This is a genomic window from Chryseobacterium sp. DT-167 (genome assembly GCF_058310155.1).
Map to the genome: position 1 here is coordinate 1 of NZ_JBZEEQ010000013.1, position 57,671 is coordinate 57,671.

A 57,671-nucleotide genomic window follows, 5' to 3' on the forward strand; every position below is an offset into this window, starting at 1 on the left:
GAATCTCTACAAAGATTTTAACCTTCAACCATTTAGATTCCTCCGGAAATCACAGATTCGACGTAGTCAATGACAAACACTCTGCTTAAATCAATGACAAACATTCTTCTTAATAGTTTTTAAATTATTGATATTTTGAGAAATTTTCATTAGTTGAAAGACTTTTGTCTTTTTATCAACAGCACGTTTGTCATTCCGCAGGAAGCTCTACAAAGACTGTAAATTTCAAACGTTTAGATTCCTCCGGAAATCAAAGATTCGCCATAGTCAATGACAAAACCTCTGATTAAAAGCCAAAAAGCCCTGTCAAGATTTAAAACTTTGACAAGGCTAATTAAGGTTAATCAAGGATTAAAAATTATCAATTAAGCTTCAATACCGTCACATGATTATTTATTGGCACATTGGTGTAATCAGAAGCCTGCAAATAGTATGTAGGACTAGGATTAAGCGTTCCAACCAGACCAAGCGCATAAAAAGATATAAAACCATCACTTGGCATATCTACAAGGAAAGAAGTGTTCAGCATCTCCCCATAATAAGTAGTGTACAGACTGGTACCATCATTTCTCTTGACTTCAAAAATACAATACTCACCCGCAGAAAGATCATGGGTAATAAATACCATATACTTACCTGCCTGTAGATTCAGGTTGCCGCTGCTTGCAGATACACCGGCTCCTATATCATTAGAGATAATGCTCCCTGCAAGATTTTCTTTGGATGCTGTTGCGCCAACAACTGACGTATTCGCAATGTTTTGGGTTCCACTAAAATGTACTACCGCTGTTTTATTGCCCATGCTCAATGCCTGCCAAGTTCCCACACCGTTGGCATCTGAAGTCAATACTCTTCCTGCTTGTTGTGTACCGTCTTCTATACGGATGGCTCCGGCTGTTGGATTTGTTACGTGTAATTTGTTTGTTGGTGCAGTTGTCCCGATTCCTACACTACCTTCCGGGGCAATGTATAGTCTAGGACTTGCGCCACTGGCTCCGGCTGTATAAAATATAAGATCACTTCGGTAGTTACTGCCATCTCCTCTGTAGACTGACTTGATAGCCGAATTATTGGAACTATTTGTAAAACTACCATTTGCATAATAGTGGAAATTATAATTACCAACCGTGGTTCCCGTAGTAGGTGCAATAGGCGCAGCCTTGGTGCCACGTGCAAAAAAGGAAGATATTTGAGCTCCATTAGTTCCGGTACCATTATCAAACTCAAATAATCCTATGCCACTATTAGCCACGCTCCCTGTTGGGGTTTCTCTTACTATTTCCAAAGGTCTTCCCGGCGTATTTGTCCCGATTCCCACATATCCTTTAAAATAACTTGGAATATTGGCATCGTTGTAGAATGCCCAAGCGTTTGTAGCTCCTAACGATGCATCAGAATTAAGACGATAACCATAAAAATTATTGATGGTTCCCGTAGTTAATTGTCCTTTTTCAATGTTGTATCCATAAAAATTATCCAAAGTGGAGCCGGTACGTATATCACTAATTACAGAAACTCCTTTTGCTAATGGCTGAGTAGTGTTTACTAAACTTATTTGATTTTGAAGGGCGGTTAAATTGGAAATTGTACCCGTACCGTTCGCCAGCATAACATTTTGTATACCGAAAGCGTTAATGTGAGCTCCAGCACCACTTACTTCACTTCTTTGTGCTATACCGTAACTAACATCAACATTCCCGGCACCAGCATTTCTGTATATGAATGAACCAGCAGCAGGATTTCCAGCATTATTGTAATTAGCAGTAGATGTAGGTAAAATATCCAAAAAAGCACTTATAGCTCGTTGAGATGTTGTAATACTACCTGTTTGATTTAAATTGAGAAAGGATTTAAAAGAAGTTTTGGCATCTGTAGTTGCCGTATCCACCACGTGAAGTTTTGCTGTTGGCGTAGTTGTTCCAACCCCAACATTACCCATTTGGTAAATATTCTGTGTATTGGCAGTAGCTCCTGCATTGGTAGCCTCATCATACCAAGGTTCTGTACCGGCAACCGCTCCGCTGTTAAATTTTTGCCAGATGGCTCCATCAAAATAATAGTAACCTTCTGCTGTGATGTTGATTGTTTTGGTGGCAGCCACTCCTGCATCTGCGCTTGCGCTGGTCGCATACACAATCGCTCCTTTCTGCGCTGCAAGATACTGAGCATCTTTCCCCTTGATCTGGTCGCCCGTCAGTCTTGGTGCTATGATTCCTTCCGGCTTGCTGCCGTCTGTGGTTTTTGCAGTAACATCCAGGGTTGCCTGTGGAGATTCGTTATTGATGCCCACTTGTGCCATTGCCATTGCTGCTGCCAAAAATGCAGCCGTAACTAAAATTTTTTTCATTTTTGAATTTTTTTAATTGTTAAATATTTTATTGTTTATTAATGATCAGTTCGAATAAAATTCTGAAACAATTTGTATTGAGAAACTTCCTACAAATTCTTCTCAGTACGCTGTACTACCCAAGGTGACGGCGCTTTTACAATGATTTGTACATATTTGACGTTGTTAAGTCCATTTTTGAGGTTCATCATATCAAATTTGAGGTCTGCAACGTCAATTTTGGGGTTGTACCACCTCATTTTTGAGGTTCCTGACGTCAAATTTGAGGCTTGCAACCTCATCTTTGAGATTCGTAACTTGAAAAATGGGGTCATCCAACGTCAATGTCGGACTTAGAGACCCCATTGCAAGAACACAAAAGACCTCTCCCCTGCTGTAAGTGCAGAGAGAAGGTCTTTTATAATCAATGGTCTGAGATTAATTACGGTTTGATGTGTCATCATTATGGTTTTCGGACAATTACAAATTTCAATTGTGTTTTCAGAATCTTTTTTCACGTAACAAAGAGAAAAAACTAAATGCACATTAGCAATCTACAGGCATATATAAACCCGAATTTTATCTATATAATTCAGAATTGCATAGGTATACTCTCTGGTGTTAAAACTCATTTCTGACTTTTCCGTAATATTTCCTGATGACTATATCTTTCACGGCATTATCTTCAAAAAACAGATATAATACGGTCTTCCTGCCCAGCCAGCTGACGTGGAGAGTGTACGTCCAGACCATTGCCGGATAGTAATTAAAATCCTGACCCATCTCTGCCAGGATCTCCTGCTTACTTTTTCCTTTCAAATACTGTAATTTATTCTTTGTCATGCCTTATATTTTTGAATTTCAATAAAGCATCATCGATTCTTAAGCTTTCTGAAATCGCCCTCGAAAAATGCTACAAATGCACCACTGTTACAATGACTGTACACACAGAATCCTGTAATTAACCTACATAATTCCGAATTATGTAGATGTATTTTCTACCGAAGGTATCTGGTGAGAGGTTGGTATCCTATTTAAAATCAATACTTTAAAAAATTAAAAAATATGATTAATTGATTGTAAATATTTCTGGAAATGCATTTTTTTTATGCTAATGTACTATCTTCGTAATACGATGAAAACACAAGTACTCTTTTCCTTTGCATTTTCGCTTATCTGTTCTGTATTTTTTGCACAGACTACAGAGATGCCCCAACCCTACAAAACAAAGCTTGAACATTATCAGGAAGGAATAAAAAGCCACCCTGAAGAAATGAAGAAAAAACTGTTTGCTTTGATCGACGAAGCAGAAAAAAAAGAACTTCACCTTGTGAGCATCCGTGCTTATGAATGTCTTGCCTATCATTATGCTACCAGAGGAGATCATCAGAATACCCTCAAGAATGCTCAGGCTGCTGTGGATATTGCAGAAAAATACGATTATCCGGCAGAGGCAGCCATGATGTACGGCACCATCGGACAGCAATATGCAAGAATCGGGATGGATGATCTTGCCAAGGAATATATACAAAAAGGCATCGATCTGATAAAAGTACCAAAAAATGATAACGAGAAGCATCATCTTGGAAATCTCTTCAGCTATCGTCTGTTTACCAAAGAAACCAGTAAAGACAGCAGCCGTATTTACCTGAAATATGCAAAAATGGCTCTTGCCTCTTATCTGACGATACACAATAAAGAGCTTCGTGAGAAAACAATCGTCTTGGGATACGGAAATGTGGGAATGTGCTATACTGAACTGAAACAGTATGATTCTGCGATTGCAGCACTTGATAAAGTACTGGCAATCAACAAAGGAAAAAACGCATATATATCTGGTAATGCCTATCTGCAAAAGGGTATGCTTTTTCTGGAAAAGAAACAACATGATTCTGCAGAAACCAATCTGAAAAAATCTGAAAAGAATTTCTCCGGAAAAGGATTTCTGAATGAAGAGAAAGAACTCTACGCCCAGTTTATAAAACTTTACGAAAAAAATGGCGATCAGAATAAGCTGAAAGAATATAAATCTGCTTATCTGGAGCTGGAAAACAAAGATCAGAAATCAAAACTCGGCACCGCTACCGAATTATTAAAAAACGAAAACAAAGAGAAAAAATCAATTACATCTTATTTCTATAAAGCAGTTATCGGGCTTGGTCTTGTAATACTTTCCCTGCTTATCATTTTAAGCTTTCAAAGGAAAAAACATATCCGTGAGAAGGCAGCTTTTGAGGCATTCCGAAAAAACAGAATTTCCGAAGAAATATATACTCAGAAAGCACAGCCCGAAGTAAGCACTGAAGAACAAAAAGACGATTCTCTAAGTGAGGAAACAGAAATAAAACTGCTAAAAGGGCTGGAAAAGTTTGAAAAAACATACGGCTACAACGAAAAAGGAATTACACTTGGAAAAATTGCAGTACAGCTCAAAACCAATGTAAAATATCTCTCAAACGTCATTAAAAAACATAAGGCCGATAATTTCAGCAATTATATTAATACGCTTCGCATCAATTATATTGTGAATAAACTGGAGAATCATCCGGAATATCGAAAGTACAAAGTCAGTTATTTGGCTGAAGAAGCCGGCTTTTCATCGGCAAATGCTTTATCAAAAGTATTTAAAGACAGTACAGGTATTTCGCCCTCATCATACATTAATTTGCTGGATAAAGAAGATTAGAGTAATACCCGTAAGAAGCATGTTTGTCATTCCGGAGGAATCTCAACGGTTGAAAGTTAAAATCTTTGCAGAGATTCCTGCGGAAATCAAAGATTCGACGTAGTGAATGACAAACATGCTGTTGATAAAAAGAATAAGAGACTACTGCATAATTGGCAAATGTGTACTTACTGCAATTCTGTTCCATGCATTGATGGTTACAATAGCCATGATAATTTCTGCAATCTGCTTTTCATCGAAGATCTGTTTCGCTTTATAGTACGTTTCTTCGGTTAACCCTTTCTGGCTGATCAAAGTAATTTCTTCTGTCATTGCCAAAAGTATCTGTTCGTCTTCTGTATACAGTTCTGAAGCTTCTCTCCATGCATTCAGAAGATAAATTCTTTGTGGAGTTTCGCCATATTTCATCGCATCTTTTGTGTGCATATCCAGGCAAAAAGCACATCCGTTGATTTGTGAAGCTCTGATTTTGATCAGCTCTTTCTGAAGGTGATTTAAAGAAACCGTTTGAAGATAGCCTTCAAGTCCCATCATTGCTTTATATGCTGCCGAATCTGTAGCTGCAATGTTTACTCTTGTACTCATAATGTTTTGTTTAATATTATGATACAAAGATCTTCTTTTAAGACCTGAAAAATCTTAAACTGGTTTAAGAACGTAATTTTGCTCTGATTTCACTGAGATATTCCGGGGTAAAGCCTAAAAATGAAGCGATCAGATATTGCGGAATTCTCTGAATAAACCACGGATAAAGTGTACTGAAATGTACATACAACTCTTCCCTCGTCATCTCATACAAATAACGGATTCTTCTTTCTGCTGCAGCATAAGATCTCTGGTAGATCATTCTGAAATACCGTTCCATTACAGGATGCTTATTCAGTAATTCTTCCTGAGTCTGCAAATCAATGGTTAAAACCGTAGATTTTTCTACAGACTGAATGTTGAAATTTGATTTGATCTGTCTTTCGTAAGCGAAAGTATCGGTAATCCACCAGTTTTCGATGGCAAACTCTGTGGTTTGTTCGATCCCTTTTTCGTTAATAAAAAATTTCCTCAGACATCCATTCAGAACAAAATACATCGATTTGCAGACCTCCCCATCCTGCATCAGATTCTCTTTCTTCTTCACATCTTTTACCTGAAAATAAGAAAATACAGATGTGTATTCTTCATCAGTTAAGGTAATGAATTTATCTAAATGCGCCTTAAAAGTTTCCATTTTCGAAATTAAGTAATCAAACTTAACTTTATTTTTTTAGTTTTACAATGATAAAACATTAAATCATGGAAATCGTTGCAAAAATTTTGATCGCACTCGTCGCACTAGAACACCTCTACATTCTCTGGATGGAAATGTTTGCGTGGGAAACCAAAGGAAAGGAAGTTTTCAAAGCCGCTTTACCTCCCGAAATGTTTAAACCGACAAAAGGTTTAGCCGCCAATCAGGGTTTGTATAATGGTTTTCTCGCAGCAGGATTGATCTGGTCATTCCTGATTAAAGATCCGGAATGGCAAAAAAATGTTGCTTTATTTTTTCTGAGCTGCGTAGCAATTGCAGGAATTTATGGTGGAGTTTCTGCGACGAAAAGAATATTTTTCGTTCAGGCGTCACCTGCAATTTTGGGGATTGTGGCGGTACTTTTGAAGTAAAATTTGCCCGCAGATTTTCACAGATCTTTTTTTCTCGCAGATTGAGCTTATTTAGCAGATTATTAAAGTGGAAAAAAAATCTGCGTAATTTCCAAAATCAGCGAGAGATAATTCTTAAGATTTTAAGATCTGTGCAAATCTGTAAGAATAAAAATTAAAGCTTTAAAATTTCATCCAACTTCTCCTTCATTTTTTCAGGTTTAAATTCTCCTTCATGATAATAAACCAACTTCTGATTTTTATCTAAAATAATCCACAAAGGATAAACAGGCTGGTTTTTATTTTTCGATAATGCCAAAGCCAACTCATGAATTCCGGAATTTCCGTTAGGTAAATAATTGAATTCCTTTCCCTGAAAATTGATTTTTTCTTTCGTTTTTTCCGCTTCAAAATTAATGAGATAAAAATTTTCTTCGATCATTTTATTTAAATCTTTATCTTTTTTAAGTTGAAAAGATTCTATTTTACAAACCGAACACCAATCGGTATACAAATGAATGATAATTGGTTTTTGATTTTGTTTCTGTAATTTCTCAATGCCCGAAAAAGTGCCTGTTTTTATCTGAGAAAGACAAAAACAAGGCACTAAAAATAACATTAAATAAAAAACTGTTTTTTTCATTTCAAATTATATTTTAAACCAAGAAAACCCCTGATTCTCTGCATGGGAGCATAACCGTAAGTGGTATCAAAAGTATAATGATTGGGATTATTGATCGGGTCATTCACATTTTTATCAAACGGATCAAAAGGTCGCATCAAAGGATCATTCGGAGTGAAATTGAATAAATTTTTAATTCCGCAATACACTTCAAATCCGGATTTGAAACTTTTGGAAACCTGAATATTTGCCAACGAATAAAACGGTGAATATTCCGGTCGGTAGTCGTTCGGCAAAACAGGCAATCGCATCGGTCCGTAAAACTGTCCTGTAAAATCTATCGTTAAATTGCTCGGAAATTTATACGTCAAACTATACGTTCCGCTCCATTTCGGGGCATGAAGCTGCTGAACTTTTTCATTTTCGCCGTCAAATTTCTGATAAACATCCAGGTAAGTTACCCCCAAATTTAAACTTAAAGGAAAACTGAAACTGTAATCAAGATTCAAAGACAAGCCCCGTGAAACACCATACCCTTGCAGATTATCATAAATAATTTTATCTGGTTCAGAATCAAAATCACCCACAATTTTATTGCTGAAATAAGTATAGAATGCAGAAGCATCAAGATTGATCATTCTTCCACCCACCGGAATTTTCCACATATAATTTAAATTTCCGTTGACAGATCTTTCAGGTTTTAAATCTGATTTTATGACCACTTCACGAGAACCCGTCAAAGCGGCATGATCTTCCGTAAATAAATTCACAACACGGAAACCCGTCCCGAAATTCAACCTTAAAGTATGATAAGGATTCGGAGAAAACTTCCAGGCAAATCTCGGAGAATGCACAGAATGATGAATTTTATCGTAATCAAATCTGTAGCCCAGCAACAGCGTATGTTTTTCATTGATCTCCCACTGATCCTGAATAAATGCCCCGAAAATAGGTGATTTCATCGGCTCATTGGTAAATCCGTCTGCTGATGAAGTTCCGGGAGTGTTGTCATCATAAAATGTTTTTTTGAAAGTCGCCCCCAAAATCAAATCATGATTTCCCAGTTTCTTATCCCAATAGGTTTGCGCAAAAGCTACTTTTTGGGTCGCCGTAAAAGGATTGCTTCCATAAAATGAATTCTGGTCGTGAAAATTGTAAGAAAACTGAGTGATGATATTTTCTTTCATCGGCCATTGATACACTCCAAAAGCTTCTACTCTGTTGGTGTAGATGCTTTCTCCATAGACTTCATTGCTTCCACGATACGATTTATTCCACTGCATTTCTCCACCAAAACGGTCTTCGTATAAATACCTTAATGCAAAACTTCCCAATCGGTTTTCTTTTCTCTGAAAATTCCATTTATTGAAAACGGAAATTCTGTTTTGAAGGGCTGCATCGGTGAAATTGTCTTTATTCTGATCTATTTTTTCATTAAAATTAAAATAATTCAGACTCAAAATTGACGCAACATTTTTTCCGAAATTAAATTTTGTTGAAAGATCGAAGTTACTTTCACTCCATGTTGTTGTCATGAGATCAATGCTTAATTTCGGAGCCGTTAAAGCGTTTTTTGTGATAATATTGATCACTCCGCCCATCGCTTCAGAACCATAAAGTGACGAAGCGGGACCTTTCACCACCTCAATTCTGTCAATCAGACTGTTGGGAATTCCGCTTAAACCATAAACTGTTGAGAGCGAACTTACAATCGGCATTCCGTCTATTAAAATCATGGTGTAAGGTCCTTCCAGACCATTGATGTGAATATCTCCCGTATTACAGACCGAACAATTCAGCTGGGGCTTTACTCCGTTCACCATTGCAATCGCCTCAAAAACATTCGGAGTCGGGTTTTTCTGGAAAAACTTCTGGCTGTAAATTTCAACAGCGACCGGACTTTTTGATTTGCTCATCGGTTTTATTGTTCCGGTAATGACAACATCATCAATCAATTTTGTTTTGATTTCTTTTTTCTCCGGAATTTTAACTGAATCCATCTTTTTAAACTGATTTAAATCTAAACTGTCCGTTTCCTGAGAGAAACAGTAAGATGATAAAAAGACTACAGAAAATAATATTCGCCTCATGAAATTAAAATTGTTAGACAAAACTAACAATTAATTTTAGAATGACAAAACTTAAATAAAATTTGTTTTTAATTTCAATTCATTAAAAAATATTAAATTTGAGATTCCACATATAAAGTAAAATGAGATATCATCAATCGGGAAATATCCCACCAAAAAGGCATACGATTTTCAAATCTCCGGAAGACAAATTCTATTATGAGCAACTTTTCGGTACAGAAGGTTTTCATGGAATTTCTTCTTTGCTCTACCACATTCATCGTCCTACACAGATCAAATCGATTGGTGAGCCGAAAGATGTGACACCAAAAATTGCGGTGAGCAAAAACGTGACACCAAGAATGTTTAAAGGAATGAATGTCACTCCTGAAGACGATTTTATGGACAGCCGAAAGTTTTTGATGGTGAACAATGACCTGAAAATGGGATTGTCGAAGCCAAGAAAATCGATGGATTATTTTTATAAAAATGCCGAATGTGATGAACTTTTATATGTTCACAACGGAAGCGGAATTTTGAAAACCTTTGTCGGTGATCTTGAATTTTCTGTTGGTGATTACCTTATTATTCCGAGAGGAACGATTTATCAGGTTGAGCTGAATTCTGATGACACTGTCTTTTTTGTAGTAGAAAGTCATTCTCCGATTTATACTCCGAAAAGATACAGAAATGAATTTGGACAGCTTTTGGAGCATTCTCCGTTTTGTGAAAGAGACATCATTGCTCCTACTTTTAAAGAACCAAAAGACGAAAAGGGGGAATTTTTAATTAAAGTAAAAAAAGAAAATCAGATTACAGATTTTATCTACGCAACACACCCGTTCGATGTTGTAGGTTGGGACGGTTATTTTTATCCTTATAAATTCAATATCAAAAATTTCGAACCGATTACGGGGAGAATTCACCAACCGCCACCGGTTCACCAGACTTTTGAGGCTCACAATTTTGTGGTTTGTTCGTTCTGTGCAAGAATGTACGACTATCATCCGATGGCAATTCCGGCACCTTATAATCACTCAAATATTGATTCTGATGAGGTTTTATTCTATACGGAAGGCGATTTCATGAGCAGAAATCATATTGATTTAATGGATTTCACTTTACATCCGGGAGGAATCGTTCACGGACCTCATCCCGGAGCAATGGAAAGAAGCATCGGAAAAAAATTTACGGAAGAATACGCCGTGATGGTTGACCCTTTCCGTCCGTTGCAGATTACTGAAGAAGCAATGAAAGTGGAAGATCCATCATACAAAACCTCTTGGCTGGAAAGTGAAGATCATAGTCTGGAAGACCGTTCGCAGGAATAAAGTGAATTTACAATAACTGAGAGGGCTGAATGTACTGCATTCAGCCCTTTTTATTTATCAGATTTAAATAAAACATGATAAATATCTGAGAATATCCTTACTCAATAAAAACAATATGAACTATCTTTAAGACTAAGAAAAATTTATAAAAAAATTCAATATGCATAATTACATCAGCGCAGAAGAAGCAATTTATACGATCAAGAGCGGAAACCGGGTATTTTTTCACGGAAGTGCATGTACTCCGAATTATTTAATTGATGAACTTGCAAGACAGTCTCACCGGCTGGATAATGTAGAAATGGTTTCCATCACCCAACAGGGAAATGTAGAAATTGCAAAACCTGAATATAGAGATAAATTTTTTGTGAATTCATTGTTCGTTTCAACACCTGTTCGTGATGCGGTCAATTCTGACAGGGGCGATTTTGTTCCTGTATTTTTAAGTGAAATTCCGATTTTATTCAGAAAAAATATTTTGCCGCTGGATGTTGCTCTAATTACCGTTTCGCCACCGGATAAGCACGGATTTTGTACATTGGGAACCTCAGTTGATGTCGCAAGAGCCGCAGTTGACACGGCAAAAATCATCGTTGCAATAGTAAATCCGTTAATGCCAAGAACCCATGGAGACGGAATGATTCATGTAAGCAGAATCAATAAACTGGTTTGGCATGAAGAAGAGCTCCCTACAGTAGATTACGGAGCAAAAGTTGGTCCTGAAGAAATGCTTGTCGGGAAAAACGTTGCAGAACTTATTGAAGATAAATCAACATTACAAATGGGAATCGGAACTATTCCTGATGCCGTTTTAAAATGTTTGGGAAATCATAAAGATCTTGGCGTTCACACAGAAATGCTGAGCGACGGAGTAATTGATTTAATTCAAAATGATGTCATCAACAATAAGTACAAAGGCTATAACGACAATAAAACCATCACCAGTTTCTGCTTCGGAACGAGAAAATTGTACGATTATGTTGATGATAATACTGTTTTTTCATTTGACGATGTAAGCAATGTCAATTTTCCGATCAATATTATGAGAAACAAAAAAATGGTTGCCATCAATTCTGCGATTGAAATTGATTTGACCGGACAAGTTTGTGCAGATTCTATCGGAACTATGCAGTACAGCGGAATTGGCGGTCAAATGGATTTTATGCGAGGTGCAGCTTTAAGTGAAGACGGAAAACCCATTATCGCTATTACTTCCAGAACAAAAAAGGGTGTTTCGAGAATCGTTCCTTTCTCAAACAAGGAGCTGGAGTTGTGACAACAAGAGGACACATTCATTGGGTAGTTACAGAATACGGAACCGCTTACCTTTATGGTAAAAATCTTCGTCAGAGAGCTCAGGAACTTATAAGTATTGCACATCCTGATGACAGAGAAATGCTCGAAAGGGCAGCACACGAAAGATTTAAACTTTAAAAATATTTCCGGGATTTCTTCCGTTTAAAAAAACGTACATTTATTGAAATTAGAGAAAAATAAAAACACAGAAATCTTATGGCAATCTTTTTGCTAAAATTTTTTGATAAATAACACATATTTGAAAACTATATATAATTCGATAAAGGATGAAGTTGTAAAACATTCTAAAGTAAAAGATTCGGTCTTGGGGAAGGTGCAGGATTGGAAAAGAAGTCATTATATAATTCTTTCAGAAATTATCAAAGAAGAACTCGCTTCGTCCGAACAACTCAAGTACGACAAAAAATTTGAGTTGGGAAATACAATTTCACATATCACCCTTCAGCGGTTTTTTGAAAGTAACTATCAGGATAAAACCCATAACGACCTACGTTTCCTGAAAACGCTGGATAAAATTTGTATATTTTTAGGCTTTAATGATCTTAATTCTTACATCTATCATATTAAAAAAAATGAGATGGATAAAAAAGATGCCGATGAAGATATATTCTCAACAGATATTGTTTACAGATACTGTACTACCGTTTTCGAATTATATAAAAACTTTCCTGTACTGAAACTCGAACTGTTTGAAGATCTTGTTTTTGAAAACTCACCCTTTTTAGAAAGGGCATCAGAATTCAGCAGAGAACTTTGTGAACGGAAATTTGAGCTGGTAACCAAAAACAACCGCTCAAACTTTGAAGTATTTGACATCAATATAATAACGGATGAGCCTGATAAAAAAATACTGGAAACTCAGGAGTTTTGGAATCTTCTCTTTAAAGTTGGCGAAACGGGTGAGCAACATTTTGTCAATCAGCTGAACACTCAGATTTACTTTATTCGTAAAATAAATAATGTCTGGAGAATTTGGGATAATTACAATCCGGACGCAGGGAGGTTAAATATTAAAAAATAAAAGCCGTATTACTTACGGCTTCATTTGTTTTATCAACTTTGTTTCACTATTTGTGATTTCTCCTACAAATGTAGAAAAAACACCATAAAAACAATAAACTTAAATATACTTAAATAAACTTTATTTTTTGTTAAATATAACGAAATCAACCTGACAACAATAATGTTTTTAATTATTTACAGGAATTTTGTAATTTGCAACCTATTAAATAAAAAGTAAAAAATAAAAATATGTCAACACTTACATTTGCCGAAAAAATTGCTCAGGCCGAGAATTTTTTGCCTATCAACGGTACAGATTATATTGAGTTTTATGTAGGAAACGCAAAGCAGGCTGCTCATTATTATAAAACAGCATTTGGTTTTCAGTCAGTTGCTTACGCAGGTCCGGAAACCGGAGTGAGAGACCGTGCTTCTTATGTTCTTCAGCAAGGAAAAATCAGATTAATCTTAACGACAGGTCTTAAATCTGACTCGCCAATCAGCGAACATGTAAAAAAACACGGTGATGGAGTGAAGATTTTGGCACTTTGGGTAGATGACGCTTATTCTGCATTTGAAGAGACCACAAAAAGAGGCGGAAAACCATATTTAGAGCCGGTAACGTTGACAGATGAATACGGTGAAGTGAGAATGTCCGGAATTTATACTTACGGAGAAACTGTTCATATGTTTATCGAAAGAAAAAACTATACAGGTCCTTTCATGCCCGGTTATCAAAAATGGGAAAGCGACTACAAACCTGAGGAAGCCGGTCTTTTGTATGTTGATCACTGTGTAGGAAATGTAGACTGGGACAGAATGATGCCAACTGTTGAATGGTACGAAAAAGTAATGGGATTTGTTAACATCCTGTCATTTGATGACAAACAAATTAACACAGAATATTCTGCATTGATGTCTAAAGTAATGTCAAACGGAAACGGATTTGCAAAATTCCCGATCAACGAGCCTGCTGAAGGAAAGAAAAAATCTCAGGTAGAAGAATATCTTGATTTCTACGAAGGTGAAGGTGTACAGCATATTGCAGTTGCTACGAAAGACATCATCCATACAGTGACTGAACTAAAAAAACGTGGTGTAGAATTCCTTTCTGCTCCGCCGGAAGCATATTACAACATGGTCCCTGAAAGAGTAGGTCACATCGATGAAGATCTTAAAAAACTTCAGGATCTTGGAATTCTGATCGACCATGATGAGGAAGGTTATTTATTACAAATCTTTACAAAACCTGTAGAAGACCGCCCTACTCTATTCTTTGAAATCATTGAAAGACACGGCGCACAAAGCTTCGGAGCAGGTAATTTCAAAGCACTTTTCGAAGCTTTAGAGAGAGAACAGGAAAAAAGAGGAAATCTTTAATTTTTAAACTAAATATAAAGTTTTGTCAGGATACAATCCTGGCAAAACTTTTTTATAAACACAGCATATGAAAAAATTATTCATCTTAACATTATTTTTTGCAGGGTTTGCTTTTAAAGCACAAAATTACGGAGCCATCAATGAAATTCTCGACCGTCTTGAGGAAAGACTAGGAGTCAATCAACATCTTGAAAACGTGAGTGTGGACAATAAAAAATTTGTGCTCATCAAAGATTTTGAAGATCATACAGAAAGAAGCTTTATCGTTATCAAGGGAAAAGATGCTACTTATGTAGAAATGTTTGATGACAAAAAAACAAGTCAAAGCACATCAAACGTTTTTTCGGGGGACATTATCAGAAAAAAGAATATCATTTCTCTGAGAGCAGATAAACTCGAAAACAAAAAAATCCCGATTCCTGTTGCCAAAACACTTCTTTTAACGAAACAAAAAGAAATTCTCTATCTAATTGATATCAATTCCAGAGACCGGTGGATTGATGAGGAAGCGTATTCAAAAAAATCAAAATAATAACTTTTAAAAGGAAACTTTTAGATAAACTCCAACTATCATATTATGAAATCATTTGTAGAGTATAACTCAAATTCAGATTTTTCAATTCACAACATTCCTTTTGGAGTTGCTGTGTTTAATAAAGAATTTATCGCCTGTTGTACAAGAATCGGTGATCAGGTTGTTGATCTTGCACTTTTGTATGACCTTTCGTATTTCGAAGAAATTGAAGGTTTAGACGACAACGTTTTCGAAGCATATACTTTAAATGAATTCATTGAATTGGGAAAACCTGTGACCAATGCAGTACGCCTCAAAATCCAGGAATTACTGCAGGAAGGTTCTATCTTATCCAAAGATGAAAAAACCATTGAAGATGCATTCTACGATCTGGATCAGGTAAAAATGATCATGCCGGTACACATTCCAAACTACACCGATTTCTACAGCAGCATCGAACACGCAACGAATGTGGGAAAAATGTTCAGAGACCCCGCAAACGCCTTGTTACCAAACTGGAAACATTTACCTGTAGGTTATCACGGAAGAGCTTCATCAATCGTTGTTTCGGGAACCGACATCAACCGTCCAAAAGGTCAGATGAAACCTGCAGATGCAGACCAGCCTGTTTTCGGGCCTTGTAAACAACTGGATTTTGAGCTGGAAATGGCTTTCATTATCAATCAGAATACAGAAATGGGAGAAAGTGTATCTACAAAAGATGCTGAGAATGCAATCTTTGGAATGGTGGTTTTCAACGACTGGTCCGCAAGGGATATTCAGTCTTGGGAATATGTTCCGTTGGGACCTTTTCTGGCTAAAAATTTCGGTTCGTCAGTTTCTCCGTGGGTTGTGACTCTGGAAGCTTTGGAGCCATTCAGAACTGCCTCTCCTACTCAAGATCCTGAAGTTTTAGATTATTTAAAATTTGAAGGAGATAAAAACTATGATATTAATCTAGAAGTTTATCTGCAACCGGAAAATGGTGAAGAAAACCTAATTTCTGAAAGCAACTATAAGCATATGTACTGGAATATGACACAGCAATTGGCTCATCACACCGTAAACGGATGTAACCTTGAAGTCGGTGATCTATATGCAAGTGGAACTATTTCAGGAAGCGATCCAAAGTCTTTCGGTTCAATGCTTGAATTAACGTGGAGAGGTCAAAACCCGATCACATTAAGCAACGGACAGGAAAGGAAATTCATTGAAGATAACGACACTGTAACCATGAAAGCATGGGCTGAAAAAGATGGTGTGAGAGTAGGATTTGGTGAGGTTTCCGGTAAAATTATTCCAACGAAATAAAATTTTAAGTACAAAATAATATTCACCAAGTTTGTCATTTCGTAGGAATCTAAGAAATTATAATTCAAATATTGTATAGATTCCTCCGGAATGACAAATGAAGTATATACGTAAATACCCAATTTAAATTAATATTCTTGAAAACACTCATCCCATCAGAAATAACTCCTGTACAGCTTCAAACCATCATGCAAACAGCCGTTTCACCACGACCAATTGCACTGGCTTCAACGGTTGACAAAAACGGAAACAGCAATTTATCACCGTTCAGTTTTTTTAATATGTTTAGTACGGTTCCTCCTATTCTGATTTTTTCACCATCGAGAAGAGTTCGCGACAACACCACAAAACATACTTTAGAAAATGTATATGAAGTTCCTGAAGTTGTCATTGGAACGGTTAATTTCCCTATTGTACAGCAAATTTCTTTAGCTTCGACCGAATATGGCGATGGAGTGAATGAGTTTATCAAGTCCGGATTAACCATGAAAGATGCTGATTTAGTGAAACCAAAACTGATTGAAGAATGTCCTGTTAATTTTGAATGTAAAGTTTTAGAAATAAAATCTTTGGGGGATCAAGGTGGAGCAGGAAATCTGGTGATCTGCGAGGTTAAGAAAATTCATATCAGAGAAGAATATTTAAATGAAGAAGGAAATTTAGATCAGAAAAAATTGGATATGGTTGCACGACTTGGCGGAAACTGGTATTCAAGAAATAACGAGAATAATCTTTTTGAAGTTCCAAAACCTTTAGTCACCAAAGGAATTGGTTTTGATCTTCTTCCAGACGCAATAAAATACAGCAAGGTCTTCACAGGAAACGATTTGGGAATGCTTGCCAATGTGGAAGTTTTACCTTCTGAAACTTGTCATGATGATGAAAATATTCATTTGCAAGCGCAAAAACTTTTGTTGGAAAGTAAAATTGAAGAAGCCTGGAAATTATTAATCAGATAAATTTTAAAATTAAAAGGAGTGAAAATTTTCACTCCTTTTTTATTCTTAATACAACACGTTTAGTAGCAACATTTCCAACGTCCTTGAGAATCTACCACTTCTGTACCTAAATTAGGCGGTGCGCAGGGAGGCACAAGACATCCACCTTGTCCGTTACTAAAATAATTATCAAAGCAACCACTTAAGTTACATTGTAAAACCTTATCTCCTCCTGAAATGTTTTTTTGCGCCTCTCTGCTCAATTTTTGAGCATTTTTTAAGTTTAATTTTTTCATAATAGATTTGTTTTGGTATATGTTTAACGTATTGGCTAAATTATTAAAAAAAATGAAACGACACTATAAATTACAAAATATTTTTCCCGAATCATTGAAAAATAAATATTTAATTTATTCATTCACAATTTTATCGTTGATAAACTCAATACATTTCTCAACCACCGTATTCAAATCTACCGGTAATTCATCTTCTGTCCAAGGTTCTTTCGCACCAAAAACATGATTTCCGTTTTCAATTAAAAAAAGTTCTGAATTGGGATGTAGAATGTGAAGATGTTCAGCATTTTTCATACTTACCCCTTCGTCATTTGTTCCGTGAATAATCAGAACATGGGCTTTTGCCATTTCCATAGAGCGCTCCACATCAAAACGGTGTTCATTATTTTTAAAATCTTCATAAAACTGATAATAATGTGGCATTTCCTGTTTGGTTCTTGCATTTTCCACATAATAAACCCCTTTGTTTTTCCATTCTTCAAGACCGTCATCTTTTGGAAACCTTTCCAAAGTATCCACGCTCGCCAAAGTAATCAGAGCGTTAATTCTTTCATCTTCGCAGGTTTTCACGATAGAAATTCCGCCTCCCCTGCTGTGACCGATCAAAATAATTTTCTGATCATCAACTTGAGAATTTTTAGTGAAATAGTTGATTACAAAATCTAAATCTGAAAGTTCTTTTGAATAATTATTTTCACCAAAAGCTTTCAGATCGTCAAATTCTGTCGGATTTACAATTGTGGTTCCATTGTGTGAAAAATTAAATTTAACAAAGAAAAAACCTGCTTCCGCAAACTTTTCCGCCATTAAATTCCAAGCACCCCAATCTTTGTAGCCTTTATAACCGTGAACGAAAACCACTAAAGGCAGTTTACCCTCAGTTTCAGGATAAAATGCATCGGCAAGAAAATCTTTGGTATCGGGATTTGAAAGTTGTATGTTGAGTTTTTTTGTGATGTTCATATTTTTTTATTGAATTTAGGCTATTTTCACTTTTATCATTCCATAGGAATCTAGATTATTTTTTAAACTAAAATTGCCGCTTAGATTCCTCCGGAATGACAAACTTCATTTATAATAAATAGAAAACTTAAACAATTTTTATCTTAAAAATAGTATAAATAGAATTAAACACAAAGTAAAATCTTATTTTTGCGTTATGTTGGATTTACGAACGGTTACCGTACAGCGTTACATTCTTCCGCTTCGGGAAGGTGGTTCTCTTCCTGCTTTGGCAGAAGCTGATGATGATTTTAAATATGTCTTAAAATTCCGTGGCGCAGGTCACGGTGTCAAAATGTTGATTTCTGAACTTTTGGGCGGAAAGATCACGGAAGCATTAGGTCTAAAAATTCCTGAATTGGTTTTTGCCAATCTTGATGTGGATTTCGGAAGAACCGAAGCTGATGAGGAAATTCAGGATCTGCTCAAATTTTCTGAAGGTCTAAATTTAGGTTTGCATTATCTTTCTGAAGCTATTGCATTTGATTCAAGCATAAAAGTTGATCCGCTTCTGGCTTCAAAAATTGTCTGGCTTGATGCTTTTATTACCAATATTGACCGTACTTTTAAAAACACCAATCTTTTGATGTGGCATAAAGAATTGTGGGTAATTGATAACGGCGCATCGTTTTACTTCCATCATTCGTGGCAGAATTTTGATACGGCGGCAAAAACACCTTTTAAATATGTAAAAGATCACGTTTTACTTCCACAGGCGAAAATGCTGGATAAAGCAGATCAATTTGCTCATGAGGTTTTAAATGAAAATATTTTCAGAGAAATCGTCAATCTGATTCCAGAAGACTGGCTGCATTGGGAAGACGCTGATGAAAGTCCTGAAGAAATAAAAGAAGTGTATTTTCAGTTTTTGAAAACACGCTTAGAAAATTCACAAATCTTTGTAAACGAAGCCAAAAATGCAAGAGGATAAAATATACGAATATGCCGTAATACGCTTGGTTCCGAAGGTTGAAAGAGAAGAGTTTTTCAACATAGGACTGGTGATGTTTTCTAAGAAAGAAAAATTCATCAAAGTAGAATATTACCTTTGTCCTGATAAATTTAAGTTTATGCGAAGCAAGCTTGACTACAACGATATTATCCAAAATCTGGAAAGTTTTCAAAAAATCGCAAACGGAGAAAAAGATGGCGGTCCGATTGCCCAGCTGGAAATCCCTGACCGTTTTCGATGGTTGACGGCAGTGAGAAGTGCAGTTGTGCAGACTTCAAGACCGCACCCAGGAAAATCTAAAGACCTTGAAAAAACTTTTGGTAAACTTTTTGAGGAGTTAGTAAAATAATATACCTCATCAAAATTACTTTATGAATTTATCTTCAGCACATACAACTATCTACAGGTTTTTTCTAAACCTGTTTTTTATTTTCTTTTTATCAGCATCAGCATTTGCACAAACGGCAAAAAGTATTGTTCTCCGGGAAAAAACTGCAGTTTCTGAAAACATTAGTTATAAAAAAGACGGCACTGGCAAAGATCTTCTTTTGGATATCTACAAACCAAAAAATTCTACTGACAAAAAAATGCCGGTTGTCATATTTTTACATGGCGGAGCATGGGCTCTTGGTGATAAAGTAGTTGCTCCGGATAATTATATTGAACAGACTATTTTAAAACTTACCGAAAAAAATTATGCAGTTTTAAGCGTCAATTACCGCTTGGTGAGTGAAGACATACATTTTCCCGGTCCTATCGAAGATTCTAAAGATGCGGTAAGATGGGTGAGAAAAAATGCGGAAAAATATGGTTTTGATTCTGAAAATATTGGTTTTTGGGGAGTTTCTGCGGGTGCACACCTCTCGTTACTTTCGGCTTACACTCCTGACAACGAATTTGTAGGAGATGAGGAACTTTCGAAATATTCCGGCAAAGTAAATTACGTAGTTGATAATTTCGGCCCTACAGATATCAACAGACTTCTTCACACAAGAGCGCCAAAACCATTATTGTTTATCGTGGGTTTAATCTCAAAAAAAATCATTGACATCAGATCAAAAATAGCAAAAGGAATGACAGGTTATGATATTAAAACCGATAGGAAGAAAGTTATTGAATTCTGTAAAGTCATTTCTCCGTTACATTATACGCAAAATACTGTCCCCACATTGATTCTGCACGGAAACAAAGACAAAGTTGCACCGATCAGACATTCTAAAAGGCTTGTAAAAATGCTGAAAAAAGCAAATACCGAAAACTCTTTAATCGTTGTAGACAAAGGTGATCATGGCTTTAAAACTACCGATAAAACTTATCAGAATGAATTAAATAATGCAATGGTCAATTTTATCATTGCTCACAAAAAATAAATGATAAAAAAATAACATTTTTTAATATTCAGGAATTAACTAATTACAATTTTGCACATCTAAAAATTACAATTAAAACTAATTCCATATGAATCTTAAAAATTTACTTTCAGCAATTCTTCTGTCGATAGTTTTTGCATCCTGCAGTTCAGATGATTCTTCAGAACAACCCCAATCTCAAAATCCGGAAAATACAGAATCAATGTATTTTCCGCCATCCAACAGTAATGACTGGGAAACAAAATCTATCAGCAATTTGGGTTGGAATCAATCTAAAGTTCAGGATTTGCTGAATTATCTTCAGACTAAAAACTCAAAAAGCTTTATGATTCTTCAAAACGGAAGAATCGTGATGGAAAATTATTTTGATTCTCACACTTCCACCTCAACTTGGTATTGGGCGAGTGCAGGAAAAACCTTAACCTCAACTGTTACAGGAATTGCAGAACAGGAAGGATTTATCAACATCAACAATAAAGTTTCGTCATACATCGGAAACGGATGGACGAGCGAACCTCTTGCCAAAGAAAATCTCATTACCTGCAAAAATCTTTTAACCATGACTTCCGGACTTGATGACAGTTTGGGAGATGATGTAACCCCTGCTAATCTTCAGTACAAAGCTGATGCAGGAACAAGATGGGCTTATCACAATGTGTATGTAAAATTGCAGGATGTCGTTTCGCAGGCTACAGGAAAATCATGGTCTGAGTATTTTAATGTAAAACTGAGAGACAAGATCGGAATGACCGGAAGCTGGGTTCAAAGCGGAGACAACAGTGTCTACTGGAGCACAACGAGAAGTATGGCCCGTTTCGGATTATTAGCTTTAAATAATGGAAACTGGAATGGTTCTCAGATCATCAATACGAATTATTTCACTAATGCAACCAGCACATCTCAGAATATCAATCTTTCTTACGGCTACTTGTGGTGGCTCAACGGAAAAACGAGCTATCATATGCCACAATCGCAATTACAGTTTCCGGGGAAACTTATTCCAAACGCTCCTGATGATATGTACTGTGCTCTGGGTAAGAATGATCAGAAAATATATGTGGTTCCAAGCAGAAAAATAGTAATTATCAGAATGGGAAATGCAGCGGATAATGTAAATCTTGCACTTTCGGATTTTGATGACGTTTTATGGCAAAAGATAAATGCGGTTATTAATTAATAGAATTTATTCTCATTTAAAATTTATTTAACAGAAAAAAAACACCTCATAATTACAATAAAAAACAATATATAGTTTCATAAAGAAGCATAAAAATAATTAACTGTTTTTCAGAATTCTAACAGAAAAACCCATTTCAAAAATCACAATTTTGCTAAATTGATATACATATTATTAAAATTTATATCTAAAATAACTACCTTGGTCAAATCTTTAAATTATTTTCAAAAAATAAGTTTAAACGATCAATTATTCATTCATATAAAATCTAAATAATATGGAATTTTTAAATGGAATTAACGCATTGACTTTGGTGTTCACATCACTTCTTATCTTTGCCATCGCCTACCGTTTTTACGGAATCTTTCTCGCGAATAAAGTTCTTCGATTGAACGATAAAAATACAACTCCTGCTTTGGAGTTTGCTGATGGTAAAGATTACGTTCCTACCAATAAAAATGTGCTTTTCGGGCATCATTTTGCCGCAATTGCTGCGGCAGGACCTTTGGTTGGCCCTGTTTTGGCAGCACAATTTGGTTATCTTCCCGGAGCAATGTGGATCTTAATAGGATGCGTTTTGGGAGGCGGAGTGCATGATATGGTGGTGCTTTTCGCATCTGTAAGACACAAAGGTCAAAGTTTAGCAACCATCGCATCAAAAGAAATCGGAAAAACTACTGGAACCGTTGCCGGTTTTGCTATTTTATTTATTTTAATTTTAACTCTCGCAGGACTTTCACTTGCCTGTATCAATGCAATGCATGAAGCATCTTGGTCATTATTTACAGTAGTCATTACAATGCCGATTGCTATTATTATGGGATTAATAATGCGCTACAGAAAAAATAGTGTGATGTTCGCAAGTATTTTAGGAGGTATACTTCTGATCGCAGGAATTATCGGCGGACACAGTCTGATGCAGAATGAAACGATGAACAATATGTTTTCATGGGATCTTACAACGATCTCAATTGCTATTCCGTTATATGGCTTTCTGGCTTCTGTGCTTCCGGTTTGGCTGCTTTTGGTTCCGAGAGATTATCTCTCAACTTATCTTAAAATCGGAACTATTGTTATGCTTGCCATTGGTGTAATATTTATTCATCCGACTGTTCAGATGCCTGCTTTGACGGAGTTTATTCATGGTGGGGGTCCGGTAATTGGCGGTCCGGTTTTACCATTTATCTTTATTGTGATTGCTTGTGGAGCCATCTCTGGTTTTCATGCTGTGATTGCAACGGGAACGACTCCAAAAATGTTGAATAAAGAAAGAGAAATTCTTTTTGTAGGTTACGGCGCAATGCTTGTTGAAGGTTTTGTCGCCTTGATGGCTTTAATTGCTGCATGTACATTGATGCCGGGAGATTATTTCGCAATCAATACTCCGAAAGATACTTATGATGCATTCTTAGCAGCACATCCTTCACTACACGGAGTTGACATTAATTATTATTCAGAAAAAATAGGAATTGATCTTCACGGAAGAACAGGCGGAGCTGTTTCACTTGCTGTAGGGATGGCTCATATTTTTAATAAAATTCCTTATATGGATCAACTGACTGCTTATTGGTACAATTTTGCGATCATGTTTGAGGCAGTATTTATTTTAACAGCTATTGATGCAGGAACAAGGGTCGGAAGATTTTTCTTACAGGAAATGCTGGGTTCTGTCATTCCAAAATTCAATGATAAAAACTGGATTCCCGGAATTATCATAAGCAGCTTACTATTTACTTTTGCCTGGGGATATTTAGTATTTACAGGAAATGTGAGCAGCATTTGGCCACTTTTTGGAATCAGTAATCAACTTCTCGCAGCTTGTGGATTGATTGTTTGTACAACAATGCTCATTCGTCTCAACCGCGGAAAATATGCACTTTGCTCAGCAATTCCAGGAGTTTTTATGGCGATCATTACATTCTGGGCAGGTTACATTCAGGTTACGGATATTTACATTCCAAAAGGACAATATTTACTGGCAAGTTTGGCTGTTGTTGCGATGGTTTTAATGTTGGTTGTCTTTGTTGGAGCCTTTAGAAAATGGTATCAATTACTGAAGGTTAAGACTTCACATACTGATTTCTATGGCGAAACCGTAAAAGAATTGGTAGAGAGATAATTTATAAATAATATTATATAAAAACAGGCGCAATCTAAATATTGCGCCTGTTTTTTTTAAAGCTTTTTAATTTTAGAAATCAATTTTTCTTAAGTTTCTCAATCCTTTTTATTTCATTTAAAAGCAAAGAAAATGCAGGATGAGCCATTCCGCCATGATCGAAACCATCAAGTTCGTATAAAACTGTTTCTTTATGACTTTTCAGTTTCATCATTCTCCACATATAGGCATTTTCCTCATATCTTCCGAGTAATTCTTTTTCTCGATCACCAGTTATTAAAAGTAAGGGCGGTGCATCGGAACGGATAAAATGAAGTGGTGCCATATCATCAATTCTTGCATCCAATTCATCAATTCCTTTTTCTTTTCTTGTCGTAAAGTGAGAAATCATTTGTCCACTGAAAGGAATTATTCCGGCTAATTTATTGGCATCGATTTTATATTTGCTTAAATAAGATTTATCCAACCCAACCATTATAGCAAGATAACCTCCCGCAGAATGTCCGGTAATAAAAATTAATTTTTCACTTCCTCCATATTTTTTGATATTGTTAAAAACCCAGGCTGTTGCCGCCGCTGCGTCTTCAATATATTTTGGAGAACTTACTTTTGGTGACAATCTGTAATTTACACCAATTACGGCAACTCCTTTATTTTTTAATTCTTCGGGAATATCTTTTTGTCCGCCAGTCAATCCGCCACCGTGAAACCAGATTACTGTTGGGAAATTCTTTATATTTTTTGGAATATAAATATCTAAAACGCATCTTTCGTTTATATAAGCATCTGATTTGTTAGTTTGCTCATCGTAATAATGAAGATTGGAAATAGTTTGATATTCCTGTGAAAAAAGTGGATTTGAAAATAGAGTGAAAATTAAAAATATCAGAATTTTGTTCATCTTAAAAACTTTTTAATGTTTAAATATACAAAATTTATATTGTCTCATTTTTGAACAATACTAAATTTTGCTTTTATTTAAAATAAAAAAATCCCGCAGATTTCTCAGATTCACAGAGATCATTCAATTAAAATCTGTGTAAATCTGAGAAATCTGCGGGAAAAATATTTATGATTAAATCTTCGTCAGTTTCGCATATTTCAGAATCAGATTCTTTTCACCTTCATGCAGGAAAACTACTTTTGCTTTGATATTCTGAGGATCGGTTCCATCGAGGAATTTCACTTCACCAATTCCGAAACGGTCGTGTCTTACCTTGTCTCCTACTTCAATATCCTGTGAAGAAGCTCCACTTGGATTGATGATTTTTGCGGTACTTACAGGTTTTAATTTTCTTGGTTCAGCAATTGGTTTATCGCTTTCCGCTTTAGAGATCGTTTTCTTTTCAATTTTTTTGAAACTTCTCATTTCAGAAGGATGTTCGTCAAAAATATTTGAAGTAAGCCCTGCATTATTGATGAATCTCTTCTCAATTGCCGGATTTAAAAACTCAATATATTGCTCATCAACTTCGCTCAAAAATCTTGATGGTTCTGCATCGGTAATTTTCCCCCATTGAAACCGGGAAACCGCATAGGAGAAAAATGCCTGCTTTTCAGCTCTCGTTAATGCAACATAAAATAAACGTCTTTCTTCCTCCAAATCTTCTCTTGTCGCCGAACTCATGAAACTGGGAAACAGATTTTCTTCCAAACCAACCAAATGAACAACAGGAAATTCAAGACCTTTTGAAAGGTGAATCGTCATCAGAGAAACCATGTCTTCATTGTCATCTTTCCTTTGCGTATCGGCAGAAAGCGCAATATTTTCAAGGAAATTCGGTAAACTTGGATCTCCATCTTCCAACTGCATTTGCTCTTCAATGAAACCCTGCATCGAGTTCATCAATTCCTGAACGTTTTCTACACGCGAAATTCCTTCCGGAGTCTGATCGTCTTTTAAAAATTTAATCAAACCGCTTCGCTTTGCCACTTCCATTGCAACGCTGTACGCCGTCTCTGTTTTAAGCAAAACCTGAAATGCTTTGATCATTGACCAAAAATCGCTCAGTTTGGTTAAAACTCCGTTATTGAATTTCAATTGCGGTGCATACATTCCCAGATTATCTAAAACTTTTGACACAGGAATATTTTGCGAATCTGCAAAAACGATCAATTTATTCTGAGTGGTTTCACCAATTCCTCTTGTTGGATAATTGATGATTCTCATTAAGGCTTCAGAATCGTTTTCATTCACCAAAAGACGAAGATAACCAATAAGATCTTTCACTTCTTTTCTTTGGTAGAAAGATAAACCCCCATAAACTTTATACGGAATATTTTTCCGTCTTAAAGAATCTTCAAAAGCTCTCGTCTGAGAATTTGTACGGTATAAAATCGCAAAATCGCTGAATTTTTTTTGCTCTCTATTGCTTAATTCCCAAATGTTTCCGGCTACGAAGTTGGCTTCATCGGCATCTGAAAGCGAACGGTAAACTTTGATTTTCTCGCCTTCTTCATTTTCACTGAAAACATTTTTCTTGAATTGCTGCAAGTTTTTAGAAATCACAACATTCGCAGCATTTACAATATTTTGTGTAGAGCGATAATTCTGTTCCAAAGAGACCGTGACTGCGTCCGGATAATCTTTTTTAAAATTTAAAATATTATAAATATTCGCACCACGGAAAGAGTAAATAGACTGTGCATCGTCTCCAACCACACAAATGTTTTCGAATTTTGAAGCTAAAGCTTTCACGATCAAATACTGAGAGTGATTCGTATCCTGATACTCATCCACCAGAATATATCTGAATCTGTCCTGATATTTTGCTAAAACTTCCGGAAATCTTGTTAACAATTCATTGGTTTTCAACAGCAAATCATCAAAATCCATTGAGCCGTTTTTATAACAGGCTTCTACATATTTTTCGTAAATCTTCCCGATGAATTTCATGTTGGCTTTTTCATCAGCTTCCATTAATTCAGGATTGTTAAAATATGCCTTTACGGTAATCAGATTATTTTTGTAATTGGAAATTCTTGCCTGAACTTTTTTAGGCTTGTATAAATCGGCATCAATATTCATGTCTTTCAACACTTTTCTGATGACATTCAAAGCATCCTGCTGATCGTAAATCGTAAAGTTGGAAGGATAACCCAAATAGTGCGCCTCACTTCTCAGAATTCTCGCAAAAACAGAGTGAAAAGTACCCATCCACAGACTTCTCGCATTGCTTTGACCAACCACTTTTGCAATACGTTCTTTCATTTCCTTTGCTGCCTTGTTGGTAAAAGTCAACGCCAGAATATTAAAAGGATCAACGCCATTGGTAATCAAATGCGCAATACGCATCGTAAGTACACGCGTTTTTCCGGAACCGGCTCCCGCAAGTACCATCAGAGGTCCTTGTAAAGTGGTAACGGCTTCATATTGTGATTCGTTGAGTCCTTTCAGATAATCCATACAGCAAAAAAAATTTGGGAACACAAAATTAGTGTATTATAAGGAGAATTCAAATTTTGAATTTAATTGTTCAGATTTTGAATTTCAAAATAATTTCTTTGAAATTTAAACCAAAAAAATCAGCAAAAAAAATTCTGCTGATTGATTATATTGTAAGCGATAAATTTATTTAGCGTAAGTTTTCAGTCTGTCTACCATATCTCCCAAATCGAAAGGTTTTGCAATAAAAGCATCTGCACCGGCTTCTAAAGCAGACTGCTCTAAGCCCCGACTTGCTGACATGATCAGCACAGGAATATCTTTCAAATTTTCATCCGCCTTTATTTCTCTGCAAATATCTCTTCCGTCTTCTCCGGAAAGCCACATATCCATTAAAATTACATTGGGTTTTGAGTCAGCATTCAAAGTTTTCAGCATGTCTGAGCCTTTATAAAATTTTTCAATCTCAAATCCTTCAAAATCCAGCATCATCTCTATCGAATCCACGATTGCAGGACTGTCGTCTACCACTAAAACTTTTGTTGCGTTAGGCATTTTGTTGTACTTTTTTACTTTTGGGGATTTCGAAGCAAAAATCAGACCCTTTTTCTTCGATTGATGACACATAAATACGGCCGCCTGTCCGTTTGATGATCTCGGAAGATATATAAAGTCCCAAACCAAGTCCTGAAATTGTATGCTCTTTGGAGCTGCTTACTCTGTAATATTGTTCAAACACCTTATTCTGTTTATCTTCAGGTATACCAATCCCGAAATCTCTGACACAAAATTTGACACTGTTCCCAATCAGCTGAGTCGAAACGATTACTTCATCTGCGTCGGGAGAATATTTTACTGCATTGCTTATCAGATTGCTCATTACCTGAGAAATACGGTGTCTGTCTGAGAAGATTTTTCCCACTTCCGCACTATGCAGGGTGATTTTGTGTCTTGCAGTCATTTGTTGTTCGGCAACAATCTCTTCTGCCAGTTGATCAAAATCAAATTCAGATTCATTGAGCTGGATTTTCCCGTTCTGAATTTTTGTGACATCGAGCAGATCGCTGATAAGGTTGGTGAGCAAATCAATCTGATCATCCATTTTCCGGGCAACTTTTGCATTTTTAAGATCATTTTGCCTCACCAGGTTTTTTTCGATAAACTGGGTATAGATTTTAAGACTCGTCAAGGGAGTTTTCAGTTCATGGCTTGCAATTCCCAGAAAATTATCTTTCTGAGTCTGCAATTGTTTAAAATCATCAATATCAGTAAAAGTCCCGATCCATTGTTTAATGCTGCCTTTTTCATCATACGCAGGAACCGCTCTTCCCAAAAACCACCGATACACTTCAGGAACATTTGGATCTAGCAACTGATATTCCATTTCGAAAGATTTTCCTGTCTTCAGGCTTTCTTCCCAAATTACCATTACTTTCTCATAAACTTCAGGATGAATGATTCTTTTGACGCCATCGGTAGGATCTTCATGTCTGTCAAAACCGGTATACCTGTACCAATTATCATTCATATATGTAATCTTGCCGTCTTTATCGCTGGTCCACACAAACTGCGGCATAGAATCGGCAAGATCTCTGAATTTTTCTTCCCTCTCCTGAATCTCCTTTCTTGCCAGAACCAAATCTGTAATATCAACAGCAACATTATAAATGGCATAAACCTCACCTTTCCGGTTTTTCAAAGGTTTGTAAGAAAAGTTGAAATAGTAAGTCTGAAGTTTTCCGTCAACTACAAGATCTACACGGTCTTCTGTTGCTGTGTAAGTTTTTCCGGTTTTAAAAATATCTTTCAGTATACCAATAAATGGCTGCCCTTCGAGTTCGGGCAATGCATCTTCAAGTTTCATTCCTATTACGGATGCATCTTTTCCCCATGTTTTGAGCATGAGATCATTTGCAAGTTCTATATAAAGATCTTCTGAACGGTAAATGGCTGTAGAATAGTCGGAATTTTTTATCAGATCCTCAAAACGATATTCGCTCTCTTTTAGTTTGCGCTCAGAAATGACCTGATCTGTCACTTCTCTTGCAACTACACTCACTCCGATGATTTTTTTATCATCATTGTAAACCGGTGAATAAATAAAATCAAAAAAATACTCTCTCAGTTTACCAAATTTTTCTAAAAAAACAGGCAGTTTATTTCCGTTAAATACTTCACCCTTTCTGTAAACATTATCAAATATCTCTACGAACCCCTGAGATTTCACTTCCGGTAAAGCTTCAAACAGTGGTTTGCCGATCACTGAAGAATCTCTTCCCCACAATTCTAAAATCTGCGGATTGGCATTCTGTATAATGAAATCATCACCAGTCAGTAAGCACATCGCAATCGGAGCCTGGCTGAATAAAGTAATCAATGATTCCTGTGAAACATTCTGCTCTAAAAAACTTTTCATGAAATCTGTATAATTGTGTTTTAAAATTAATTCTAAAAAGGAAAGAATTTTATGACTGAAATCAAATTTAGGATTCCAACTTTAAAACTACAAAATTTTCTTAAAAATCTGTAACATTTAATGTATTTTTGGCACTAATTGACAAAACAATTTCTATTTATGAAAAAACGACTTCTTAGTGCTGCAGCAGCTGCTTTTTTTGGAGTAATGCTGAATGCACAACAAATCAAATTCGAAGAGTATGATTTACCAAACGGTTTACATGTAATTCTTCATCAGGATAATTCTGCACCGGTAGTTACAACAGGGGTAATGTATCACGTCGGAGCAAAAGACGAGGTAATAGGAAGAACTGGTTTTGCTCACTTTTTCGAGCACCTTTTATTCGAAGGAACTCCAAATATCAAAAGAGGAGAATGGTTTAAAATTGTTTCTTCCAACGGAGGACAAAACAATGCAAACACTACCAACGACAGAACGTATTACTATGAAACTTTCCCTTCAAACAACGAGCAATTGGGTCTTTGGATGGAAGCAGAAAGATTACGTCATGCGGAAATCAACCAAATCGGTGTAGATACACAGAGAGAAGTTGTAAAAGAAGAAAAAAGATTGAGAATGGATAACCAGCCTTATGGAAATCTTTTCACAACGGTACAGAAAAACCTTTTCACCAATCACCCTTACAACTGGCCGACAATCGGTTCTATGGAAGATCTGAACGGTGCAAAATTAGAAGAATTCAAAGCTTTTTATAAAAAATATTACGTTCCGAACAACGCAACTTTGGTTGTAGCAGGAGACATCAAACCTGAGCAGACTAAAAAATGGATTCAGGAATATTATGGTGGAATTCCTAAAGGAACTGTTTATCCTAAAAACTTCCCGAAAGATGCTCCTATCACTCAGGAAAAAGAAGTAACAGCTACTGACCCGAACATTCAGCTTCCTGCTTATGTTTTTGCGTACAGAACTCCGGCTAACAAAGAAAAAGATGCTTATATTTTAGATATGCTTTCTTCTTATTTAAGTAGCGGAAAATCTTCAGTTTTATACAAAAAATTAGTAGATCAGGAGAAAAAAGCACTACAGGTACAGGCTTTCAACCAGGGTCTTGAGGATTACGGTATTTTTGCATTCTTTGCAATCCCGATGGGAGCGACAACGAAGCAGACTTTGCAGGCAGATATTGATACTGAAATCAAAAAACTTCAGACAACATTAATTTCTCAGGAAGATTACCAGAAACTTCAGAATCAGTTTGAGAACCAATTTGTAAATGCTAACTCAAGCATTCAGGGAATTGCTGCTTCATTGGCAACAAACCACGTATTGATGGGAGATACCAATTTGATCAATAAAGAAATCGACATTTACAGATCGATCACTAAGCAAGATCTTCAAAATGCTGCTAAAAAGTATCTTAATCCTAACCAAAGAGTAATCATTAATTACGTTCCTGAAAAAAAATAATCATTAAATAGATTATAAGATATTAGATTTCAGATAAAAGACTTATAATATGTCTTCTATTAATCTTAATAAAATGATCAATTTAAATAAAGGATTATAAAAATTAAATTTTTACAAATGAAAAAGCAATTAACATATATAGCAGTAGCATTTTTATTCACAGGAATGCTTTCTGCACAAAAAATTGACCTTAATGCAATGCCGAAACCGGGACCAACCCCTGCGATCAACATTGCCCAGCCAAAAACTTTTCAGCTTAAAAACGGTTTGACCGTAATGGTGGTTGAAAACAACAAATTACCAAGGGTAAACATGAGCCTTTCTATGGACAGACAGCCTTATTTCGAGGGTGATATAGCAGGGGTAAGCGAAATCATGGCAGATCAGCTCGGTAATGGAACAACAACTTTAAGCAAAGACGAATTCAACAAAAAAATAGATTTCTTAGGAGCAAACCTGGGTTTCAACTCCGGAGGAGCTTCTTCTAATTCTCTTTCGAAATATTTCCCGGAAGTTTTGGGTTTAATGGCAGATGCGATTATCAATCCTAAATTTTCTGCTGATGAAATTCAAAAATCAAAAGAGAGAGCTATTGAAGGAATTAAAAGTGAAGAAAAAAATGCTTCATCAATTGCCTCAAGAGTTTCCAACGCTTTGATCTATGGAAAAAACACATCAAGAGGAGAATTTGAAACCGTAGAATCTGTAAACAAAATCCAATTAGCTGACGTTCAGAATATTTACAAAAAATACTACGCTCCGGATAATGCATATTTGGTAATCGTAGGTGATGTAAAATTTGACAAAGTAAAACCTTTGGTTGAAAAAGCATTCAGCAACTGGAAAAAAGCAAACACCACTTTCGCACCTCTTGAACCTGCTTCTAATGTTGCCAAAACAGAGATCAACGTAGTAGATGTACCTTCTGCAGTGCAATCTGTAGTTTCTGTGGGTAACATCAACACGTTGAAAATGAAAGATTCTAATTACTTTCCTGCTACAATTGCCAATTATATTCTTGGTGGTGGTGGTGAAGCCAGACTTTTCATGAATCTTCGTGAGAAAAACGGATTTACTTATGGTGCTTACTCAAGCATGAACGCAAGCAAATATTCTCCTGATTTTTCAGCAGAAGCAAGCGTAAGAAATGAAGTAACCGACAAAGCAGTAAAAGAATTCATGAACGAAATCAACGGAATTTCTACTGTGAAAGCTGAAGAACTGGCAAATGCAAAAGCTAAGTTGAAAGGAAGCTTCATCATGTCATTGGAGCAGCCTGCAACGATCGCAAGATTTGCCGTAAGCCAGAAAGTGAATGATCTTCCTGCTGATTTTTATACAAATTATTTAAAATCAATTGATAAAGTAACTGCTACAGATGTTTCAAACGCTGTGAAAGCTACTGTTTTACCAAACCAAAGCAGAATTTTCATAGCTGGTAAAGCTTCTGATATTTCTGAAGGTTTAGAAAAATTGGGGTATCCTGTAAAATATTACGACGCAAATGCAAATCCTGTTGCAAAACCAACTACTCAGAAAGTTGATGCAAGCGTAACGGTTGCTTCTGTTATAGATAAATACATTGCAGCAATCGGTGGAAAAGCAAACTTAGCTAAAGTTTCTTCTTACACAATGACGGCTTCAATGTCTATGCAAGGTCAAACTATTGATTTAAAAACGACAAAAGCTCAGGGAGGAAAAGAACTTCAGGTTGTATCAATGGGAGCAATGACTCTTCAGAAACAAATGTTTGACGGCAAAACTGGATATTCAGAGCAACAAGGACAGAAAGTTCAAATGACAAAAGAAGAAATCGCTGAAAACCTTAAAAACACTGAGCTTTTCGAAGAATTAGGTTTTGCTAAATCTGCAGATTACAAATTAGCAGGAATTGAAAAAATTGGCGGAGAAGATTCTTATGCAATCAAATCTGGTGATGAAACTTACTATTACAGTGTAAAAACCGGTTTAAAGACTGGGGAAACTAAAGTTGAAAAAGCTCAGGGACAAACTTTTACAATTCCTACTACTTATTCAGATTACAAAGATGTTGCAGGTGTAAAAATGCCTTACACAATCACTGTTAATCAGATGGGTATGGAAATGGTAATGAAAGTGAAATCTTATGAAGTGAATCAGGCAAAAGACACTGATTTCAAATAAGAAAAGAACAGATCATAAAAAAGCGGCGACAATTGTTGCCGCTTTTTGTTTTTAGTGAAATCTTTATTTTGCGGTTCTGTAAAAAAACATTAAATTTGCCCATTCAAAAAGATATTAGAATTAATGGATACTATATTTACACTATTGATGGTTCTTATTATGATTGCCAGCATTTTATTGGTAATCGTTGTTATGGCTCAGAACCCTAAAGGAGGCGGCCTTTCAAGTACATTCGGGGGTGCATCTTCTGCACAGTTTGGAGTACAGAGAACGAACGACTTTATGGAGAAGTCTACATGGACTTTAGGAGCGGTGATCATCGTTCTTATCCTAATCAGCGTAGTTGTTACAGGAAAACCTAAACAAGCCGCACCAGTAATCCCAACAGGTTCAGCAAAAACTGAAGCTCCTGCTAAACAAACGGCACCTGCTTCTAAAACGACAGCTCCCGTAAGTGTTCCGGCTAGTAAATAAGAAACTATTTTTCAAGATAAAGCAAAAGCAACTCAATTGAGTTGCTTTTTTATTTGAGTTTGATAAGCTCTATTTTGTGTCTTAATTTTAAACCTGCTTTCAGAAATGAATATTGCAAAGGTTTTGCTTCACGGTAATATTTATCAATAAAAATCTGCATCGCTCCGTAAAATCTTTCAAGATAAACCTCATCTTTTATCGTGCTTTCTCCTTTGTGATGAAGAATTGAAGCTTTCCCATAATAGTAGTTTTGATAACCGTTTTTTAATAAAGTATAGCACAAATCAATATCTTCACCATACATGAAATACTTTTCATCGAGTCCGCCAGCTTTTTGATAAACCTCTTTTTTGACAAGAAAAAATGCTCCTGTGATTACTTCTACTTCTGCAATTTCAAATTCATCAACATCATTCCGATAATATGATTTTGAATCTTTCTTTTTAAAATTAGTAAACAGTTTTTCGAAAGAATTAAACATATCCGGAACGGAACGTTTACTTTCAGGTAAAAAGTTTCCGTTGGCATCGTGCATTCTTACCCCAAGACAGCCGAAATTTTTCTTAGAGTCCGCAAAATCTAAAATTTCATTTAAATAAAAACCTTCCAGTTCTGTATCCGGATTTAGGATCAGAAGATATTCTCCTTCTGCAGTTTGTATTGCTTTATTATTGGCTTTGGCAAAACCTTCATTTTTTTCTGAAGCAATAAATTTTACTCTTGGAAATTCAGGAATAAGATCACCCCACGAACTGTCGGTAGATTTATTATCAATGACAATGACCTCGTGATCGGTTTCTTCAGCATATTTCCTAATAGAAAGAAGACAGTTTCTCAGGAGCTGAGTCACATTATAATTAACGATGATGATCGAAAGTTTTTTAGCCATTTTTAATCCTTTTCGTTATATGGAAGTCGGTTGGTAATTGATCTTCCCAGAGAAATTTCGTCAGCATATTCCAATTCATCTCCTACAGAAATTCCTCTAGCTATACTTGAAAACTGAATCCCGGAATTTTTGAACTTTTTATAAATATAATAAGCTGTAGTATCACCTTCCATCGTAGCACTTAATGCAAAAATAAATTCCTTACAATTTCCTTGCTGTAACTTCTTTTCAATACTTGGAATATTCAACTGATGCGGTCCTACGCCTTCCATCGGAGAAATTTTTCCGCCTAAAATCAAATATTTACCTCTGTATTTTCCGGTATTTTCGATTGCGATGACATCGCGTACATCTTCTACAATACAGATCAGCTCATCACTTCGTTTGTCGTTGCTGCAGATTTCGCAGATGTCAAAATCGGAAAAGTTGTGGCATTCTTTGCAGTATTTGATTTCGTTTACCAGATTGATGATAGAAGTTCCCAAACTTGTCGCTCTGGAATTGGGTTGTTTAAGTAAATGAAGTGCTAAACGCAAAGCCGTTTTTCTGCCAATTCCCGGAAGTCCGGAGATTTCTTCAACCGCTTTTGCCAATACTTTACTTGGATAATCCATAACACAAAAATAAGAATTATAGTTGAGAGTTTTGAGATTGAAACATGTAGAAACAGTACATTTTGGTTTCAATTTTTCTTTTTAATTCTTAAATGTTTTAATCTTTAAATTATTTAAAACCATTATCTTTGATCATCAAAATATTAAACAGAAAAAATAAACTAAAATGGCACTTAACAACCTCAATTATCCGCTGGATTTCAAATTCAAGATCACTACTCTTGCCAGCGATTTTAACATTACAGACAGACACGGGAAACCGGTCGCATATGTTCGTCAGAAAATGTTTAAACTGAAAGAAGACGTTATCGTTTTCAATGACGAAAGCAAAACCAAAGAACTTTTCAGAATTCAGGCAAACCAATGGATTGATTTTAATGCTTCTTATTCTATTAAAGATACGATCGGGAAAAATTTCGGTCGATTAGCGAGAAAAGGAATGCGTTCTATCTGGAAATCAACCTATGATGTTCTAGATGAAAATGATAAAGCTAAATTTACAATTAGTGAAGATAATGCCTGGGTAAAATTTTTCGACGGAATGGTTGGCGAAATCCCAATTATCGGGATGTTTACAGGATATTTTCTAAATCCGACTTACACCGTGAAAGGAATTGACGGCAAGGAATATTTTAAGCTTAAAAAAATGCCATCCATGTTTGGCAGAAGATTTCAACTAGACAGAATCGTTGATATTGATGATGAAGACGAAAGTTTGGTAGTTTTATCTTTATTAATGATGGTTCTGCTTGAGAGAGCAAGAGGATAAATAGCTTTTGGCTTTTAAGCTTAAAAAAGTGTTATAATTTTCAAATAAATAAATTTCAACAGATGAAATATCTTATCATTTTCTTTTTAGCATTCTTATTGGTTGCCTGTAAAAAGGAAAAAGAAACCGTTCCAAATTCAAAACCGAAAGATTCTTTGATTATTGTTCAGGATTCTGCAAAAACAGATTCTACACCTGCGAATGTTTTGGTAGATGTATTTCCTTTTCCTAAAGAGATCAAAGAATGCTCCTGCTATTTTGCTAAGAATAAAGCCGATTTTCAAAATGAAAAATATATTTATGCTGACGATGCAGGAAAAACTGCCTACATGAAACTCGACGGAAAAAGAATCGCAATGAATCTTTTATCATCAAGTGATATGGAAGTGGATGAAGAACTGACTAAAGAAATTGAAAATGAAAATTACAAGATTTCTGTGAAAGGTAAAAAGATAAAAAACGAAGAAGTCTTACTCTTCGAAGGCACATTGACCATTACAAAACCAGATGGAAGTGTGACCACAATGCTAATTTATGGTGAATGCGGATGCTAAAGCAATAAGCAATAATACTGCTCCTGAATTTCGGGAGCATTTTTAATTTCATATGTATTTTTTATTTTTTTATTTGTCATATGCAATCGCAGAGTTTTAGTTGGTATTTTCGTTTCTAAATCATAGCGATTTCGTAATTTTGATCAAAATAAATTTTATGGAACTATCAAACATAGAACCGCAGATCATTTGGAAGAATTTCTCCAAACTGAATGCTGTTCCGAGACCGTCAAAAAAAGAAGAAAAAGTAATCGCTTTTATTAAAGAATTTGGCGAAAATTTAGGTTTAGAAACCAAAGTTGATGAAGTAGGAAATGTAATCATTAAAAAACCTGCAACAGCAGGAATGGAAAACCGTAAGTCTATCGTAATGCAGTCACATCTGGATATGGTTTGCCAGAAAAACAACGATGTGAATTTCGATTTTGAAACTCAGGGAATTCAAATGGAAGTTGACGGAGACTGGGTAAAAGCAAAAGGAACGACTTTGGGTGCTGATAACGGTTTGGGAGTTGCCACAATTATGTCTATTCTTGAAAGTTCAGATATTCCGCATCCAGATTTAGAAGCTCTTTTTACCATTGATGAAGAAACAGGAATGACCGGAGCTTTAGGTTTAAAACCGGGACAGTTGACCGGACAAATCCTCTTAAATCTCGACACCGAAGAAGATGACGAAATCGACATCGGATGTGCAGGCGGAATTGATGTAACAATCAATCAGTCTTATGATACAGAAGCATCAAAAGGACAAATCGTAAGAATCGAAGTAAAAGGTTTGCAAGGCGGACATTCCGGAATGGATATTCATAAAGGTTTCGGAAATGCCAATATGATCTTGGGAAGACTTCTTTATAAAGGTCTTGAAAAAGAAAATTTACAGTTGATTTCCATTGATGGCGGAAGTTTGAGAAACGCAATTCCAAGAGAATCTGTGGCTCTGGTTTCCGTTCGAAATGCCGGTGAATTTATTGAAGAACTTTCCAATGGGCTTAAAAAGCAAATTTTAGAAGAATTTGCTTCGATTGAAACAGGTCTTCAGATCAATATTGAAAATTCTACAAGTTCTGATAAAGCGGTTTCTGAAGAAGATTCAAAGAAAATCATTTTGGTTTTAAAATCTCTTCACAACGGGGTTTACAGAATGAGTCCTGATGTGGAAAATTTAGTAGAATCATCAAATAACGTTGCAAGAGTAGAATTAAAAGAAGGTGGTCTGAAAATCTTAAACCTTTCAAGATCATCAGTTGATTCTTCTAAAGATTCTGTTGCCGAACAATTGAAATCAGTATCAGAATTGGCAGGAATGAACGTAGAATTCAGCGGATCTTATCCCGGCTGGAAACCCAAACCTGGTTCTGAAATCGTACAGCTGATGGAAAAACTCTACACTGAAAAATTTGCAGAAAAACCACACGTTGTTGCCTGTCATGCAGGTTTGGAGTGCGGAATCATCGGTGCCAATTATCCTGAGATGGAAATGGTAAGTTTCGGACCGACCATCAGAGGAGCTCACTCTCCGGATGAAAAGGCAAACATCCCTTCAACACAGAAATTCTGGAGTTTTACAAAAGAAATATTAGCCAATATTCCTTTGAAATAAAGATTTTTTAAAACTAAACATACAATTTGTCATTCTGCAGGAATCTCAACCGCATCATAAATACGGATTTGATTTTATGGAATGACAAATTTAATTTAATAGATATTGTAATTAAAAAAAATGAAAAGTATTACCGTATTCTGCGGATCAAGTTTTGGTTCGGAAGACATTTATAAAGAACAGGCAACTTTACTAGGAAAGACATTAGCAAAGAAAAATATCACACTCATTTATGGAGGTGCCAATGTCGGATTGATGGGTGCGGTTGCAGACGGATGCTTATCTGAAGGCGGAAAAGCAATTGGCGTTCTTCCACATTTTTTACAGTCAAAAGAAATTGCACACACGCATCTTACCGAGCTGATTTTGGTAGAAAGTATGCACGAAAGAAAAACTAAAATGAATGATCTTTGCGACGGTGTTATTGTACTTCCCGGAGGTTATGGAACATTGGAAGAATTTTTCGAAATGATTACCTGGGCGCAGCTCGGACTTCATAAAAAACCTATTGCTATTCTGAATATCAACGGATTTTATGATGATTTGATTAAAATGGTTCAGACAATGGTGGATAAAGGATTTTTAAAACAAATCAATCGTGAAATGCTTTTGGTGAGTAACAATATTGACGAGTTATTGAAAAAAATGAGAGATTATCAGGCTCCGATGGTTGGAAAGTGGATTTCTAAGAAGGATGTTTAAATCCTTTATCTTTTAATAATAAGTATTTGACTTTTTACAATTCATTTCCTTAATAAAAACTTAACTATGAAATATATTTTTACAGAAACAATTGAAAACTACTTAAATGAAAAGAAGAAAAATTATGGTAATACAAACTTCGCGATTAAATTTAAAGATGATTTTCTAAAATCCATTGAAAACAATATTTTAAATTCAAATCAATATAAAATAAAATCTTCCGTTGGCGGTGGTAATTGGGCAAATATTCCTTGGATTGCTATTTTTGATAAGTTAGTAACTACTACTGCACAAAATGGCTATTATCCTGTTTTTCTTTTCAGAGAAGACATGACAGGTTTCTATCTGTCATTAAATCAAGGTGTTACTGAAATTTCTAAAACATACAAAAAAAAGAAAAAAGACGTTTTACAAATTAGATCTGAAAATTATCGAGCAAAAATAACTGTTAAGAATGATTTTAATTTAAAAAAAATTGATTTAAAACTTTCAAATAACCAACTACCAGCAAAATTGTATGAATATGGTAATATATATGCTAAATTTTATGATAGTAAAACTATTCCTGACTCTGATACTTTAATTAATGATTTAAATTATTTTTTAAATATTTATCAAGAATTAATTTATAATGATAATGAAGAAATTAATGACATCTCGTTTAATAAAGTATTAGAGCACAAAAAATTAAAATATCATTATAGAATTGAAAGAAATCAGAGTATATCTAATAAAGTAAAAAAGATAAAAGGATATGTGTGTGAAGCTTGTAATTTTGATTTTACAAATAAATATGGAGATCTTGGTCATGAATTTGTGGAAGTTCACCATTTAATTCCAATTTCTAGTTTAGATCCTGGGGAAGTTGAAATGGATTTAGTTACTGACTTCGCCACTTTATGTAGTAATTGTCACAGGATGATACACAGACTTGAAGATCCAAGTAAATTAGAAGAGCTAAAACAATTAATAAAAAATGAATAATATTAATATAAAAATAGAACTCCCGAAAAAACAATTTCCGGGAGTTTATATTTTAAAGCTAAAATTTCTTAAGGATAAGGAGCAATTGCCACCTCAAGACCCTCCATCGCATCTGCAATGTGAAGCTGACAACCCAATCTGCTGTTTGGCTCTACATGGAAAGCTTCACCAAGCATAGCATCTTCCTCATCGCCCATCGGCTCAAGTCCCGGATCTTTAATAACGTAAACCTGACATGAGGCGCACATAGCCATTCCGCCGCAAACTCCGATGGTTCCTTCCTCTGCCAATTCGTACGAACGGATAATTTCCATCAGGTTCATTGACATATCTGTAGGAGCTACGATATCGTGAGTTAAACCTTCCCTGTCAGTAATTCTTATATTTATATCGCTCATTTTTCTTGCTGTTGTTAGTTATCGGTAATTTGAAAAAATTTGCTGTAAACCGACAACCAAAATCCAAAAACTAAATTAATCTATTTTCTTGACAACTGCTTTCTCAGCTTCCTTACGGCTGCCGTCGAAACCGTCTACTCCACTTACCGTGGTATACTTTAAAACGTATTTTTTACCCGGATTTAATCTGTTATAAACGCTTTGACACATCAAAGTCGCCTCATGGAAACCACAAAGAATCAACTTTAATTTCCCAGGATAGGTGTTGATATCACCGATTGCGTAAATTCCTTCGATGTTGGTCTGATAATCCAAAGCGTTGTTGACAACAATGGCATTTTTCTCAATATTCAATCCCCACTGAGCAATTTCGCCCAACTTAGGAGTCAACCCGAATAATGGAATAAAGTAATCTGTTTCAATATCAAAAGCTTCCTGACCGTCAATCTGAACTGTAATTGCCTCCACTTTTCCGTCACCTTTTATAGCAGTAACTTCTGCAGGAGTAATCAATTTAATTTTACCCTGATTTTTCAGATCCTGAACTTTCTCTACAGAATCCAGAGCTCCTCTGAACTCATTTCTTCTGTGGATTAATGTCACTTCACTTGCAACATTTGATAAGAAAACGCTCCAGTCAAGCGCAGAATCTCCGCCTCCCGCAATCACAACTTTTTTGTTTCTGAAATGTTCAGGCTCTTTTACAAAATATTCAAGACCTTTTTCCTCATAATCAGCAACATTGTCCATAGTAGGTTTTCTAGGCTCAAAAGTTCCCAGTCCTCCCGCAATTGCGATAGCCTTACATCTGTGAATCGTGCCTTTATTAGTTACTACTTCAAACCATTCATCATCAACTTTTTTATACGAAACAGCTGTCTCACCTAAAGTAAAACCAGGCTGAAACTGTTTGATCTGCTCCATTAAATTATCTACCAATTCACCTGCATTTACAGACGGATAACCAGGAATATCGAAAATCGGCTTCTTAGGATACAGCTCTGCCAATTGCCCTCCAGGCTGAGGAAGAGCATCGATGATATGGCATTTCATTTTAAGCAAACCTGCTTCAAATACAGCAAAAAGTCCCGTTGGTCCCGCCCCAATAATCAATATGTCTGTCGTTATCATAATATAAAGATAATTTAATTGTATGTAGCTGCAAATTTACTAATTTTAATGCGAAGCATATTTAATTGAACTTAAATAAAAAACTGAGATTTATCAAATCCCGTACCTTTAAAACCTGCTTTTTAATTGGCAGTGTTTTTGTAAAAATTTAACTTATGAAGAAATTATTTTATATAGCAGCGATATTTGTTTTCTTTTCGGGTGAAAGCCAGATCACAAATATTAATGATGGAGAATCTTTAACACTCCGAATTCACTACGGTTTTCTGACCGCAGGATCGGCAAATCTTACAGCAAAGAAAACCAACTATAAAGGTGTTCCTCACTTATATGTAAAAGGGACAGGACAGACAAGCGGTGCAGTGAAAGCTTTTTTTAAAGTGGAAGATTTATATGAAAGCTACATCAATATGCAGACAGAGCTGCCAAGTTACTATGTAAGAAACGTAAAAGAAGGAAGCTATTCTCAGCATTTACAGACCGTTTTCAATCACGACAATAATACTTTGGTTTTAATGGATAAAAAAACACCTGCAAATGGTTCCAAAACCATAAAATCTGTAAAAGGTGTTCAGGATATGCTTTCATGCTTTTATTTTTTAAGAAGCAAAACTCCCGCAGAACTGAAGACCGGTACTGTTTTTAATATGAATGTGTGGATTGATGATGAGATGTTTCCTTTTCAGCTTAAAGTAATAGGAACTGAAAATTTAAAGACAAAATTCGGAACCATCAATGCTCTGAAAATTATTCCATCTGTAAAAAGCGGAAGAGTGTTTAAACAGAAAGAGGGGGTTACAATGTGGGTATCAAATGACGCAAACCATATTCCGTTACTGCTAAAAGCTGAATTGGCTGTAGGCTCTTTGAAAGCAAGTATTGATAATTATAAAAATGTAAAATATCCTTTGAAATTTGTAAAATAATTGCAATTATAATTTAAATAAAACTTGATAAAAAACAGAGCGGCTTCTTTGCAGAAGCCGCTCTTAAAATATTAAGGTTAATTATAGAATATTTATTATTTGACGACGATTAACCTTAAAAGATCCGGTTTATTCCGGACTCTCCTGTATCTGTCACAGAGCCGGGAAAGCTCTGTGACTATACTAAGGATTACAACAATTGTGTTTTTAGAATCTTTGCGAATTTTTTTTTCGATGTAAAGTTTTTAAAAGCCTTATAAGTCTTCAAAAAACTTTGATTGTATGTTGTGTTTTTACCTCCCCAATCAAATTCTAAGTTTTACGCCTAATAATCTTTCAGTGTTTGTGTTCTGAAGTATTATTGTGACATTTTCTTGAGACAAAAGTACTAACATTTACACATCCGGACCTTTTAAATCATGTAGATATACATCAAGTCACCTGTAGATATTTATCTACAAAAAACAGAACCAAAGATGATTCTGTTTTTGTCTATATCAAAAAAATTAGATTGTACAATATTCAAATGACGGTTAATAAATCATTGGCGGTTTTTTATCAACTCAATAAGCTCAACAATATTTTGAATATTTAATTTATCAAATAATCTTTTTTTTATTGTACTGATGGTATTTTGCTTTACATCAAGCTGGTTGGCAATTTCTAAATTACCAAGACCTTTTGCATACAATTCTGCAACCTGCAGTTCTCTTTCGGTTAGGCTTAGTAAAGGATTTGCGGCTTTTGGATCTCGTAGTGAGCTCAAAAGCAAGCTTTGTGTTGCCTGAGAAATATACTCACCGTGTTGGAGCATCTTTCTGATGGCATTTTCTATTTCTTCTTCTTCGCTCATTTTACTGAGGAAACCATGAGCACCTGCATTGATGAACTTTAATGATTGTGTGTGTTCATCAACTCCTGTGAAAATCAGGATCTTAATTTCGGGTTTTATTTTTTTTATTTCAGGTAAAATGGCGAGACTGTTTCCATCAGGAAAATGTGCGTCAATAATAGCAATATCAATTTCATTTATTTTTAACGTCTCTAAAGCCTGTTGCAGACTGGATGCCTGTAAAACCTGACTGTCCGGCGAGATTTCTTCAATTAAAAACAGAAGCCCCTGTCTGATTAAACTGTGATCGTCTGCAAGCAAAAAAGTGACCGTTTTCTGATCTAATTTATTCATTTATTGATCTTTAAATTTAGAGAAAAAGAAACTGTAGTTCCTTCATTTAACTGGCTGTCAACCGATATACTGCCCGAATACAATTCTACAAGCTCTTTACACAGGCTCAAACCAAGACCTGCACCCAGATTTTCAACCTCATCAGAAATGATTCCCTGATAATAAGGTTCAAATATTTTTTCTAAATCTGATTTAGAAATTCCCACTCCGGAATCGGTAATCTGCGTAACCAATACAACTGTATTTTCGTCAACAGTTTCTGCGGAAGTTCTCACAGTGATTTCTCCGTTTTCTGTAAATTTATTGGCATTACCAAGAATATTCATAAAAAGCTGATTGATTTTTGTGCAATCAGAATACACTATGATATTCGGATCAATATTTTTATGCACAATAAAACTGTTACTTCTTGTCTGAATATAAGGTTCTATAGAGTTTAATATAGAATCAATCTCATTGTTAAGATTAAAGACAACAGGAATCAATTTGTTTTCCACATGCTGATTTTTTGTATATTCAAGAATCTGATTTGCCTGCATCAGCAAAGTATTATTGGTAAAACTGATTGATTTTAAATATTCTTTAATGCTTTCATCAGTAGTTTTCTTGTTGATTCTGTTTATAAAAATTCCAATGATTTTCAAAGGTGATCTTAGCTCGTGGCTCAACATTCCTAAAATTCTATTTTTGAAATTTAAATTTTCTTTGATCTGTTTGTTGGCAGCATTTAATTTTCTTTCATAAATAAATGCTATTCTCGTAAAATACATGATCAATATAGAGACGATGAACATCAGAATCATCAATCCTAAAACAAGATACATCCTGATTTTATTACTTTCAGAGTTTTGCTCTGCATATTCTTTTTCAAGATCAGACTTAGAATCTTTGACAGCAAATTCGTAAACATTCATCAATTCATTACTGTAGACCAAAAGATGATTAAAAGTTGTATAAAGATGGGTACTGTTGCTATTACTGTTATTTTGCTTTTTGATAATATGATATTGTATCTTCTTAACCTCCTTAGAATAATGATTGTTGACAAGATTCATCACACTGTCCATTTCATTTTTTATTTTTGAGGCAACAGGTGATGCTCCGTTTTTCACAGTGACAACCACACTGTCTTTCCGTACATTTTCTTTTCCTGCAATCGCATCTCCCAAACGTCTGAATAATCCTTTCTTTTTTATAGTATCTGTGTAGGTTTTTTTCTGTACCTCAAATTTATCGAAGTTGAAATCGTAATCAAACTTTTTCAGTTTAGGCACTTCATCACGGATGTTAAAATTTGAATTTGTTGATAATTGAGAGGTTGAATCAACGAGAAGCTTCAAATTCTCAACTTGTGAAGCATCTTTTTTCAGTGATGCAAAAATGTTTTTCAGTTTCGGATTTCTATATCTGAAATGATTGATACTGTCTAATTTTTTTGTGAGGCTGTTGACAGAATTAAAGTAAGATTTTAAATATTCGTCATCATTACTGATTACATACTTCTGGAAAAACCCCTGCGCATTCACAAGTTCTTTTTTTGAGGCATCTGTAAGATTCTCAAGTTGACGAAGCTCTTTTAACTGGTTTTCGATGAAAGCTAAATTTCTCCGGCTGACAAACTCGTTATAAAAAAAACCGGCTATGGTAATCTGTATTAATAAAATACATGAAATAAGAGAATAAAGAACAATTTTTCTCAACCTAAAATTCAACGTCTTTTTAAACATTCTTTGTGTAATTATTCTGATAAAAGTAATAAAAAATTCCTGTAAAAAATCATTTTACAGGAATTCTATTTATTTAATTATAAATTGATTATAATGTCTTAAATTGATCTAGTGTTCTTTTGTCATTTTCAAAGAACATCCTGATATCGCTCATTTGGTAGAGAAGCATCGTAATTCTCTCAATACCCATTCCGAAAGCATAACCCGAATATTTTTCAGAATCTATATTTACGTTTTTCAAAACTGCGGGGTCCACCATTCCACAACCCATGATTTCAAGCCAACCCGTTCCTTTTGTGATTCTGTAATCTGTTTCTGAGTTTAGTCCCCAATAAACATCAATCTCTGCGCTTGGTTCGGTAAAAGGAAAATAAGAAGGTCTCATTCTGATTTTTGACTTCCCGAAAAGCTCTGTTGTAAAAAACTGAATTGTCTGTTTCAAATCTGCAAAACTTACCTTTTCATCAATGTACAAACCTTCGATCTGATGGAAAATACAGTGCGAGCGCGAAGAAACCGCTTCGTTTCTGAAAACTCTTCCAGGCGACAAAATTCTGATCGGCGGCTGGTTTTCTTCCATATAACGGATCTGAACCGAAGAAGTATGTGTTCTTAAAAGAATATCAGGATTCTGCTCGATAAAAAAAGTATCCTGCATATCTCTTGCCGGGTGATATTCCGGTAAATTGAGTGCCGTAAAATTATGCCAGTCATCTTCAATCTCCGGTCCGTCTGCAACCGCAAAACCAATGGATTTAAAAATCTCGATAATTCTGTTTTTCACTAAGTTGATAGGATGTCTTGATCCTAAATCTAATGGAAAAGCAGGTCTTGTAAGATCTTCCTTTTCAAGGATAACAGAAGATTCTGAAGCACTTTTAAAGTCTTCAAGTTTGGCTGCAACAGCTTGCTTCAAAGTGTTGATCTTTTGTCCGAAATCTTTTTTCTGGTCATTAGGAACCGTTTTCAATGTTTCGTAAAAATCATTTAAAACTCCTTTTTTACCGTTAAATTTGATTCGGAAATTCTCAATTTCATCTTTGGATGTTGCACTGAAGCCGTTTACTTCGATCAGTAATTCTTCTATCTTTTCTGTCATTATATTAATCCTTTCAAAAATGTATCTGCAAAAATAAGGTTTTCCAATTAAAAAAGTTTTTAAATTATCATAAAAAAATCTGTCTTCTCAGACAGATTGTAATATTTTTTGTTAAAATCACTTTTTCATTTTTTTTAGGAAACGAACGAGGAAATAAATTATCAGAAACAAAAATCCACATATGAGAAATGGCGCTAAAGAATATCCAAAATCATAAGCACCTTCGTAAGAATTCATTTTTAATTATTTCTTTTCTAAAGCTTTTACACTAATCTGAAGAGTCACCTCATCTTTGATCACCCCGTTTTCAGCAGGACTTTGGAATTTTACTCCAAATTCTTCTCTCATGATATCTTTTGGCTCAGTTGCAATACTTACCGTCCCTTCGTTTACAGAAATATTGGCTTTAAACTGAATAGGTTTTGTAATTCCTTTTACTGTTAAATTTCCATCAAGAAGAGTGTTATAATCACCTTCTGCAGACGGAGTTACTTTTGTAATTTCATAAGACGCTGTCGGGAATTTTTCTGTTTCAAAGAAATCTCCGCCTTTCAGATGACCGTTTAATTTTGCTAATTTCTCTGCATCTTCCTTTAAATCCTCAGAGGTAAGAGAATTCATGTCTGCAACAAATTTTCCGCTTTCGAGTTTTCCATCTTTTACGGTAACATCGCCACTTTCAAACGTAATTGTTCCAAAGTGACTCGTATTTTCAGATTTGAAAACCTTATAGCCCTTCCACTCCACTTTGCTGTTTAATGTATCAAGCACATACTTATCACCATCTTTTGTAGTAGTAACGTCGCTGCCATTATTTGTAACAGGTTTTTCTTTTTGACAGGAAATGACGATTGCTGCAAAAAGAACAGGAACAGCAAAGTAAAATAGTTTTCTTTTCATATTGTAATGTATTATTTATTCTAAGATTAAAAAAAGCGCATCTGTATTTGTGAATTTGATTTCACGGCATTACGATTTTTATAAAAATTTTAACACTACGCTAAATTACTAAAAATATGCCAGTCTTCTGGAAAAACCACTATTTTTGTATGATGTTATTAGAGATAAACAACTTATATTTTTCGCATAACAAACAACAACCTTTGTTTCAAAACTTCAACCTCAAATTGGGTGAAGGGAAAATCATTGCTTTAGCAGGAGAAAGCGGTTGCGGAAAATCTACTTTGCTCAGTCTTATTTACGGATTGCTGAATTGGGAGGAAGGTGAGATCATTTTTGAAGGCAAAAAACTGATGGGTCCCAAAGGAAATCTCGTTCCCGGAGAACCCGAAATGAAATTTGTTGCCCAAAATTTTGACTTGATGCCTTATGCGACAGTTGCTGAAAATGTTGGAAAATTTCTATCAAATATCAATTTAGCAAAGAAAAAAGAAACCGTCAATGAACTTCTGGATGTTGTCGGATTATCAGATTTTGCCAATGTACTTCCGAAAAATCTCAGCGGCGGACAACAGCAGAGAGTTGCCATTGCGAGATCACTTTCAGTACTTCCGAAATTACTTTTACTGGATGAACCTTTCAGTCATCTTGATTTTGCACGTAAAATTGAACTTCGAGAAAAGCTCTTCAGGTATGTAAAAGATAAAAACATTTCTCTGATTATTTCAACGCATGAACTTCAGGACATCATTCCGTGGCTCGATCAGATTGTGATTCTGGAAAACGGAAGACTGATACAAAATGACAACGCCGAAGAGACTTACAAAGATCCCTACAATATATATGTTGCCAAACTTTTTGGAGAGGTCAATATTTTTTCTGAATCTCAAAAGAATGATTTTCAAATTTCAAATTTCGCCTACTATCCTCATCAGATAAAAATTTCAGATAATGGGTTTGATGCAGAGGTTTTAGAAAGCAGGTTTGCAGGAAGTCATTACTGGAATAAGATCATTTCAAAAGGTAAAGAAATGATTGTTCACACAGAAAGAAAGACAGAAAAAAATGTAAAAATCATTTTTAAAAAATAAAAATTAGCATTTAATAAGACGCTCGATGTTAGTTTGTGGATAAAATCACAACAAATATCTTTTTGATTATCAGGTATTTTAATAAATTTGTTATTACAACAGCATAAGGAAACTTTTGGTTAATTTTCTTCCGCCATTGAGACTGAAATTAGCATTTTTCTCCTGCAATGAAGTCTTGGAAGTTGACACTGTCCAATCTTTTCCTTTTATCAAAAATGCGTCCCGGTGAGGACGCATTTTATATTACTAAAATGTATTCTTAAGCCTTTTTCACAAATTCAGACTTTAAAGCCATTGAACCGAAACCGTCAATTTTACAGTCAATATTATGATCGCTTTCTGGTCGTAGACGGATATTCTTCACTTTAGTACCTGCTTTTACAGGTTTTGGAGCCCCTTTTACCGGTAAATCTTTCACTACAACTACAGAATCTCCGTCTTGCAATTCGTTTCCGTTGGCATCTAAAATTTTTCCGGAATTGTCATTTTCTGCAGCAGTTTCTTCAGGATTCCATTCGTAAAAGCACTGAGAACAAACCATCAGATCATCCTGCTCATAAGTAAACTCCGAACTACACTTCGGGCAAATAACTACATCACTCATATTTTAATTTTTTGCAAAGGTAATTTTTTTTTGCATTAGAAGTTAGAAGTTAGAAGTTAGAAGTTAGAAGTTAGAAGTTAGAAGTTATGCAAAATTAGAAAATCGTTTTATTACAGAATAAATCGGATGAATTCTAAAATCAGACTCGAAACTGTAATGGATAAGTCATAACCATAAACTCATAACTCTCAACTTAAATTCGTATTTTTGCAAGTTCAAACAGCTTACTGCAATTATGGAATTGATACACAGAAACTTGGCCATCGGAATTCACGATGCTTTACAAGAAACTTTTTTTGAGAAAAATAAATACGCCGATAAAGTAATCGAAAGACTTTTAAAAGCTCATAGAAAGTGGGGAAGCCAGGACAGAGCTGTTGTTTCTGAGATTTTCTACAACATCATCCGTTGGAAAAGACGTCTTGAATATTATATGGGTGAAAGTGTAAAACCTGATAATATCTATAAATTAATTGTTGCCTATTGTCTGTATAGTAAAACCAACTACAAAAGATTTGAAGAGTTTGAAGGCATCAAGATCGCTGATATTACTACAAAACTTAAAAAAGGAACAGTTCCTACAAAATCTATTGAATATTCAATTCCTGAATGGCTGGCTGAAACTTTAGAAAAAGAACTCGGCCCGATCTGGGAAAAAGAAATGAAAGCTTTGAATGAGCAGGCTCCAACAGTTTTAAGAGCTAATTCGTTGAAAACTTCAGCAAAAGAGCTGATTTCTGATCTTGCAGTTGAAAATGTTGTTGCTTACACCGTAAAAAATTATCCGGATGCAGTGCAGCTAGAAGAGAAAAAGAACGTTTTTCTTACAAGTGCGTTTAAGGACGGATTGTTTGAAGTACAGGATGCAACTTCTCAAAAAATCGGATATTTTCTTGATGTAAAAGAAGGTCAGAGAGTCGTTGATGTTTGTGCAGGAGCCGGTGGAAAAACACTTCACCTTGCCGCATTGATGGGAAACAAAGGTCAGATTATTGCTTTAGACATTTACGAATGGAAATTGGCTGAATTGAAGCGCCGTGCAAAAAGAGCCGGAGCTCACAATATTGAAACCCGTATGATTTCTGACAACAAAGTGATCAAACGTCTTCATGAAACGGCCGACAGATTGTTGATTGATGCGCCATGTTCAGGTTTGGGAGTTTTAAAAAGAAATCCAGACAGCAAGTGGAAAATCGATCAGGCTTTCATCGACAGAATCAAAAAAGAACAGCAGCAAATCATTCAGGATTATTCTAAAATCCTTAAAAAAGGTGGAAAAATGGTGTATGCTACATGCTCAATTCTTCCATCAGAAAACAACGAACAGGTTGCAGAATTTTTGAAAAACAACCCTGATTTTAAATTGATCAAAGACGAAAAAATAATGCCAAGTCAAGGCTACGACGGATTCTACATGGCTCTGATCGAAAGATTGGCTTAAATTTATTTAAATATACCATACAAACTACTCTATTTTTGGAGTAGTTTTTTTATTATTTACCTTTGTAAAAACCATCATTATATCATGATAAGAGCATTATTCACTAGTTTTTTTATTTTTCTATCTGTTTTAAATTTTGCCCAGACCTACGAAATTCAATACACGAGTTCGTACAACGGAAAAGTTCAGCCCAATCAAAATCCGGTGATTGTTTGGGTGAATGAAAATGAAAACTACATTTTAAATACCAAAATCAAAGAACAGAAAAATAACTATCCGTTTGAAATTAGCAAAATAGAAAAACCTTCTAACACGATTGTATCTTACGGATTTTTAAGTCCGGAAAATATTATTTCTACTTCTGATGCAGAATCGGTTGCAAAACAAAGTTTTGAATTTACCAATGAAACAAAGAAAATATTAGACTACAACTGTAAAAAAGCCGTAACAAAAATCAACTCCAATACGATTGAAGTCTGGTATACCAATGATCTAAAACTGAAAGGGGGACCATCAAGTTTAGGGCAAAATTTAGGCTTGGTTTTAGAAATCGAACGAAACGGAAATTCTGCAACGACTGCAACTTCACTAAAAAAGATCAAAAAATCAGGCATTGAAAACCTTATCAACAAGCCTGCAGCAACCACAGATCTTTTGAGTTATAAAGATTTACTCTGGAAAAGCAGATTTACTACTTTAAAAGTCTTTGAAAACGAGATTATCAATTTCTCAGATCAGTCAAAATCTGATGAAAACATAAAAAGATTTGCCAACGGAACAATCATTTTAAAGAAGATCAAATTCCCGAAGATTTCCGAGGGTGAAAATGTTTTTGCGGAACTGAAACAGCAATCCAACGGTGATGCGTATGACAGAACCGGAACGGTATTTTTTATCCCCGAAAATAAATCCCAATCTTTTTTTGACGGACTGGAAAAAGGCGTAAAAACACTTCCCCTTTTTGAAAACGGAAATGGTAAACAATATTTCGGGGTTATTTCTAATGAAAATTATCAGCCAGCGGTAGAACTTATGAGATTTTTTACGGCTTTTGGCATCAATAAGTTTAATAATTTAGAACTAAAAAATAAAACCTGGCAAACGGTAAGTCCGTTTCGACAAGACATTACTGAACTAAAGCCTTCTCTTTCGGAAAAAGAAATCTGGATCGGAACTTTCATCGGAAACTACGACAAAGGCGGCCATAAAGTAAGTTTAGACATCACCATCCACAAAAGCGATCAGATTGTCAACAAAAACAATCAGGTAATTCCACTTTTTAATACCACAAATATCATGGAAATGGCAGGACAGGATTATGCCACAATGTTTGATAATGAAAAAGGACTTTTTGTAGAGTTTAACCTAGAAAAAGATCTGAAAAATGCCCAGTTGAGATACATCACAACCGGACACGGCGGTTGGGAAAATGGTGACGAATTTATTCCAAAAGAAAATTCAATTTTTCTTGATGGTAAAATAACCTTCTCATTTATACCCTGGAGAACCGATTGCGGATCATACAGACTTTATAATCCTGCATCAGGAAATTTCCCTGACGGACTTTCATCTTCTGACCTAAGTCGCTCAAATTGGTGTCCCGGAACGATAACCAATCCAAACTATATACAATTGGGAGATTTAAAAGCCGGAAAACATACTATTCAAGTAAAAATTCCTCAGGGAAAACCGGAAGGAACGAGCTTCAGCGCATGGAATATTTCAGGTGTTTTATTGGGTTCTGAATAAAAACAAAACCTCCTTGCAATATTATTACAAGGAGGTAAAAACACAAATGATGAAAAAAAATTATTTCGAGCAACAAAGGAATGAAAAATATTTGAATTATTAATTATCATAGATCAATATTTTTTAACTTTTTTTGTTTTTGTTGATTTTATGCAGAATCAAGGCGTGAAAAATATCAATCTCACACCTCATAAAAGCAAGTCGATAAATAATATTTTTAATACATTTAAATTAATTAATGAAAAAAAATAATTTTAACTAATTTTTTATTTTAAAATTTATATATATTATTTAATTTTGCTTTCAAACTAAAAATAATATGTGCGGAATTGTATGCTTGTTTGACGCCAAACAACAAACCGAAATACTAAGACCTCAAGTCCTGGAAATGTCTAAAAAAATCCGTCATCGGGGACCGGACTGGAGCGGGGTTTTTCAAAATGAGAAAGTTTTGTTTTCTCATGAAAGACTTGCCATTGTAGATCCGACTTCCGGAAAACAGCCTTTATTTTCCAAAGACGGGAAAATCGTTTTAGCGGTAAATGGTGAAATTTACAATCACCGTGAGCTCAAAGAAGAATTTCCGGATTATGAGTTTCAAACTAAGTCTGACTGTGAAGTAATCTTGGCTTTATATCAAAAATACGGAAAAGATTTCATCGAAAAATTAAATGGAATTTTCGCCTTTGCCTTATACGATATTGAAAACAATATTTATCTGATTGCCCGTGATCATATGGGAATTTGCCCATTGTATCAAGGTTGGGACAAAAACGGAAACTATTATATCGCATCTGAACTTAAAGCTTTGGAAGGAATCTGTAAAAAAATTGATATTTTTCTTCCGGGACATTATGTTTACAATATTGAGGGTACAGAACTTCAGCAATGGTACAAAAGAGATTGGGAAAGTTTTGATGCTGTAAAAGATAATGTTACAGACATTCAGGCAATCAGAAAAGGACTGGAAGAGGCCGTTCACAGACAATTAATGAGTGATGTTCCTTACGGAGTTTTGCTTTCTGGAGGTCTGGATTCTTCGATAATTTCCGCAGTTACTGCAAAATACGCAAGACAGAGAATTGAAAGTGGCGATACACAGGAAGCGTGGTATCCGAGACTTCATAGTTTTGCGGTTGGTCTGGTTGGTTCTCCTGATTTGGCAGCAGCAAAAAAAGCGGCAGAACATATCGGTTCGGTTCACCATGAGGTAAATTTCACCGTTCAGGAAGGTTTAGATGCAATCCGTGATGTGATTTATCATTTAGAAACCTACGATGTTACTACAATCAGAGCTTCCACGCCGATGTATCTTTTAGCAAGAGTGATTAAATCGATGGGAATTAAAATGGTACTTTCAGGCGAAGGTGCAGATGAATTGTTTGGCGGATACTTATATTTTCACAAAGCTCCGAATGCAAAAGAATTTCATGATGAAACGGTAAGAAAACTTGGAAAGTTGCATCTTTATGATTGTTTAAGAGCCAACAAAGCATTGATGAGTTGGGGAATTGAAGGCAGGGTTCCCTTTTTGGATAAGGAATTTATGGATGTTGCGATGAACGTAAATCCTCAGAATAAAATGATCAGTAAAGAAGAAGGGAAAATCGAGAAATGGGTTTTGAGAAAGGCTTTTGAAGATCTTTTACCAGAATCTATCGCATGGAGACAGAAAGAACAGTTCTCGGACGGAGTAGGATATTCGTGGATTGACACACTGAAAGACATCGCAGAAAAATACGTAACTGATGAAATGATGGCGAATGCAAAATTCAGATTTCCTTTGAATACCCCTCAAAATAAGGAAGAATATCGTTACCGAACGATTTTTGAAGAGCATTTCCCAAGTGAAACCGCAGCTGCAACCGTACCTTCTGTACCTTCTGTAGCTTGCTCTACTCCTATCGCATTAGAATGGGATGAAGCATTTAAAAAAATGAATGACCCAAGCGGGAGAGCAGTAAAAGTACACGAAACCTCTTATTAAAATCAACAAATTTATCAATCCTGTATTCTTACAGGATTTTTTCTTGAATAAAATCAATAATATTTGGATAATTTAACTAACTATTAAACTTATTATCTAATAAATAATTATATTTGAAAAATTAAAAAAAATCTTTGCTGTAAAATGAAAAGAAACATTACAATTTTATTTGCTTTACTATCTGTAAGCCTAGCTTTTGGACAAGGTAAATATGGAAAATATCTTAATTCTAAAAAGCTGGCTCTTACCTATAAAAGTGTAAAACCTGCTGAGAAAGATGATTACTATCAGCAATATTATTGGTTGGTAAAAGCTGAACAGTTAAAAACATTTCCTCACCTGAAGGATATAAAGCCCGTGGTTCTTTACAACTTTGTGAAAAAAGTAAACCCACAAAATCCTACAAAAAAATTGGATGACAGAGGTAAAGAATTGAGAAAAACAGCAGAATTATCTCTGGATCAATATTTTAAAAACAAAAATTTCCAAAACAATCAGGTATTACTCTACAATTTGGAAACGTATGTAGATCCTTCTCAGGGTGAATATTTCACTAAAGTAGATGCTGAAAAAATTAAAGAACTGGTACCAAAAGAATTTTTCGGTTTTGCTTCTTTAAACAAAAAGACGATGGAAGAAACTAACTATTATCTTTGGGTTGACAAGAAAAAAGACGAATTCAAAATTGTAGATATCATTCCAAGCGAGAAAGACAAGAAGTTTTACGCTTCTCTGAAACAGTATTTACCAAAATACAAATTCGAGAAAAAGTATATGCCGACCGTAAAAAAAGGAACTAAAGCTGATAAAACAGACAAAGATTTCTTCTACATCATGCCCTTTGAGCGAAACGTAGACAACATAGAATACAAAACGGATGATTTTGAAACATTCACACTAAGCCAGGTAAAAAGAGAAGGCGAAGCGTGGATCGGAGTAGAAAAACCTAGAAAATAAATAAGAAAGTCCTGTGAAATCTCACAGGACTTTTTTAATTTTATACAATGCCGACAAAAATCTCTCCCAGACAGACTGTAAAAAAAGTTCTTCCGCTCATTCTGGCAACTGCCATTTTTATGCAGATGCTCGATTCTACAATCCTTAATACTTCGCTGCCTTCGATCGCCAGAGATTTAGATGAATCTCCGCTGAATATGCAGAATGCAATTATCAGCTATGTTTTGACATTGGCTGTCTTCATGCCTGCAAGCGGATTTTTGGCAGACCGTTTCGGAACCAGAAGAGTTTTTATTTTTGCTCTTGTACTTTTCAGTTTAGGCTCCGTATTTTGTGCACTTTCTCAAAATCTTACCCATTTGGTAATCTCAAGAGTCATTCAGGGAGTTGGCGGAAGTTTGATGACACCTGTTGGAAAATTGGCCCTCATCAAAACATTTGAAAGAAACGAATTGCTGAAAGCGATGAATTTCGCCATCATTCCAGCTTTGATCGGTCCGGTTTTAGGTCCTTTGGTTGGTGGTTATATGGTTGACTACCTTTCGTGGCACTGGATTTTCCTGATCAATATTCCCATTGGATTATTGGGAATAATTTTAGGGTTAAAATATATGCCCAATTACAATTCACGGGAAACCGACTTTGACCTCAAAGGCTTTATGATTTTTGCAGCAGCTTCTCTCCTGCTTTCAGTTTCACTTGAACTATTCGGAGATATGCAGAATATCACGCCGGTTTTACTGGTATTTATTTTAGGATTTTTGTTCCTATATTATTATTACCGACATGCCAAAAGAGGAAACAATCCTATTTTTCCGTTAAATTTATTTCAGGTGCGTACATTTCGGGTAGGAATCGTGGGAAATCTTGCGACAAGATTAGGAATCAGCTCGGTTCCGTTATTGCTTCCTCTGATGATTCAGATTGCATACGGTCAATCGGCGGTCACTTCTGGTTGGATTATTGCTCCGATGGCTCTCACAGCAATGTTTGGAAAATCTTCAGTTCTTAAAATTTTAAATAAGTATGGCTACAAAAGAACTTTAATGGTCAATACATTCATCATCGGCATTTTAATTTGCTGCTTAGCGATCCCGGATATTCACTCATCTTTGTATTGGTTTATTCCGATTATTGCCATTTTAGGATTTTTCAACTCGATCCAGTTTACTTCAATGAATACGATTTCTATTGCAGATTTACGGAATTTCCAGACCAGCAGCGGAAATTCTCTAATTTCAGTGAATCAACAGCTGGCAATTGGGTTCGGAATCGCATTCGGTTTAATTGTTCTTAAAATTTATGAAAACAGTCCTGAACTCATCCGTCATGAAACTCATAATGCATTCCGATATACCTTTCTTACGGTAGGAATTTTAACGATTTTATCAAGTTTAGTTTTCAGAAGACTTCACACCTTCGACGGTAGAAACATGAAATCCGAAGAATAAAACTCCCTAACTCTAAAACTCTCCAACTCAAAATTCACAACTTACCACACATCAATGTAATTCTAGCCTCACTGTCCTAATTTTGTTTAAAATTAAAACAAACATATTATGACAACTAAAAAAGTAGAAAACGTAATTCCACCAAAACCTGCGCATTTTGTAGGCGATGGTTTTAGGGTGCATAATTTTATTCCGAGTGTTCAGAAACTCGATATGAAGAGAATGGATCCGTTTATAATGTTAGATTATAATTCTAAATTTCATTTTAATCCTTCCGAAACTCCAAAAGGTGTCGGTGTTCATCCGCACAGAGGTTTTGAAACCGTAACAATCGCCTATCATGGAAAAGTGGAACATCATGACAGCGCAGGTGGCGGCGGAATCATCGGTGAGGGTGATGTACAATGGATGACTGCGGCAAGTGGCGTGCTTCACAAAGAATATCACGAGAAAGAATGGTCTAAACAAGGCGGGATCTTCCAAATGGTTCAGCTTTGGGTGAACCTTCCTGCAAAAGATAAAATGAGCAAACCGAAATATCAGGCGATTTCAAATTCAGAAATGAAAAAAGTGGATTTAGGTGAAAACGGTTTCATCGAAATTATCGCCGGAGAATTTGAAGGAAATAAAGGTCCTGCATTTACTTTCAGCCCTGTCAATCTGATGAATGCAAAATTAAAATCAGGCGGAAAAGCAACCTTTAATTTTCCTGCAAATTTTAATACTGCCGCATTGGTTATCGAAGGAAGTATTATGGTCAACGGTGAAGAAAAAGTTCCGACCAACAATTTTATTTTATTTAAAAATGAAGGCGAAAGTTTTATCATTGAAGCAACCGAAAATTCTATTATATTAATCATCAGCGGAGAGCCGATCAATGAACCGATCTTTCCTCACGGACCATTTGTAATGAATTCCAGAGAAGAAATCATGCAGGCTTTTGAAGATTTCAAT

General features: G+C 35.4%; 50 protein-coding genes and 1 pseudogene (1 of these 51 running past the window's edge). 30 read left to right on the forward strand and 21 right to left on the reverse strand.

Annotated elements, in window-relative coordinates; translation table 11 throughout:
- Nucleotides 1–361: 361 nt before the first annotated feature.
- Both AC4FQ5_RS16005 and AC4FQ5_RS16010 read right to left on the reverse strand, forming a co-directional pair.
- Nucleotides 362–2,299, reverse strand: coding sequence for a phage tail-like protein (locus AC4FQ5_RS16005; protein WP_491144909.1), 1,938 nt, complete (start codon nt 2,297–2,299; stop codon nt 362–364).
- A gap of 648 nt (nt 2,300–2,947) precedes the next feature.
- Nucleotides 2,948–3,169, reverse strand: a complete 222-nt coding sequence (locus AC4FQ5_RS16010) for a hypothetical protein (RefSeq protein WP_491144911.1) — start codon at nt 3,167–3,169, stop codon at nt 2,948–2,950.
- Nucleotides 3,170–3,461: 292 nt separating this feature from the next.
- Here AC4FQ5_RS16010 and AC4FQ5_RS16015 point away from each other — a divergent pair, with 292 nt between their 5' ends.
- Nucleotides 3,462–5,012, forward strand: coding sequence for a tetratricopeptide repeat protein (locus AC4FQ5_RS16015; protein ID WP_491144912.1), 1,551 nt, complete (start codon nt 3,462–3,464; stop codon nt 5,010–5,012).
- Nucleotides 5,013–5,153: 141 nt separating this feature from the next.
- On the opposite strand, the gene AC4FQ5_RS16020 is transcribed toward AC4FQ5_RS16015, so the two are convergent.
- Together AC4FQ5_RS16020 and AC4FQ5_RS16025 are read right to left on the reverse strand one after the other, a co-directional pair.
- Nucleotides 5,154–5,597 (reverse strand): carboxymuconolactone decarboxylase family protein, encoded by a 444-nt coding sequence (locus tag AC4FQ5_RS16020; protein WP_491144913.1) that lies wholly within the window; start codon nt 5,595–5,597, stop codon nt 5,154–5,156.
- 64 nt (nt 5,598–5,661) lie between these two features.
- Nucleotides 5,662–6,234: a Crp/Fnr family transcriptional regulator gene (locus AC4FQ5_RS16025; protein ID WP_491144915.1), complete on the reverse strand. Its 573-nt coding sequence runs from the start codon at nt 6,232–6,234 to the stop codon at nt 5,662–5,664.
- Between the two features lie 65 nt (nt 6,235–6,299).
- On the opposite strand from AC4FQ5_RS16025, the gene AC4FQ5_RS16030 reads away from it, so the two are divergent.
- Nucleotides 6,300–6,665: a DUF1304 domain-containing protein gene (locus tag AC4FQ5_RS16030; RefSeq protein WP_491144916.1), complete on the forward strand. Its 366-nt coding sequence runs from the start codon at nt 6,300–6,302 to the stop codon at nt 6,663–6,665.
- 154 nt (nt 6,666–6,819) lie between these two features.
- Here AC4FQ5_RS16030 and AC4FQ5_RS16035 read toward each other — a convergent pair whose 3' ends face one another.
- Together AC4FQ5_RS16035 and AC4FQ5_RS16040 are read right to left on the reverse strand one after the other, a co-directional pair.
- The gene (locus AC4FQ5_RS16035) at nt 6,820–7,287 is read right to left on the reverse strand and encodes a thioredoxin family protein (RefSeq protein ID WP_491144917.1); all 468 of its coding nucleotides are present in this window, start codon (nt 7,285–7,287) and stop codon (nt 6,820–6,822) included.
- On the reverse strand, nt 7,284–9,356 hold the full coding sequence (locus AC4FQ5_RS16040; protein WP_491144919.1) for a TonB-dependent receptor plug domain-containing protein: 2,073 nt from the start codon (nt 9,354–9,356) through the stop codon (nt 7,284–7,286). Before AC4FQ5_RS16040 ends, AC4FQ5_RS16035 begins: the two co-directional genes overlap by 4 nt.
- A 122-nt stretch (nt 9,357–9,478) precedes the next feature.
- Here AC4FQ5_RS16040 and AC4FQ5_RS16045 point away from each other — a divergent pair, with 122 nt between their 5' ends.
- The 7 genes and pseudogenes from AC4FQ5_RS16045 to AC4FQ5_RS16075 all read left to right on the forward strand — a co-directional run bounded on the left by AC4FQ5_RS16045 (nt 9,479) and on the right by AC4FQ5_RS16075 (nt 17,149).
- Nucleotides 9,479–10,666 (forward strand): homogentisate 1,2-dioxygenase, encoded by a 1,188-nt coding sequence (locus AC4FQ5_RS16045; protein WP_491144921.1) that lies wholly within the window; start codon nt 9,479–9,481, stop codon nt 10,664–10,666.
- Nucleotides 10,667–10,826: 160 nt separating this feature from the next.
- Nucleotides 10,827–12,100, forward strand: a pseudogene (locus AC4FQ5_RS16050) (acetyl-CoA hydrolase/transferase family protein).
- A 121-nt stretch (nt 12,101–12,221) separates the two neighbouring features.
- Nucleotides 12,222–13,004, forward strand: coding sequence for a hypothetical protein (locus tag AC4FQ5_RS16055; RefSeq protein ID WP_491144923.1), 783 nt, complete (start codon nt 12,222–12,224; stop codon nt 13,002–13,004).
- 230 nt (nt 13,005–13,234) lie between these two features.
- Nucleotides 13,235–14,365 carry a 4-hydroxyphenylpyruvate dioxygenase gene (gene hppD / locus AC4FQ5_RS16060; protein WP_491144924.1) on the forward strand — a complete coding sequence of 377 codons (1,131 nt, stop codon included), beginning with the start codon at nt 13,235–13,237 and terminating at the stop codon, nt 14,363–14,365.
- A gap of 67 nt (nt 14,366–14,432) precedes the next feature.
- Complete coding sequence (locus tag AC4FQ5_RS16065) at nt 14,433–14,897, forward strand: hypothetical protein (RefSeq protein ID WP_491144926.1); 465 nt, start codon at nt 14,433–14,435, stop codon at nt 14,895–14,897.
- A 45-nt stretch (nt 14,898–14,942) separates the two neighbouring features.
- Nucleotides 14,943–16,190 carry a fumarylacetoacetase gene (gene fahA, locus AC4FQ5_RS16070; protein WP_491144927.1) on the forward strand — a complete coding sequence of 416 codons (1,248 nt, stop codon included), beginning with the start codon at nt 14,943–14,945 and terminating at the stop codon, nt 16,188–16,190.
- 137 nt (nt 16,191–16,327) lie between these two features.
- Nucleotides 16,328–17,149, forward strand: coding sequence for a flavin reductase family protein (locus AC4FQ5_RS16075; protein WP_491144929.1), 822 nt, complete (start codon nt 16,328–16,330; stop codon nt 17,147–17,149).
- A gap of 59 nt (nt 17,150–17,208) precedes the next feature.
- Here the strand turns inward: AC4FQ5_RS16075 and AC4FQ5_RS16080 are convergent, their stop codons facing one another.
- Both AC4FQ5_RS16080 and AC4FQ5_RS16085 read right to left on the reverse strand, forming a co-directional pair.
- Nucleotides 17,209–17,424, reverse strand: coding sequence for a hypothetical protein (locus tag AC4FQ5_RS16080; RefSeq protein WP_491144931.1), 216 nt, complete (start codon nt 17,422–17,424; stop codon nt 17,209–17,211).
- Between the two features lie 114 nt (nt 17,425–17,538).
- Nucleotides 17,539–18,387, reverse strand: coding sequence for an alpha/beta hydrolase family protein (locus AC4FQ5_RS16085; RefSeq protein WP_491144933.1), 849 nt, complete (start codon nt 18,385–18,387; stop codon nt 17,539–17,541).
- 196 nt (nt 18,388–18,583) lie between these two features.
- Between AC4FQ5_RS16085 and AC4FQ5_RS16090 the strand changes: the two genes are divergently transcribed.
- From AC4FQ5_RS16090 to AC4FQ5_RS16110, 5 genes are all read left to right on the forward strand, one after another.
- Nucleotides 18,584–19,357 (forward strand): HipA family kinase, encoded by a 774-nt coding sequence (locus tag AC4FQ5_RS16090; RefSeq protein ID WP_491144935.1) that lies wholly within the window; start codon nt 18,584–18,586, stop codon nt 19,355–19,357.
- Nucleotides 19,344–19,727: a DUF3037 domain-containing protein gene (locus AC4FQ5_RS16095; RefSeq protein WP_491144937.1), complete on the forward strand. Its 384-nt coding sequence runs from the start codon at nt 19,344–19,346 to the stop codon at nt 19,725–19,727. The genes AC4FQ5_RS16090 and AC4FQ5_RS16095 overlap by 14 nt, the downstream gene beginning before the upstream one ends.
- A 22-nt stretch (nt 19,728–19,749) precedes the next feature.
- Nucleotides 19,750–20,748, forward strand: a complete 999-nt coding sequence (locus AC4FQ5_RS16100; protein WP_491144939.1) for an alpha/beta hydrolase fold domain-containing protein — start codon at nt 19,750–19,752, stop codon at nt 20,746–20,748.
- An 88-nt stretch (nt 20,749–20,836) separates the two neighbouring features.
- A complete protein-coding gene (locus tag AC4FQ5_RS16105; protein ID WP_491144941.1) occupies nt 20,837–21,925 on the forward strand; it encodes a serine hydrolase domain-containing protein in 1,089 nt (362 codons plus the stop codon).
- A gap of 277 nt (nt 21,926–22,202) precedes the next feature.
- Nucleotides 22,203–24,044, forward strand: coding sequence for a carbon starvation CstA family protein (locus tag AC4FQ5_RS16110; RefSeq protein ID WP_491144943.1), 1,842 nt, complete (start codon nt 22,203–22,205; stop codon nt 24,042–24,044).
- A gap of 79 nt (nt 24,045–24,123) precedes the next feature.
- On the opposite strand, the gene AC4FQ5_RS16115 is transcribed toward AC4FQ5_RS16110, so the two are convergent.
- The 4 genes from AC4FQ5_RS16115 to AC4FQ5_RS16130 form a co-directional block, all read right to left on the reverse strand.
- Entirely contained in the window at nt 24,124–24,945 is an 822-nt protein-coding gene (locus AC4FQ5_RS16115) for an alpha/beta hydrolase (protein WP_491144945.1), read from the reverse strand.
- Between the two features lie 174 nt (nt 24,946–25,119).
- Entirely contained in the window at nt 25,120–27,450 is a 2,331-nt protein-coding gene (locus AC4FQ5_RS16120; RefSeq protein ID WP_491144947.1) for an ATP-dependent helicase, read from the reverse strand.
- Between the two features lie 165 nt (nt 27,451–27,615).
- Nucleotides 27,616–27,984: a response regulator transcription factor gene (locus tag AC4FQ5_RS16125; protein ID WP_491144949.1), complete on the reverse strand. Its 369-nt coding sequence runs from the start codon at nt 27,982–27,984 to the stop codon at nt 27,616–27,618.
- Nucleotides 27,977–29,845, reverse strand: coding sequence for a PAS domain-containing protein (locus tag AC4FQ5_RS16130; protein ID WP_491144951.1), 1,869 nt, complete (start codon nt 29,843–29,845; stop codon nt 27,977–27,979). The genes AC4FQ5_RS16125 and AC4FQ5_RS16130 overlap by 8 nt, the downstream gene beginning before the upstream one ends.
- Nucleotides 29,846–30,004: 159 nt before the next feature.
- Here AC4FQ5_RS16130 and AC4FQ5_RS16135 point away from each other — a divergent pair, with 159 nt between their 5' ends.
- The 3 genes from AC4FQ5_RS16135 to secG all read left to right on the forward strand — a co-directional run bounded on the left by AC4FQ5_RS16135 (nt 30,005) and on the right by secG (nt 33,955).
- The gene (locus tag AC4FQ5_RS16135; protein WP_491144953.1) at nt 30,005–31,318 is read left to right on the forward strand and encodes a M16 family metallopeptidase; all 1,314 of its coding nucleotides are present in this window, start codon (nt 30,005–30,007) and stop codon (nt 31,316–31,318) included.
- Between the two features lie 117 nt (nt 31,319–31,435).
- Nucleotides 31,436–33,481 carry a M16 family metallopeptidase gene (locus AC4FQ5_RS16140; RefSeq protein ID WP_491144955.1) on the forward strand — a complete coding sequence of 682 codons (2,046 nt, stop codon included), beginning with the start codon at nt 31,436–31,438 and terminating at the stop codon, nt 33,479–33,481.
- A gap of 123 nt (nt 33,482–33,604) precedes the next feature.
- The gene (secG, locus tag AC4FQ5_RS16145) at nt 33,605–33,955 is read left to right on the forward strand and encodes a preprotein translocase subunit SecG (RefSeq protein ID WP_491144956.1); all 351 of its coding nucleotides are present in this window, start codon (nt 33,605–33,607) and stop codon (nt 33,953–33,955) included.
- Nucleotides 33,956–34,004: 49 nt separating this feature from the next.
- On the opposite strand, the gene AC4FQ5_RS16150 is transcribed toward secG, so the two are convergent.
- Together AC4FQ5_RS16150 and recR are read right to left on the reverse strand one after the other, a co-directional pair.
- Complete coding sequence (locus tag AC4FQ5_RS16150) at nt 34,005–34,844, reverse strand: glycosyltransferase family 2 protein (RefSeq protein WP_491144958.1); 840 nt, start codon at nt 34,842–34,844, stop codon at nt 34,005–34,007.
- Nucleotides 34,845–34,846: 2 nt separating this feature from the next.
- A complete protein-coding gene (recR, locus tag AC4FQ5_RS16155) occupies nt 34,847–35,458 on the reverse strand; it encodes a recombination mediator RecR (protein ID WP_491144960.1) in 612 nt (203 codons plus the stop codon).
- 166 nt (nt 35,459–35,624) lie between these two features.
- On the opposite strand from recR, the gene AC4FQ5_RS16160 reads away from it, so the two are divergent.
- The 5 genes from AC4FQ5_RS16160 to AC4FQ5_RS16180 all read left to right on the forward strand — a co-directional run bounded on the left by AC4FQ5_RS16160 (nt 35,625) and on the right by AC4FQ5_RS16180 (nt 40,070).
- The gene (locus AC4FQ5_RS16160; RefSeq protein ID WP_491144962.1) at nt 35,625–36,227 is read left to right on the forward strand and encodes an LURP-one-related family protein; all 603 of its coding nucleotides are present in this window, start codon (nt 35,625–35,627) and stop codon (nt 36,225–36,227) included.
- A gap of 62 nt (nt 36,228–36,289) precedes the next feature.
- Complete coding sequence (locus tag AC4FQ5_RS16165) at nt 36,290–36,781, forward strand: hypothetical protein (RefSeq protein WP_491144964.1); 492 nt, start codon at nt 36,290–36,292, stop codon at nt 36,779–36,781.
- A gap of 157 nt (nt 36,782–36,938) precedes the next feature.
- Nucleotides 36,939–38,384 carry an aminoacyl-histidine dipeptidase gene (locus AC4FQ5_RS16170; RefSeq protein WP_491144966.1) on the forward strand — a complete coding sequence of 482 codons (1,446 nt, stop codon included), beginning with the start codon at nt 36,939–36,941 and terminating at the stop codon, nt 38,382–38,384.
- A gap of 120 nt (nt 38,385–38,504) precedes the next feature.
- Nucleotides 38,505–39,086 carry an LOG family protein gene (locus tag AC4FQ5_RS16175; protein ID WP_491144968.1) on the forward strand — a complete coding sequence of 194 codons (582 nt, stop codon included), beginning with the start codon at nt 38,505–38,507 and terminating at the stop codon, nt 39,084–39,086.
- A gap of 66 nt (nt 39,087–39,152) precedes the next feature.
- Nucleotides 39,153–40,070, forward strand: coding sequence for an MrcB family domain-containing protein (locus AC4FQ5_RS16180; RefSeq protein ID WP_491144970.1), 918 nt, complete (start codon nt 39,153–39,155; stop codon nt 40,068–40,070).
- A 68-nt stretch (nt 40,071–40,138) separates the two neighbouring features.
- Here AC4FQ5_RS16180 and AC4FQ5_RS16185 read toward each other — a convergent pair whose 3' ends face one another.
- Together AC4FQ5_RS16185 and AC4FQ5_RS16190 are read right to left on the reverse strand one after the other, a co-directional pair.
- Nucleotides 40,139–40,468 (reverse strand): 2Fe-2S iron-sulfur cluster-binding family protein, encoded by a 330-nt coding sequence (locus AC4FQ5_RS16185; RefSeq protein ID WP_300352735.1) that lies wholly within the window; start codon nt 40,466–40,468, stop codon nt 40,139–40,141.
- 75 nt (nt 40,469–40,543) lie between these two features.
- On the reverse strand, nt 40,544–41,599 hold the full coding sequence (locus AC4FQ5_RS16190) for an NAD(P)/FAD-dependent oxidoreductase (protein ID WP_491144972.1): 1,056 nt from the start codon (nt 41,597–41,599) through the stop codon (nt 40,544–40,546).
- Nucleotides 41,600–41,754: 155 nt separating this feature from the next.
- Here AC4FQ5_RS16190 and AC4FQ5_RS16195 point away from each other — a divergent pair, with 155 nt between their 5' ends.
- Nucleotides 41,755–42,525, forward strand: a complete 771-nt coding sequence (locus tag AC4FQ5_RS16195) for a DUF3108 domain-containing protein (protein WP_491144973.1) — start codon at nt 41,755–41,757, stop codon at nt 42,523–42,525.
- 541 nt (nt 42,526–43,066) lie between these two features.
- Here AC4FQ5_RS16195 and AC4FQ5_RS16200 read toward each other — a convergent pair.
- The 4 genes from AC4FQ5_RS16200 to AC4FQ5_RS16215 form a co-directional block, all read right to left on the reverse strand.
- Nucleotides 43,067–43,711, reverse strand: coding sequence for a response regulator (locus AC4FQ5_RS16200; protein WP_491144975.1), 645 nt, complete (start codon nt 43,709–43,711; stop codon nt 43,067–43,069).
- The gene (locus AC4FQ5_RS16205; RefSeq protein WP_491144977.1) at nt 43,708–45,438 is read right to left on the reverse strand and encodes a sensor histidine kinase; all 1,731 of its coding nucleotides are present in this window, start codon (nt 45,436–45,438) and stop codon (nt 43,708–43,710) included. The genes AC4FQ5_RS16200 and AC4FQ5_RS16205 overlap by 4 nt, the downstream gene beginning before the upstream one ends.
- 88 nt (nt 45,439–45,526) lie before the next feature.
- The gene (gene pheS, locus AC4FQ5_RS16210; RefSeq protein ID WP_491144979.1) at nt 45,527–46,537 is read right to left on the reverse strand and encodes a phenylalanine--tRNA ligase subunit alpha; all 1,011 of its coding nucleotides are present in this window, start codon (nt 46,535–46,537) and stop codon (nt 45,527–45,529) included.
- 243 nt (nt 46,538–46,780) lie between these two features.
- The gene (locus AC4FQ5_RS16215; RefSeq protein ID WP_491144980.1) at nt 46,781–47,437 is read right to left on the reverse strand and encodes a YceI family protein; all 657 of its coding nucleotides are present in this window, start codon (nt 47,435–47,437) and stop codon (nt 46,781–46,783) included.
- A 152-nt stretch (nt 47,438–47,589) separates the two neighbouring features.
- Between AC4FQ5_RS16215 and AC4FQ5_RS16220 the strand changes: the two genes are divergently transcribed.
- A complete protein-coding gene (locus AC4FQ5_RS16220) occupies nt 47,590–48,528 on the forward strand; it encodes a sulfate/molybdate ABC transporter ATP-binding protein (RefSeq protein ID WP_491145109.1) in 939 nt (312 codons plus the stop codon).
- A 259-nt stretch (nt 48,529–48,787) separates the two neighbouring features.
- Here the strand turns inward: AC4FQ5_RS16220 and AC4FQ5_RS16225 are convergent, their stop codons facing one another.
- The gene (locus AC4FQ5_RS16225) at nt 48,788–49,132 is read right to left on the reverse strand and encodes a zinc ribbon domain-containing protein YjdM (protein WP_491144982.1); all 345 of its coding nucleotides are present in this window, start codon (nt 49,130–49,132) and stop codon (nt 48,788–48,790) included.
- A gap of 235 nt (nt 49,133–49,367) precedes the next feature.
- On the opposite strand from AC4FQ5_RS16225, the gene AC4FQ5_RS16230 reads away from it, so the two are divergent.
- From AC4FQ5_RS16230 to AC4FQ5_RS16255, 6 genes are all read left to right on the forward strand, one after another.
- Nucleotides 49,368–50,573, forward strand: a complete 1,206-nt coding sequence (locus AC4FQ5_RS16230; protein ID WP_491144984.1) for an RsmB/NOP family class I SAM-dependent RNA methyltransferase — start codon at nt 49,368–49,370, stop codon at nt 50,571–50,573.
- A gap of 84 nt (nt 50,574–50,657) precedes the next feature.
- Nucleotides 50,658–52,322, forward strand: a complete 1,665-nt coding sequence (locus AC4FQ5_RS16235; RefSeq protein WP_491144986.1) for a GLPGLI family protein — start codon at nt 50,658–50,660, stop codon at nt 52,320–52,322.
- A gap of 319 nt (nt 52,323–52,641) precedes the next feature.
- Nucleotides 52,642–54,309, forward strand: a complete 1,668-nt coding sequence (gene asnB / locus AC4FQ5_RS16240) for an asparagine synthase B (protein ID WP_491144988.1) — start codon at nt 52,642–52,644, stop codon at nt 54,307–54,309.
- A gap of 144 nt (nt 54,310–54,453) precedes the next feature.
- The gene (locus tag AC4FQ5_RS16245) at nt 54,454–55,266 is read left to right on the forward strand and encodes a hypothetical protein (RefSeq protein WP_491144989.1); all 813 of its coding nucleotides are present in this window, start codon (nt 54,454–54,456) and stop codon (nt 55,264–55,266) included.
- A gap of 47 nt (nt 55,267–55,313) precedes the next feature.
- Complete coding sequence (locus tag AC4FQ5_RS16250; protein WP_491144991.1) at nt 55,314–56,717, forward strand: MFS transporter; 1,404 nt, start codon at nt 55,314–55,316, stop codon at nt 56,715–56,717.
- 108 nt (nt 56,718–56,825) lie between these two features.
- On the forward strand, nt 56,826–57,671 hold the 5' portion of the coding sequence (locus tag AC4FQ5_RS16255) for a pirin family protein (RefSeq protein WP_491144993.1). 30 nt of this gene lie beyond the right edge of the window; only the first 846 of its 876 coding nucleotides appear in the window; it begins with the start codon at nt 56,826–56,828; the stop codon falls past the right edge of the window.

Coding starts and splice junctions, on each gene's coding strand:
- AC4FQ5_RS16250 (WP_491144991.1), top strand. CDS start 55,314: ATGCCGACAAAAATCTCTCCCAGACAGACTGTAAAAAAAGTTCTTCCG.
- AC4FQ5_RS16180 (WP_491144970.1), top strand. CDS start 39,153: ATGAAATATATTTTTACAGAAACAATTGAAAACTACTTAAATGAAAAG.
- AC4FQ5_RS16020 (WP_491144913.1), bottom strand. CDS start 5,597: ATGAGTACAAGAGTAAACATTGCAGCTACAGATTCGGCAGCATATAAA.
- AC4FQ5_RS16230 (WP_491144984.1), top strand. CDS start 49,368: ATGGAATTGATACACAGAAACTTGGCCATCGGAATTCACGATGCTTTA.
- AC4FQ5_RS16045 (WP_491144921.1), top strand. CDS start 9,479: ATGAGATATCATCAATCGGGAAATATCCCACCAAAAAGGCATACGATT.
- AC4FQ5_RS16245 (WP_491144989.1), top strand. CDS start 54,454: ATGAAAAGAAACATTACAATTTTATTTGCTTTACTATCTGTAAGCCTA.
- AC4FQ5_RS16190 (WP_491144972.1), bottom strand. CDS start 41,599: ATGATAACGACAGACATATTGATTATTGGGGCGGGACCAACGGGACTT.
- AC4FQ5_RS16215 (WP_491144980.1), bottom strand. CDS start 47,437: ATGAAAAGAAAACTATTTTACTTTGCTGTTCCTGTTCTTTTTGCAGCA.
- fahA (WP_491144927.1), top strand. CDS start 14,943: ATGAAATCATTTGTAGAGTATAACTCAAATTCAGATTTTTCAATTCAC.
- AC4FQ5_RS16040 (WP_491144919.1), bottom strand. CDS start 9,356: ATGAGGCGAATATTATTTTCTGTAGTCTTTTTATCATCTTACTGTTTC.
- AC4FQ5_RS16010 (WP_491144911.1), bottom strand. CDS start 3,169: ATGACAAAGAATAAATTACAGTATTTGAAAGGAAAAAGTAAGCAGGAG.
- AC4FQ5_RS16080 (WP_491144931.1), bottom strand. CDS start 17,424: ATGAAAAAATTAAACTTAAAAAATGCTCAAAAATTGAGCAGAGAGGCG.
- AC4FQ5_RS16195 (WP_491144973.1), top strand. CDS start 41,755: ATGAAGAAATTATTTTATATAGCAGCGATATTTGTTTTCTTTTCGGGT.
- AC4FQ5_RS16175 (WP_491144968.1), top strand. CDS start 38,505: ATGAAAAGTATTACCGTATTCTGCGGATCAAGTTTTGGTTCGGAAGAC.
- AC4FQ5_RS16030 (WP_491144916.1), top strand. CDS start 6,300: ATGGAAATCGTTGCAAAAATTTTGATCGCACTCGTCGCACTAGAACAC.
- AC4FQ5_RS16120 (WP_491144947.1), bottom strand. CDS start 27,450: ATGGATTATCTGAAAGGACTCAACGAATCACAATATGAAGCCGTTACC.
- asnB (WP_491144988.1), top strand. CDS start 52,642: ATGTGCGGAATTGTATGCTTGTTTGACGCCAAACAACAAACCGAAATA.
- AC4FQ5_RS16110 (WP_491144943.1), top strand. CDS start 22,203: ATGGAATTTTTAAATGGAATTAACGCATTGACTTTGGTGTTCACATCA.
- AC4FQ5_RS16035 (WP_491144917.1), bottom strand. CDS start 7,287: ATGAAAAAAACAGTTTTTTATTTAATGTTATTTTTAGTGCCTTGTTTT.
- secG (WP_491144956.1), top strand. CDS start 33,605: ATGGATACTATATTTACACTATTGATGGTTCTTATTATGATTGCCAGC.
- AC4FQ5_RS16015 (WP_491144912.1), top strand. CDS start 3,462: ATGAAAACACAAGTACTCTTTTCCTTTGCATTTTCGCTTATCTGTTCT.
- AC4FQ5_RS16005 (WP_491144909.1), bottom strand. CDS start 2,299: ATGGCACAAGTGGGCATCAATAACGAATCTCCACAGGCAACCCTGGAT.
- AC4FQ5_RS16065 (WP_491144926.1), top strand. CDS start 14,433: ATGAAAAAATTATTCATCTTAACATTATTTTTTGCAGGGTTTGCTTTT.
- AC4FQ5_RS16100 (WP_491144939.1), top strand. CDS start 19,750: ATGAATTTATCTTCAGCACATACAACTATCTACAGGTTTTTTCTAAAC.
- AC4FQ5_RS16170 (WP_491144966.1), top strand. CDS start 36,939: ATGGAACTATCAAACATAGAACCGCAGATCATTTGGAAGAATTTCTCC.
- AC4FQ5_RS16150 (WP_491144958.1), bottom strand. CDS start 34,844: ATGGCTAAAAAACTTTCGATCATCATCGTTAATTATAATGTGACTCAG.
- AC4FQ5_RS16115 (WP_491144945.1), bottom strand. CDS start 24,945: ATGAACAAAATTCTGATATTTTTAATTTTCACTCTATTTTCAAATCCA.
- AC4FQ5_RS16130 (WP_491144951.1), bottom strand. CDS start 29,845: ATGAAAAGTTTTTTAGAGCAGAATGTTTCACAGGAATCATTGATTACT.
- AC4FQ5_RS16105 (WP_491144941.1), top strand. CDS start 20,837: ATGAATCTTAAAAATTTACTTTCAGCAATTCTTCTGTCGATAGTTTTT.
- AC4FQ5_RS16095 (WP_491144937.1), top strand. CDS start 19,344: ATGCAAGAGGATAAAATATACGAATATGCCGTAATACGCTTGGTTCCG.
- pheS (WP_491144979.1), bottom strand. CDS start 46,537: ATGACAGAAAAGATAGAAGAATTACTGATCGAAGTAAACGGCTTCAGT.
- hppD (WP_491144924.1), top strand. CDS start 13,235: ATGTCAACACTTACATTTGCCGAAAAAATTGCTCAGGCCGAGAATTTT.
- AC4FQ5_RS16125 (WP_491144949.1), bottom strand. CDS start 27,984: ATGCCTAACGCAACAAAAGTTTTAGTGGTAGACGACAGTCCTGCAATC.
- recR (WP_491144960.1), bottom strand. CDS start 35,458: ATGGATTATCCAAGTAAAGTATTGGCAAAAGCGGTTGAAGAAATCTCC.
- AC4FQ5_RS16085 (WP_491144933.1), bottom strand. CDS start 18,387: ATGAACATCACAAAAAAACTCAACATACAACTTTCAAATCCCGATACC.
- AC4FQ5_RS16165 (WP_491144964.1), top strand. CDS start 36,290: ATGAAATATCTTATCATTTTCTTTTTAGCATTCTTATTGGTTGCCTGT.
- AC4FQ5_RS16225 (WP_491144982.1), bottom strand. CDS start 49,132: ATGAGTGATGTAGTTATTTGCCCGAAGTGTAGTTCGGAGTTTACTTAT.
- AC4FQ5_RS16135 (WP_491144953.1), top strand. CDS start 30,005: ATGAAAAAACGACTTCTTAGTGCTGCAGCAGCTGCTTTTTTTGGAGTA.
- AC4FQ5_RS16140 (WP_491144955.1), top strand. CDS start 31,436: ATGAAAAAGCAATTAACATATATAGCAGTAGCATTTTTATTCACAGGA.
- AC4FQ5_RS16160 (WP_491144962.1), top strand. CDS start 35,625: ATGGCACTTAACAACCTCAATTATCCGCTGGATTTCAAATTCAAGATC.
- AC4FQ5_RS16200 (WP_491144975.1), bottom strand. CDS start 43,711: ATGAATAAATTAGATCAGAAAACGGTCACTTTTTTGCTTGCAGACGAT.
- AC4FQ5_RS16025 (WP_491144915.1), bottom strand. CDS start 6,234: ATGGAAACTTTTAAGGCGCATTTAGATAAATTCATTACCTTAACTGAT.
- AC4FQ5_RS16235 (WP_491144986.1), top strand. CDS start 50,658: ATGATAAGAGCATTATTCACTAGTTTTTTTATTTTTCTATCTGTTTTA.
- AC4FQ5_RS16220 (WP_491145109.1), top strand. CDS start 47,590: ATGTTATTAGAGATAAACAACTTATATTTTTCGCATAACAAACAACAA.
- AC4FQ5_RS16185 (WP_300352735.1), bottom strand. CDS start 40,468: ATGAGCGATATAAATATAAGAATTACTGACAGGGAAGGTTTAACTCAC.
- AC4FQ5_RS16090 (WP_491144935.1), top strand. CDS start 18,584: ATGTTGGATTTACGAACGGTTACCGTACAGCGTTACATTCTTCCGCTT.
- AC4FQ5_RS16205 (WP_491144977.1), bottom strand. CDS start 45,438: ATGTTTAAAAAGACGTTGAATTTTAGGTTGAGAAAAATTGTTCTTTAT.